This window comes from Sodalis glossinidius str. 'morsitans', from assembly GCF_000010085.1.
GTDB lineage: Bacteria > Pseudomonadota > Gammaproteobacteria > Enterobacterales > Enterobacteriaceae > Sodalis > Sodalis glossinidius.
The window spans coordinates 519044-574784 of record NC_007712.1 but is presented as its reverse complement, the minus strand read 5'-3'; the positions used below and the strand labels follow the sequence as shown (position 1 = coordinate 574784).

Below are 55741 nucleotides of genomic sequence, written 5' to 3'. Positions count from 1 at the left end.
TTGCTCTATCCACCTCGTCACGGATCGCACTCAGGACATCCAGCCGCGCCGCCTTGAGCAGTTCTTCAAGGGATTCATGGAACACCGCCTCGTCAATCACCACGTCGCCCTGCAAGCCTCGGAGGTTGGAAGGGCGAGAGCTTAACGCCTGAATTTTAAAGCCGCTGTGAGGAAAGCGGAGCATGTACTGGAGGATTTCCTCGTGCTTCTCGCTGTCCCAGAAGGTGGACTCGTAAACATCGGCCTGGGCCAGCTGGTTAAAAGCGCAGGCAAACAGCGCGCAGGCGGCAATATATTCCAGCGCCATCTCCTTCTTGCTGCCGACGTAAAACACATTGCGTCCGCCATCGCGCCGCAACTTGCTGGCGGTGATGACGTTACGCCCGGCCTCGGCCCAGGTCAGGCCGGTACGGCGGGATTTTTCGGCAATGCACACCGGGCTGTCGTCGAGGAACCAGCGTTGTTGATAAGGCAAAAATACCGGTTCATTTTCGGGTAACGACAGTGATTCGGGCACATCGACGCCGCAGGCAAGGGTGGCCTCGCGCAAGTCAATTTTGCGCGGATCGGTCAATCGGTGCATAGTGGACGGCTGTTCAGCGGTTTGCATTGGCAATTTACATGAAAAATCAAACTGTTGAAAAATGCATTAGGCTTTACCCAGCAAAATGTCGCGGATTTTGCTTTCCATCTGGTGACTCATGCCCTCCTGCCCACGTAGCGCTTCACTGACGGCATTCGCCGTTTCCTCAGCATAGGCCTGGCGGATTTCCGCATCGCGCTTGTGGCTCATCTCTGCCGTGCTCTCCAGGCGCTGGGCGGCCAGCATGGCTTCTTTCAGAAAATCAATATCAATATCGTCGTTATCCCGGCTGGCAATCTGGTGCTTGCGTATGCCCTTGAACAGCAGGGAGCGCGCCATCTCCATAATCAGTCGCGAGGTTTCGCCGGTGGGTTTTTCGCCCAGTTCGGCGGTAAGGGCGCTGGTCTGTTCGCGCAGCTCGCGTAAATCCCGCGCCACGCGCTCGTTTTCACTCGCCAGCCGGTTCAGGGCGCTACGCGAGAGTTTCTGATCCGGCGGGTACCCCGGCCGCTTCAATCAGGCGGTTTACCTCGTCCAGAATTTGCAGCTGGGTGATGCGCTTTTCCCGTAGCAGCGTAAAAAGAAGTTTACGGATATCTTCCGGCAGCACATTGACCTTGCCGGGACGGCCTCGGGTGGCTTTTCCCATCCCTTCCCCCTTAGCGCCGACGCGGCTTCTTCACACCCAGCACGGTCGCGCGACCCTCAGCGACCTCCTGCCCGCTCCCGCACAGATGGGCCACCAGATAGCCGCCGGGTAAGGTGTCGAGTCGCAACAGGTCCTGCTTCGCCAGCCAGGCCAGCAACACGCGCACGCAGGCGCGCGACACCTTATGACCGTAGGCTTCGAGGCAGTCCTGAAACACCGATTCATTTAATTCGCCGTGATAATCATTCAGTGAACGCACTATCACCAGGCACTGGTCTTGCGTCAAAATATCGTCAATCATCCGTCACTCCGGTAAAGGGCTTTTTCCACCAGTAACTCCAGCTGATGCGTCACCGCCTGCAAGCTGGCGCGGGTCTCTTTCAAATCGCCGCGCAGCTCGGTGATTTCCACTTTCAGGGCATGCACCGTCTGCGCGGATGGCGTGGTCCCCAGGCGGGTTTCTACCGTCAGCAGACGGGCGTCGCGGCGCACCCGGTCAGCCACAGGGCCAGGCACAGGCTCACGGATGCAATTGACCCGCGATAACCGCTGGCGCACCTGCTGGCGGCCTTTTTCACTTTCTCCGCATTGTTGCTCTTTTTCATGCTCGACGGTCTGATCCAGGGTATGAAAAACCTGCTGCGTCTGCCGCTGCTCGGCGAGCGCCTGCCAGGCCGCATCGCGCTCCTGACGCAGGGTATACAGCACGGTTTCACGCAGGCGTTCACGCTGCCAGAGCCAGCCACCGGCCCCTAACAGGGAGGCCAGCAGGCACAGGGTGAATACGACTCTCAGACTGCCTGTCACCATTTATCCTCGGGGGTGGGCAGTCCGTGCCGGCACAGCCATTCATCGGCGGTGCGCCGATTGACCAGACCGTTCAGCGTGACGCCATTCACCTTGACCCAGCGACAAAGCTCATCGCAGGCCGCCGGCATTGATGCGCTTTAGCAGGGGCGAGCGCGCAAAGGCCCCCATTGTGAATAAACGCCGCGAGCGCCACACGCTGCCCATCTGATAGCGGCACGGTGACATGCTGGTCAATCACGGCGAAAGCCTGGCGCATATCCGCCGCCAGCAGGGCCTCACACTGCGCCGGCGTTTTGGTCGTCTCGGGAGTGATGTCGCCACCGGTATGGCCGTAGCACACCGTGAGTACGCCGCCACTGTCGGCATAGGGTCGGTGGCGTGACCTTCCCAGAACGCGGTATAGCAGGTGGCCATCGCCAGTGCGCCGGCACCGGATAGGGCCAGCAGTTTTTTACGCAAGGGTTCGGGCAAAGCGGGCATAGCGGTCTCCTTAACGCGCTGATGCGCACAAGGATAGGGCGTTAACCGACAGGGAAGGGATTACGCTCCGTTAACAATCCGTCCCATGGGGGCCAGTCGATTGTCCGGGCGAGTCGCGGGGTCAGTGGGCGAAGAGATCTGGCTGTGTGCGGCGGGCGTGGAGTTGGCGCTGGGTGGCGATAATATGGTAAATCTGCTGCTGACCGAGCCGGTATTCGCGGCGCAGGCTCTCGATGCGGGTCCCCTTGAACCAGCGGCTGAATATCTCATCATCGCGCAAGGCGTTAAACAGGGTATCGCCCTTGGGCAGGTAATAATTGCGCCCGCCGGTATAGGCAGCCAGCGCGGCGGCCTGCTTGCGCGCCCGTTCTGGGTCAAAGCCCTGGCGTTGCAGCTCGTTGTCCATCACATCCACCAGAGCGCCCAGCAACTGCGGCCACTGGCGCTGCAAGGGGTCTCCTCCGCCACGGTCTCCATACGGTCAAGGTGCGGTGCATCCTGCAATAAATCCGGTTGTTCCAGGGGCATGCGTAACCTCGTCTGCTGGGAGGTTAATAGGGTACTCAGTATACAAAAAACCCCGTCGGGTCGGCGGGATTTGTGCGCGTGGATTATGCCTGTGCCTGATTAACGGTCGCAGACACGGGTATAACTTTCTACCGCCGTACCCGGCGGAAGCTTTGCCAGCATGCAGCGCCAGTGCCAGCACTTGAGGCTTTCAAGCACCTTGACGGCCAGCGCACTATCCTGATTAAGCCAGGCCAGCTGCGCCACCCCCCAGCCCGCCGTTTTCCTTGGCCGTGGTACGCCTTATCCAGACATTGAGCGCCGCTTCAGTGTCCGACTGTACAAATCCCTGGCGGTGCATGGTCTGCCAGATGGACAGGATTTGACCGGTGAAGCGGGTTTAACGCCGCGTAAAGAGGGCTTTGAACGCACGTTAAAGCCCTTTTTCTTAAACGCCTCCAGCACCCTGGCCAGCTCGGGTACGGTCATATCCCGGCAGCTGGTTTTTGTGCTACACACCTTGCCAAGCGCCGCGCGGTAGGTCTCGTCATCAAGCTGGAGTTGACGCCGGGCAAGGTGAATGAGTTTGATAAGTGTTGAGCGGTCCACGTATTCTCTCCTGTTTCGCAGCATCATGACTCATGTCTCCAGGCAAAAGGCCGCTTTTCCAGCAGAACCCACAGATGCCGCATATTAGCGACATTGACCACATCCTGTGCGGCGGGATAGACCTCGACCGCATCCTGCCCAGCAAAACCGACCGAATCCTTAATCTCTTGCAGGCTGTCCCACGATATCCCGTCTTTCCAGCGCTCGTTACCGCCAAGGGCCAGCAGATTGACCGTCAATCGGTAAATGCCGTTACCTTCATCGAATACCTGAACCAGCACCTCGGGATGGATAAACATCTTTAGCCGGCGAGGGTCATGGTTCTGCGGCGGCCACTGGGCGACGGGAATGGATAATAATTCCATACTTACCTCCTCGAGACCGGCGTCGGGTCAAAGGGTAAATAGCGCAGCACCTGCGCGCTGATATTCTGCCCGCTGCTGGCGCAGCGGCATCGGGTGGGGGAAAGTGTTAGATACGCCAGCATAAAGGCGGGCACGCCGTCTTTTTTCTGTGCCCAGTCCTGGGTTTCTGCCACCACGCAAACCTGCTCACAGCCTTTTGCGCCGATAGCCAGCAGCGCAACCCAATCGGGCAACAACCGACCTTCCACCCAGGGATAGCCAGGACGGGGGCTTGTGGTCGGACTGCCCAGGGCATAGAAGCCATTAAGCTCTGTTAGCACGCCATCCAGCACGGCCCGGCGCAGCATATCAATCAACTCACCGGGTTTGAAGCCCGTGCGTTGAGCCAGGTCACTACAGGTCAGGCGCGGGGTAAGATGCAGTTGTTCAAGGACCTGTTTCATCACAATATTGCTCATGCTGAAACCTCCCGGGACGGTGTTGCTTCACGCTGTGCTTCACTGATGCAATGCTGGGCTACATGCCAGAAATGCCCGACCGCCTTACGGATAAACCGGGCAGCCAGACGCTTATCGGCGGCGGTGCTGCGGCCACGGTTATAGAGGGCCAACGCCTGCTCGCCGGCATCCAGCGCCTCGTTGATAAGGTTGTCGGGGGCGAAAGTGGCGTCCGTCGTCTGCGGTGAATCTTGCGGCAGTAGACGCCGGGCGAGGCGGTGCAATTTGCGAATTTTTTCATCCTCCATTATTGCCCCCATGCCGCCAGAGCGTAGCTGTTCAATCATGATGTCAACCTCGACGGCGGCCGCGCAGACCTGCCCGACGTTCTGCTCATGAGTAAGGAAACGTGATAGCGCCCCGGCTAGTTGGCTGCAGGCATCAATGATTTTTAACATTTGCCGGTCATGGCCCCACCGTGCCAGGGCGGCATCATAAATAGACTGTTCATTCACTGACATAATATGTCCTCGGCTAAATTTTGCGCTCACGAAGCCCTGACGCACGCACCGGATTTAAAACCATCGATTAAAAAGGCATTACAGTCTGGAGATATCGAGCAGCAATTGTGTATATTATTTGTTCTCCTCCCGTTGATAAAAACGAATATAACGGGTCGAGCCGCTGACTTTTATTGAGTCCGTCACGGCACGCATAGCCTCTTGCTAGTCTTCATCGTAATATCAAGGTCTCGTAGTGATAGCACGCTATTGATATCAATATAGCCCTGTTTATTGACATTGAAAGCGCGGTTGACCAGCGCCATCAATTTGGCATCGGCACCGCCTGACCATCTAGTAATACAGGCCTCTATTTTTTCTTTTGCGACCTGAATACGCTCATCAAAAATACGGTGCTCATCCACCGGCTCTACGCACACTTCGCTCGCCGTCAAAGCTGGTCAGCGTTACATTACCTTTAGTGGCACCATAATTGACGCCGTACTCTGCGGCGGACAGGTCGATAAAATCGCTTATCTGCTGCATGGCGCGCTGTTTGAACGCGGCCATTTGACACCGTAGTTGACGCGCCTCGTCAAACAGGGCATTGACCAGCTCGTCGCTCAATTTATCAACGGGCTTGATAGTGTCAGCGGGCACCAGGTGACCCTGTGCGTTGCGCCGGTAGCCCGCCGGGATGGAGGGCGTGATATTTAGCTCGTTCATCGTCAGTCTCATGTTTACTTTTTGCGATTATCACTGGCGGCTATCGCTAGCGGTATGATGATAAAAAAACAGCACTGCCACAACGTCGTCTTCAGTCATGGCCACTCCCAATACACCAGACACCCCTCAATCCGGCGGGCGTACACCTGACGGCGCTCTCCCTGGCAGTAAAGGGTGATTTCCGTCGCTTTATCCCTCTCCTCCGGGCGTACCGGCGGGGTGATTTTTATAAAGGGGCGCTGGCAGTAACGCTGGGTATGCAGGATGTCACTGCCCGCCTGACGTAGCCGGCTGCGCACGGCGTTTATGGCATCAAACATGTTCATCATTGTGACCTGTCCTTTTCAGCATTTTCATTGATAGGCGAGCCTCACACAGTAGCTTGCTCAATAAAACCGGCCCCGATCCGGACGGTACTGCCCGCCCGGACAGCAATACCCGTAAGGTGTGCCAGGCGGTGTACCACGCCTGACGCCGGCTTGGGCCAGAGAGAGTGCACCCCAGTTGCAGCGCTTCCCAGACATCCACATCAAATCCCTGCCACCGGTAATCATGTTGCTTGGCCGAGGGTAAGGTCGCCGCCGCCATCTCATACCGGTCCAGATAGAGGTACGGCGTTGCCCCGCGTGACAGGGTGATATATGGCCGGATGCTATTATCAAAGTTATAACGTGCGTAGCGGGCCATACGCCGCAGGGCGCGGACTTCATGGCGTAAAGGGTTATTCATCACTGGCTCTCCTGAGTAACTGGTTCATGTCATGACATAACTGCATCATCACCTCCTGCGCATCCGGCAGTACATAGAGCGCGTCCCCCACGGTTGCCAAACGACACTAACAGACTGTGTGACGATTCCAGCGAAACAGACACCACCCGCCGGGTATTGAGCAGCACCTGGCGTCCGGCTGCTGTCGGTAAAGAGCACACCGCCCATACTCACCCCCTTGCCGGCAGCAGGTCGGTATCGGTATACACCTCCCTGAACGCCGCCTTGATGTATTTTTCCCCCCAGTTAGTCCTGGGCATCACCGCTGGCCATCAGCCATGCCTGGCGCAGGGTGTGCGACAACACCCGCAAGGCACCGGCTTTCTAGGCAGGTCGCTAAGACCTAGCGCTTCCGCCAGTTCCAGCAGACACTCGGTGATGCTGGCGTGGGCCGGGGAAAAGGTCACCATCCAGGTATTAGCATGCTGGCAGTACTGGCGGGCGGCAAAGGTTTTACCCACCCCCGGCACCCCGACAATCACATTCATGCACTGCGCCAGCCGGACAAACTGGAACACCGCCCATATCTCCTTGACCGTGGCCGCTTTCACAAACTGCGGTGGGGCGGGCAAGGTCTTTCGTAGCACTTGGTCAGTGCCGGTTTTTCCAGGCGAAGGTAATCCGCTTTGATAAATTCCCAGGCGTCATCATGAAAATTGGCCCTGACTGCGCTTTTACGCTCAAGTAGGCGGTTATCCAGTAAAGCAGGTCCCTAATCCGGGCACGCCTGTTTTTTCACCTTGCCGTACCAACGGTGTAACGTGTTGGCGGACATCTCCAGCGAATGCCCTGCTGCCTGTGCGGCAGCCCTGACGCTCAACCCGCTTTGTACCAGCTCATGCATCAGCAATACGGCCTTGACCCGTTCGCCGGCCTGGTCCCGCTGGGCAGTAGTAGCACTTTCCCAGCAGCGCCATAAAAAAGCGCGCTCGGGGGTTGACCTGCTTTTTCTTAGGCAAGGTGATCAGACCCTGAGAGGTTTCTATCTGATTGCGACATTTTAACACCGCTGCCCGGATTTCAGCCGGAAGGGCGGAAAGATGGTATTTCATCGCCTTGCTCCCTTCGCGCTTGCGGCACAGAGCCGCATTATCCTGAACAAAGGTTTCTAGCTTTCTGCTTACATTCATTGGGAGCACTGCTGGGAAGTCCCGGTAACCCCGTGCATTCCTGAACGGTGACCCAGATCTCTCCGTTCATACCGCTTCCTTGAACTGCGGGTATTTTTATACATAACGACTCGGCCAAATGGCTTGAGGCGTCACACCGATAGCCTGCGCGATGATCTGTTCACCTTTAGGCCAGTGATACCGAAAGACGTTGCGTAACGTATCTGATGCCAGCCCGAATTCTCGGGAAAGCTGGCTTAACGTCTTGCCGCGTTTTCTGACCGCTGCTTTTACGTCTTCTCTATGCCAGTCGGCGGTACAAGAGTCTTGGAATTCTCGAGACATTCTGCGATCCTTAAATGTTAACCGGTTACGGTAAAAGACTATACCAAAAAAGTTCTATAATAAACACTTTTTTCAAACTTTATCGAATCATTATTAACTTAATTGTTTTATAGATAAAAATGTGGTGATTTTATGAGCAAAAATAAAAATTATTCTTTTGATGATATCGAAAAAGTTCTATTTAGAGAGAACTTACAGAAGAGTATGATCGGAGAGACAAATAGCTCATTTGCTCGAAAATGTGGTGTGTCTGAGACGATGATTAGAAAGTACTTAAATGGTGATGCATTCCCTAGAGCGACTACGATAAGTAAGATATCTGAAGTTACGGGGAAGAGTATTGCCTGGCTTCTCGGTGAACAGAGTTGTGATGAAGTTCGAATATCGAACAAAAATGTCGAAGAAGAACAATGCGACAAAGAACTTAACTTATTGATAAACTTGTTTAAGTATTTATCTGGAGATCGAAAAATAAAAGTATTACAACAAGTTATGCATGAAGTTTCGAGTCAACTCACAAAACACGAAGCCGAGCAAGCTCCCGGGGTATCACCTAGAGTTATGAACATTGCACTTCAAATTAGCAATTTACCCAGGGACAAACAAAAAAATATTTTACAGGAGTATGGTATTCATGAACACGAATCAGGGATGACATTAAGTACTTTAGAAAATAAGGAAGCTAGCTAACATGCGCAAAATGTTAACTAACTATTGTTAGTTTATTCAAAGTTAGTTCGAGTTTGAACATACTTTGAACGCGACTATACTGACTTTAGAATGGATCAAGTTGTTTGCTTAATTTTATCTTTCAGCTATCAAATGGATCACTTTAGGTGAGTCCCCACACTCGCCGACATGCATGCGCAATTTTTATCAGGTGATGAGCTCTCGCTGCGATTACGGCAAACGGCGATTTTGCAACGCATGCCCTCCGGCGAGCGCATGGCAATGCTGTCTTTACCCAGCGCGCAGATCTACTCATGGTCGATGCATCTCGATGCCATGGCGCTACGCTCGCGGTATCCCGTATTGTCATTATGGCTCAGCTGGCAGCGTCAGATTTTCCCGCTGTTAAACAGCACGACGACGGCGTTAATGCGCCTTGAGCAAAAGCTCACGCTCAATAATGCTTACATTAATGGCAAAGCGGCGTCAGGCAGATTGGCCGCCGGCGGCTTTGGCTCTCATGACGCCATGTGGATACAAGAAAAAGACAACATTACCCCCCTACGGCTTACAGATTATTTCACAGCGAAGATGTCTTTTATGGCGAGGTGATTACCGGTACTCAGGGGATGAGCTCGTGGTTTCTGGAATTAGACAAAGCCTCTTTACCCATTGTATCACAGTTCACTTACGATATCAAACCGCAGGCTGAAATCACTACCGAAATTTACCGCAAAACCGTCACATTCTACACGCCGTATCTGGGGATCTTTACCCTCAATCGATCGCGGGACACGTCGAAAATCGTCTTCGCGGTTTATGCTCCCAATTACGGCTGGTTTGTGACCCTCGATGAAAAGCGATACCTCTCTTTCCATCGCTTGAACAGCCCGGAAACGATTTATTCTGACCATTATGACAATGTGATTACGGCCGACCACGGGTTTACTATCCCCGATGATGTGGATATCAAGCGCGTTACCCTAAGCTTTATCGACAATGCAGGAAGGTATTTTTATGCGGATGGCATTTCATGGCGCAATGCGGTAGATAAGCAATATGTCTGGCAGCCGGATCAGGGTTTTAGCCCGTTATTTGTTAGCCCGGAGCATGACTTTTTAGGCTATGCAAATAATGATAGCGCCACGATAGTATTATTTCAGGTGCATCTCGGTTACAGCATCTTATTACGAAAATTTTCCTCCGCGCCGAACCACATTCAGGCGACGGCCGTCGCCTTTGCGCCATTAAATGCCCTGTTGGCTATCGCATACAGTGATGACTTTGTCTGTGTCTACAATATAGCGGGTGTCAAACCCAACGCGGTCGTCTATCCCCTGTTATATGCCGACCTGACGCTTGGCGTCGCCTCAGCACAGAGCCACCTGCCCAGCTTGCCGAAAAGCGTAGTGTTGCGATTCGAGGGAATATTTACACATCTCAAAGTTATCCATAATGTGCATAATGTCAGCGCCACGGGCACCATCAACAACAGTTCCCCAATATCAACGCTTTCTCCTTGCGCCTTTAGCAGAGCGTCCTCAAGGGAAACGCGGTACGGACGTCACGAAAGATAACCTGGCGGCGTAGTTCAGCAGAGAGTACACGCGTAAGCATAGAGAACGGATGAACGACTGATTGTCTAACGCATGAAAGGAAGAAATTGGAGCGGGAAACGAGGCTCGAACTCGCGACCCCAACCTTGGCAAGGTTGTGCTCTACCACTGAGCTATTCCCGCTTGGGCGTAACGTGAAAGTCTGACGTTACGGGGAGTGAATTATACGGGAATCGCGCACCGCTGCAAGCCTTTCAGCGTTAAAAAAGGCGTTCGCCGGTGCGATTGGCGTAAAAATAACCACAGCTATGCAGGTTTCGCTGCCACGGACTACAGGCGGATGAAATGCTCGCGATAATAGGCCAGCTCCGCCACCGATTCGCGGATATCGTCCAGCGCCTGATGAGTATTGTTTTTCTTCAGCCCGGACAAAATTTCCGGCTTCCAGCGGCGCGCCAATTCTTTCAGCGTACTGACATCCAGGTAACGGTAGTGAAAATACGCCTCAAGCGCCGGCATATAGCGGAACAAGAAGCGCCGATCCTGACCGATACTATTGCCGCAAATCGGCGATTTGCCGGCGGGCACCCAGTCGGCGAGAAAGGCCAGGGTCTGCGCCACCGCCGCCTCTTCATCAAGCGCGCTCTGCCGCACCCGGTCAACCAGCCCGCTGGCGGTGTGGGTGCGAACATTCCAGTCATTCATCAGCGCCAGTTGCGCGTCGGATTGGTATATGGCCAATACCGGACCTTCCGCCAAAATAGCCAGATTGGCGTCGGTGACCAGCGTCGCTATCTCGATAATGCGATCGCGTTCGGGATCAAGCCCGGTCATTTCCAGATCGATCCAAATCAGATTGTTATCATTTACCGGCATGATTTTCTCGTAGCAAGGGATTTTACGGCTTATCTGGTAGAATACTCTGTATGATAGCCGTTTTCATCGCCACGGGCGATTCATCCGTTTAAGTGAGGCGCAGTGAGCAAAAATAAACTGTCCAAAGGTCAGGAGCGCCGGGTACAGGCCAATCATCAGCGCCGCTTGCAGCAGCGCGAGCGCGGCGCCGCCCATTGGGACGACCAGCCGTTGGGCGAGGCCCAGGAGGGCGTGGTTGTCAGCCGGTTCGGCATGCATGCCGACGTGGAGGACGCCGCCGGACGCATTTATCGCTGCAATCTGCGCCGGACGCTGAAATCCCTGGTCACGGGCGATAAGGTGGTCTGGCGCGCCGGCAGCGAACAGCCGTCCGGGGTTAGCGGTATCGTTGAGGCGGTTCATCCGCGCCGTTCCGTGCTGACGCGCCCCGATGTCTATGATGGCGTCAAACCGATTGCGGCAAATATGGATCAAATCGTCATCGTCTCCGCCCTTTTGCCAGAGCTGTCTTTAAATATTATTGATCGCTATCTGGTGGCGTGCGAAACGGTGGAGGTAGAGCCGCTCATCGTACTGAACAAAATCGATCTGCTGACGCCGGCAAGCCGCACGGAAGTGGAGCAGCTGATGGCTATCTATCGCCGCATCGGCTATCGGGTGTTGATGGTGTCAAGCCAAACCGGCGAAGGGATGGATCCTTTCCGGGAGGCGTTGACCGGGCGCACGAGTATTTTTACCGGCCAGTCGGGGGTGGGTAAGTCGAGTCTGCTTAATGCGCTATTGCCGCCGGAACATGAGAAGATTTTGGTCAATAACGTTTCCGATAATTCGGGGCTCGGGCAGCACACCACCACCACCGCCCGGCTGTATCATTTCAGCCATGGCGGTCATCTAATTGATTCTCCAGGGGTGCGCGAACTTGGCCTGTGGCATTTGGCGCCGGAACGCATTGCCCGCGGTTTCATCGAATTCAGGGAGTATCTGGGCACCTGCAAATTCCGCGATTGCCGGCATGATACCGATCCCGGCTGCGCGATTCGGGGTGCGGTGGAAAGCGGCACCATCGCCCACGAGCGGTTCGATAATTATCATCGCATCTTCGACAGTATGGCTCAGGTCAATGCCCGTAAGTCGTTTTGATGGCCCGATCGCTGACTTTTAACGCCGCCGCCGGTACAATGCGGTCCCTTTTGGCTAAACACATAACAGGAACGAGGTCCCCGTGCTGGACAGGATAAAGATAGCTTTACAACACCTACTGCCTAAGCGCTGGCTGACGGAGCTGGCCGGTTGGGGCGCTGAACGCCGGGGCGGCTGGCTAACCCGCGGGGTCATTACTCTGTTTGTGCGCTGGTATAAAGTCGACATGCAGGAAGCACAGCAGCCGGATGTGGCCACCTATCCCACCTTTAACGCATTTTTTGTCCGGCCGCTGCGCGATGAAGCCCGGCCCATTGATGCCGACCCCGCCGTGCTGGTGTTGCCGGCGGACGGGATCATTTCCCAGCTCGGCCCCATTGAGGGCGAGCAGGTGTTCCAGGCGAAGGGGCATCACTACAGCTTGGAAGCGCTGCTGGCCGGCAATGAGTCCATGATCACACGGTTTCGCGACGGCAGTTTCGCCACCACCTATCTCGCCCCGCGCGATTATCATCGCGTGCATATGCCCTGCAACGGCGTGTTACGCGAAATGTTGTACGTGCCGGGGGAATTGTTTTCGGTGAACCCGTTGACGGCGGCGAATATTCCCAATCTGTTCGCCCGCAACGAGCGGATTATCTGCCTGTTTGATACCGATTTCGGTCCGATGGCGCAGATCCTGGTCGGTGCAACCATTGTCGGCAGCATTGAAACCGTGTGGGCGGGGACCGTTACGCCGCCGCGGGAGGGGATTATCAAGCGCTGGCGCTACCCTCAGGCGGACGCCGACGGGGCGGTGGTACTGCTGAAAGGCCAGGAGATGGGGCGCTTTAAGCTGGGTTCTACCGTCATCAATCTGTTTGCCGGCAAAAATGTTCTGCTGGGCGAACATCTGTATACCCGCTACGTCACCCGCGTCGGTCAGCGACTGGCCCACGGCATCGCGCAAACCGACAGCCCGCTGACCTGATTCACCTACGGTTAACTTGAGAGTTTTCACCTTGCGCCTGATTACGATTTTCCTTCTGGGGTGGCTACTGGCCTCCCCGGCCTTCGCCGCCAATCTGCCTGACGAGGGGCAGATCAAAAAAGATCTGCAGCAGGCGCAGGACGACAAAACCGCGCCAAATCAGGCGGCAATTGTCGAGGCGCTGCAGTCAGCGCTGAACGCCATCGCTGAAGGCAAAGCGTCCAGCACCAAAATCAGGGAATATCAAAAGGCTATTGATGATTTTCCGGCGCTTACCCGCCAGCTGCGCGACGAAAAAGACAGCGAACCGGACGAACCCGCCGCGCTCAGCCCCAAACTCGCCAGCAGCGAATTGAATCAGCGGCTATTGCAGGCCAATAGCCAGCTGATGGATTTAGCCGGTCAGCTACAGCAGGAGCAGGACCTGGCGCGCGCCATCAGCGACTCGCTGAGCCTGCTGCCCCAGCAACAGACTGAGGCGCGCAGGGCGCTGAACGATGTGGAGCAGCAGCTCCAGGCGTTGCCCACGCCGGGCTGGCCGCTGGAACAGGCGCAGGCCACCGCGCTGCAGGCGGAACAGGCCGCCCGCCGGTTGAAGGTGGAAGAGTTGGATTTCGCCCAGTTGAGCGCCAATAACCGCCAGGAGCTGTCGCGCCTGAGTGCTGAACTGCTGAAAAAACGCCATGACCGTGCGAATAAGGAGCAGCAGGCGCTGCGCAATCAGCTCAACAGCCTGCGTCAGCAGGAGGCGGAGCAGGCCATTGAGCACACCGAAATGCTGGCGGAGCAGGTCGGCGAGTTGCCCAAGTCAATCGGCAGCCAGTTGCAAACCAATCGCGAACTTTCCACAGCGCTAAATCAACAGGCGCAGCGCATGGATCTTATTGCCTCCCAACAGCGTCAGGCCGCTTCGCAAACCCTGCAGGTGCGCCAGGCGCTCACCACGCTGCGCGAGCAGGCGCAATGGCTGGATGAATCACCGGCGCTGGGGGAAACCCTGCGCGCCCAAGTATCCAGACTGCCGGAAATGCCGAAGCCGCAGCAGCTTGATAGCGATATGGCTCAGTTGCTTGTCCAGCGCCTGCATTTTGAAGATTTGATGAACAAGCTGCCGCAGCTCACCCAAGGCGCACAGGACGATGGTTCACCACTGACGCCGGCGCAACGCCGCATTCTAGACGCGCAGCTCACCACCCAGCGCAACCTGCTTAATGCGCTGCTGACCGGGTGCGACACTCAGATTCTGGAGCTCACCAAGCTGAAGGTGGCCAATAGCCAGCTTGAAGAAGCGATGAACGAGATCCAGGAAGCGGCCCACCGCTATCTATTCTGGGTGGCGGACGTAAGCCCGATTACGCTTTCCTATCCGCTGCATGTGGGACTTGATCTGCGCCGGCTGGTGACCCTGGACACCTTCAGCCAATTGACTCACGCGCTCGGCATGATGCTGACCAGCCAGGAGATGCTCATCCCACTCTTTGGGGCGCTGCTGCTGGTCGGTTTCAGCCTCAGTTCACGCCGGCATTATCATGCCTTTCTCGATCGATCCAGCAGCCGGGTGGGGAAAGTCAATCAAGATCATTTTTCCCTGACCCTGCGCAATGTGTTCTGGTCGGTGCTGGTCGCCCTGCCGCTCCCGGTCTTGTGGGCAGCGCTGGGATATGGATTGCGTCACTCCTGGCCCTATCCGGTAGCGGTGGCTATCGGCGACGGCGTCAGCGCCACGGTGCCGGTGCTGTGGGTGTTCATGGTGTGCGCTCACTTCGCCCGCCCGCAAGGGCTATTCGTCGTGCATTTCGGCTGGCCAAAGCAGCAGGTCAAGCGTGCGCTGCGTTATTACACCTTGTCTATTGGCATGATCGTACCGCTGATAATGGCGCTGATCTCCTTTGATAATTACAGCGAACGGGAGTTTGCCGGCACCCTGGGCCGATTATGCTTTCTGCTGCTGTGCGTCTGTCTGGCGCTGGTCACCAGCAGCCTGAAACGCGCCGGCCTGCCGCTGTATCTCGATAAGCACGGCGCCGGCGATAACGTCGTCAATCGTTCGTTATGGAATTTGATGATCTGCGCGCCTATCGTTGCCGCCGCCGCGGCGTGCCTGGGGCATCTGGCGACGGCGCAAGCGCTGCTGGCGCGGCTGGAAACCTCGGTATCGATTTGGTTTTTATTGCTGATTATCTATCACATCATCCGCCGCTGGATGTTCATTCAGCGGCGGCGCATTGCGTTTGAGCGCACCAAACAGCGACGCGCGGAAATGCTGGCCCAGCGGGCGCGTAATGAGGAAGATTTGTCGCAATCGCAGCTGAATGAGGTCGCCGCCGAGGTCGATGAGAAGGTGCTGGATCTCGATACCATCAGCGCACAGTCGCTGCAGCTGGTACGCTCAATTCTGACGCTGATTGCGCTGTTATCGGTAATTTTACTGTGGTCAGAGCTGCATTCGGCGTTTGGCTTCCTGGAAAATATCACCCTGTGGGATGCCACTTCAACTAACCAGGGGGTCGATAGCATCCAGCCGATTACGCTCGGCGCGGTACTGATCGCTATTCTTGTCTTCATTATTACCACCCAGATGGTGCGCAATTTACCCGCACTGCTCGAATTGGCACTGCTGCAGCATTTGGATTTAACCCCCGGGACCGGTTATGCCATTACCACCCTGACCAAATATGGCCTGATGCTGTTGGGCGGGCTTATCGGCTTTTCCATGATAGGTATCGAGTGGTCAAAATTGCAGTGGCTGGTGGCGGCCTTAGGCGTGGGGCTGGGGTTTGGTCTGCAGGAGATCTTCGCCAATTTTATTTCCGGCCTGATGATTCTGTTTGAAAAACCGATCCGTATCGGCGATACGGTGACCATTCGTAACCTGACCGGCAATATTACCCGGATCAATACCCGCGCCACGACGATCACCGACTGGGATCGAAAAGAAATCATCGTCCCCAACAAGGCCTTCATCACCGAACAATTCGTCAACTGGTCGCTGTCGGATACCGTCACGCGCGTGGTGTTGAACGTCCCCGCCCCGGCGAGGGCCAATATTGAACAGGTGACCCATATTCTGGTGCAGGCGGCGCGCCGCTGTCCGCTGGTGCTGGAGTTGCCGGCCCCGGAGGCCTTTTTGGTGGATTTACAGCAGGGCTTGCCGCTGTTTGAGCTGCGTATGCATGCGGCAGAAATGGGACATCGTATGCCGCTGCGCCACCAGGTGCATGCATTGATTCTGGAAGGCTATCACGCCCACGGTATGGAATTGCCCTTCCCGCCCTTTCAGCTGCGCCGGGATCAGATCAAGGCGGAAAGTGGCTCGCTCTGACGGCCGGAGTACCTGCCCCCCGGCCCCAGCGGCTGAGCGTTAGGTCCCGCCGGCACCGCGAAGTCAAAACAGCGGTGCCGACGGACGCAGGCGATAGCGGCGGCGTCGGGAAACGGGGGGAGCCTCTTCGTTACCGGCTGCGCCGGTCAGAGAAGCAGTCACAGCGATAGCGCTTAGGCGCGTTCCACCGCAAAGGCGATGACATCGCTCAAACGATCGGCCTTCAGCGCCAGCATGACCAGACGGTCCACGCCCAACGCCACCCCGGAACATTCCGGCATCCCCTGAGCCAGGGCCGCTAGTAAATTTTCATCGATAGGCTGCTCGCTCAGCTTCATCGCCACCCGCTTGCGATTATCCTGCTCGAAGCGTTGACGCTGCTCGCGCGCGTCGGTCAGTTCACAGAAACCATTCGCCAGCTCAATACCTTTAAAATACGCTTCAAACCGGTCCGCAACCCGATGATCCTCGGTGCTGATTTCAGCCAGCGCGGCCTGAGAGGCGGGGAAATGGTAAACGAAAGCCGGCTTATCGTGCCCGATATTGGGCTCCACCACCATCGCAAACAATAACTGCAGGAGCGTATCGCGATCGTCCTCCACCGAGGCCGCTTCACCAAGATCCCATTTGACCGCCGCGTCATACAGCTGCGCTTTGTCAGCCGATAAGGGATCGATTCCCACATGGCGAGTGAAAACCTGCTGATAGGAGAGCGTTTCCGCACTATCGCAATCGAGGATTTGCTGCAATAGATCGTCGACTTCATTCATCAGGCGGTACATATCGTAATGGGGGCGATACCACTCAAGCATGGTAAATTCCGGATTATGATAGCGGCCGGCCTCTTCATTACGGAAACTGCGGCATAGCTGGAAAAGGGGACCACTCCCGGCCGCCAGCAGACGCTTCATGTGATATTCGGGGCTGGTCATCAAATACAGCGGCATGCCGCCGGCCGCTCCCGGTCCGATAAAACAGGTCTGGAAAGGCACCAGATGGATATCCGTCACCGTGGCCTGGCTCATTGCCGGCGTTTCCACTTCGAGTAATCCGCGATCGCTGAAAAACCGCCGGATCTGGCCCACAATTGCAGCGCGTTTTAATAAATTGGCAATAGGCGCGCTTGGTTGCCAGCTGGCCGAATCGCTCATAGCTTTCCCTCCGTTAAACAGGGGATGCAGTCTACCTGTATCTTTGAGTGCAAACAAACATCGCGTCGCGCTTTACAACCGCTGCCGCACGCTCTCAGGCAGCGCGCTGACGCTTTCCATTATTAATACAACCACATGTCGTGCTTGACCTCAGGCCCCGCTCGCGGTTTATTTATCATTCCGGCACGCTATTCCCGGCCAAATACTACACTTAGCATTCATTTCCCTCATGGATTATGCGCTATGTCTGCATGGAGAAACCTTTCGCTGCTCCTCTCTTCGCTATTGTCTTTATCCTGTAGCGTATCGCCGCCCGCCGGCGTGCGCCCGGTGGAAAATTTTACCGTCGAACGGTATTTAGGCACTTGGATGAAATCGCCCGGCTTGATCATGCTTTTGAGCTCGGTCTGAGCCATGTTACCGCCCGATATGTCCTACAGCCTGACGGCAGTATTCAGGTTATCAATAAGGGTTATTCTGCCGCAAACAACGCTGGCAACAGAGTATTGGCAAGGCTTCCTCGGTTCACCCAAGACGGCATCGCTCAAGGTGTCTTTTTTCGGCCCTTTTTACGGGGGTTATCACGTGATCGCGCTGGATGAAGATTACCATTATGCGCTGGTTGCCGGGCCGAGCCACGATTATTTTTGGCTCCTGTCGCGTACCCCAACGCTGGACGTCCGGGCCAGGCAAGCGTTGCTGGAAACCGCAAGGAAGCTTGATTTCCCGGTGGATAACCTGATTTGGGTTAAGCAGGAGATGCCGCCACTCTCACCCTAAACCCCAATTGCGCCATCCCATACGCGATAAGCAGGCGCGGTTGGGAGCGAGCACAACGCTCAGGTGACGCGGGCGCCAATGACAGGGGTGAGCGCGATAACTGACGAGGAATTGACCCTTGCCAACGGCAAAACTGGGCCTTGGGCGACGCACAAGCCCTGGACATGAAAAAGGCGTGTGTAGCATGGAACCTAGCTAACGCAGGGGTAATAAAAAGACGGAAAGGGGTGGGAACAAAACGGGAGAGTGAAACGCCCCATCGGTGCAAAGGGATACGGCCAAGTACCTCCTATGGCCGTATCGCCAGATGGGCATCGCCAGTGCAGAATCACCCGGGACGCCGTCAGGGTGCCCTACGCCAAGGTGATACGTTGAACGCTACCGGGATGCCGTTACTGTGCTGCGCACTGAATCGCCTCACCACCCGCCTGGACATATTCGCCAAAGCCGCGGGTGGTATTACACCCGGCCAACGCCGTTAATGCCAAAGCGGCGAGCAGCAACAATCTAATCATCTTTGCCAACATGGTTTTCACATCCCACGAATGCCAAAAATCAGTAACTGCCGCCACGAGGGCGGCGTTTTCCGCACGGCGTTATTTAACCCGGGAGACATAATCGCCGGAGCGGGTATCGACTTTGATTACTTCGCCAATCTGCACAAACAGCGGCACTTTCACCACCGCGCCGGTGGTCAGCGTGGCCGGTTTGCCACCGGTGCCGGCGGTGTCGCCTTTCAGACCCGGATCGGTTTCCGTGATTTCCAGCTCCACGAAATTAGGCGGCGTCACGGCAATCGGCTGACCGTTCCATAAGGTCAGCACACATTCGGCCTGTTCCACCAGCCATTTGGCATTGTCGCCCACCACTTTGGCATCGGCGGCCAGCTGTTCAAAGTTTTCGTTATTCATGAAATGCCAAAACTCACCGTCGTTGTACAGGTAAGTCAGGTTGATATCCATCACATCGGCGGCTTCCACCGAGTCACCGGATTTGAAGGTTTTTTCCAACACTTTGCCGGAAACCAGCTTACGCAAACGGACCCGGTTGAACGCCTGACCTTTGCCGGGCTTCACGAATTCATTCTCAATGATCGCGCACGGCTCGCCATCAAGCATGATTTTAAGACCGGAACGGAATTCATTGGTACTATAAGACGCCATGGTGGTCCTCTTATCTTAATATAAACTTGGTAATTAAGCCAAAAAATGGCGCATATTATAACCCGAAATACGTCCGCTAGAGAAGATTGGTTACATCAACTTGCCGATGTCATTACCGACCCTATGCAACTTCTTCAGCTTCTCAGGCTCGAGGGGCACTCCGGCCTGCGCGAAGGCGCAGAGGCGCGGCGCCTGTTCCCGTTTCGCGTCCCCCGCGCTTTTGCGGCGCGCATGGTGACGGGCGACCCGGACGATCCGCTGCTGCGCCAGGTGATTACGGCGCGCGAGGAGTTCGATCCGACGCCGGGCTACAGCACCGACCCGCTGGACGAACAGCACAGCGTGGTACCCGGCCTACTGCACAAATACCAAAACCGCGCGCTGATGCTGGTAAAAGGCGGCTGTGCGGTCAATTGCCGCTATTGTTTCCGGCGCCATTTCCCATATCAGGAAAATCAGGGCAACAAAACAAACTGGCTGCGCGCCGCAGCCTATATCCGCCAGCATCCCGAACTGAATGAAATCATCCTTTCCGGCGGCGATCCGTTAATGGCTAAAGATCATGAGCTGGATGAGCTTATCTGCCTGCTGGAAGAGATCCCCCACCTGAAAACCCTGCGCATTCACAGTCGGCTGCCGGTCGTGATTCCGGCCCGTATTACCGCACGTCTATGCCAGCGATTGGCCGGCTGCCGGCTCAAGGTAGTGTTGGTAACGCACATCAACCATGCGCGCGAAATCGATGCCGCTCTGTGCGACAGTATGACACGGTTGCGCAATGCGCGAGTGACTTTACTTAACCAAAGCGTTCTGCTGCGCGGGGTCAATGATAGCGCCGACACGCTGGCGGCGCTGAGTGAAGCCTTGTTCGCCGCCGGCATTCTGCCCTACTACCTGCATGTTCTGGACAGGGTCCAGGGGGCGGCGCATTTCATGGTTGAAGATAAGCAAGCACGGGAGATCATGCAGCAGCTGCTGGAGAAAGTGTCAGGCTATCTGGTGCCACGACTGGCGCGGGAAATCGGCGGAGAGCGCAGCAAGACGCCGCTGGATCTGGGACTGCGGCAACGCTGATGGCGTAACGGCGCGCCGTGTTACGCGCCAGTGCGCCGGCCGACGCGCCTTGCATGGAGCATGCCGGGCTGTGCACCATTGCCCGGGCATGCAGCCGGGTAGCGCACCATGGCCTGCTAAAGACCGACGATGCACAGATGCCGGCAAACGCAGCTATCGCTGCCGCCTGGCATTACGGGCAGGTATAGACTTGCCCTTGAATTTTGCTGTCCAGCGGCACAAAACTTGCCAGGTAGGTTTCTTTCTTGCTGACCGGACTGGTGGCGCCGTAGATGACGTTGCCGCCCATCGCGGCCGCACGGTTTTTCAAATCATTGGCCGCACCGCGCATGGCGCTGTTTTCGCCGTTTTGGCCGGAAAGCCAGTTACTCTGGGTACCGGTAAGCTCGCCCAAAAGGCGGCAATCGCTGCCGGGCTGTTCATCAGTGAAACGCACCGACTGGCCGGCCGCCGTTAATTCATGTGTGCTGCCGCATCCCTCCACCAACAGACTGCCGGCACAAAGCATCATTAAGAATTTGGTCCGCATCTTTTTCCTCATGAGTTCCTGTAGGGTATGGCCTATTTGCTGTGCGCGCCACGCTTCCCGCCGTCGCGACCTACCCCATTTGTTCGGCTAGCCGCCCTGTGGACGCCCTGAGTTTATACCTTAAAACCCCCTTCGTTGATAATTTTTTACCAAAAAAACAAAACCCCCGGCAAGCCAGGGGTTTCAGAGCAACTAACGGTGCGGGGGGTTACATCATACCACCCATGCCGCCCATGCCACCCATGCCGCCTGCGCCACCCAGGTCAGGCTTGTCTTCTTTCGGCAGGTCGGTCACCATGCATTCGGTGGTGATCATCAGACCGGCGATAGAAGCTGCATATTGCAGCGCAGAACGGGTTACCTTGGTCGGATCCAGGATACCCATATCGATCATGTTGCCGTACTCTTCGGTAGCCGCATTGTAGCCGGTATTACCTTCGCCCGCTTTCACCTTATTGGCGATAACGGAAGGCTCTTCACCGGCGTTGGCGACGATCTGACGCAGCGGCGCTTCCATCGCGCGGCGCGCGACTTTGATGCCGACGTTCTGATCTTCATTGTCGCCACGCAGTTCAGCAATTCTGTTGGCTACGCGAATCAGCGCCACGCCGCCACCGGCAACTACGCCTTCTTCCACTGCAGCGCGAGTCGCGTGCAGGGCGTCTTCAACGCGCGCCTTCTTCTCTTTCATTTCGACTTCGGTAGCGGCACCAACTTTGATAACCGCAACGCCGCCTGCCAGTTTGGCCACGCGTTCTTGCAGTTTTTCACGATCGTAATCGGAGGTGGCTTCGTCGCGCTGCTGGTTGATTTGCGTAACGCGGCTATCGATCAGCGCTTTGTCGCCCTCGCCGTCAATGATGGTGGTGGTGTCTTTGGTGATAACGACACGTTTGGCCTGGCCCATATCTTCCAGGGTGGCTTTTTCCAGCTCAAGGCCGATTTCTTCGGAAATAACGGTACCCGCGGTCAGGATAGCGATGTCCTGCAGCATGGCTTTACGGCGATCGCCGAAGCCCGGAGCCTTGACGGCGGCGATTTTAACGATACCGCGCATGGTGTTCACCACCAGAGTCGCCAGCGCTTCGCCTTCAACATCTTCAGCAATGATCAGCAACGGTTTGCCTGCTTTGGCAACGGCTTCCAGCACCGGCAGCATTTCGCGGATATTGGAGATTTTTTTGTCGGCAAGCAGAATGAACGGGCTTTCCAGTTCAACGGCGCCGGTTTCCGGCTTGTTGACGAAATACGGGGAGAGGTAACCACGGTCGAACTGCATCCCTTCCACCACATCCAGCTCATCTTGCAGGCCGGAACCTTCTTCGACGGTGATGACACCTTCTTTGCCCACTTTCGCCATAGCTTCAGCAATCAGTGTACCGACGGTTTCATCGGCGTTGGCGGAGATGGTACCTACCTGAGCGATAGCTTTGGAATCGGAGCAAGGTACGGATAGTTTTTTCAGTTCTTCAACGGCAGCGATAACGGCTTTATCGATACCACGCTTCAGATCCATCGGGTTCATGCCGGCGGCAACGGCTTTCAGGCCTTCGTTGACGATAGACTGGGCCAGCACGGTTGCTGTAGTAGTGCCGTCACCCGCAGCATCATTGGCTTTGGAGGCAACTTCTTTCACCATCTGGGCGCCCATGTTCTCGAATTTATCTTCCAATTCGATTTCACGTGCAACCGAAACGCCGTCTTTTGTGATGACCGGCGCGCCGAAGGATTTGTCCAGAACCACATTGCGGCCTTTAGGACCCAGGGTCACTTTTACCGCGTCGGCCAGAACATTTACGCCGCGAAGCATTTTTACGCGAGCGTCGTTACCGAATTTTACGTCTTTAGCTGCCATTTCTATTTCCCTTAAATTCGTTCAGTTCAGATGATTACGCGCGGATTACTTCTCAACGATAGCCAGGATGTCGCTTTCGGACATGATCAGCACTTCATCGTTGTCGATTTTCTCAACCTTCACGCCATATCCGTCATTGAAAATCACGATGTCGCCTACCTTCACGTCCAGCGCTTTCACTTCGCCGTTTTCCAGGATACGGCCACGGCCCACAGCCAGTACTTCACCGCGAGTGGACTTGCCCGCCGCGGAACCGGTCAGCACGATGCCGCCCGCAGATTTGGCTTCGATTTCTTTACGCTTAACGATAACGCGATCATGTAATGGACGAATTTTCATTGATAGCTCCCCTTGAGAAAGTCCGTATCAGTTTTTTTGGGATGAATGCCGGGCATGACGTCATGCCCGGCCTCGTGATGATTAAAATGGGGGCGTTCGGTGAGGCTTCAAGGGGGTAAAAAAAAAAATTTTCACTTAAGCGATCAAATTTTCGCCATAATAGATTTAAAATTAATTTAATCAATAAGTTATATATTTTCACTTTAGCCTCTTTTTTTCGTTATTTCTCGTCGTCGCGCCGGTCGTTTAACCTGTCGTGAGGAAGGTCATGGCGATGATATTCTCCCTCAAAGGTGTCTCCCCCGGTCCCCGGCCCACGTTGGAAACGCAGATAGGGCAACAGGCGCAACGTCAACAGGTTTTGTGTTGGCGGCAACAGGAGCAGCAATCCGAGAAAATCGGTGAAAAATCCGGGTAACAGCAGCAAAAATCCCGCCAGCAGCAGTGAAACGCTTTTGATCATCTCGCCGGCGGGGCTCTCTCCGCGGGCCAATTTGACCTGCATCTGCCCCAAAATGCGCAGCCCCTGGGCGCGCACCAGCGATACGCCGATAAAAGAGGTGGCGATCACCAGCAACAACGTCGCCAGCACGCCAAGCACATGAGCGACCTGTATAAAAAGGGAAATCTCAATGTAGGTAATGATAAAAATAACGATTAACGGTATCCAGCGCACCGAATTCTCCTGTGTTGTCGATTTCGGCGGCGAAAAACGCCGGCCGAAAGGGCGAAAATTCGCCACCGCAAAAAATGAGCCTTGTTGCCGGCTTGTCTTAATGTAATGGTATCCCTTAAGACACTTTTCAAGCGAGACACCGGGTCGTGGCCCGGCAGGGTAATATGCCCCTGACGCTAACTGGTTAAATAAAAAAGATTAACTAAGCGTGATCGACTTAATGGTCTTGTCTTAATGACAGAATATAATGGCAAAAATAAAATCAACGTCAGTTCAAGACACTACAAATAGTAGATATTAACCCATTTTATTTTAACATTAATGATAAAGAACGACAATTACAAGTAAGACGCATGTCAACCCTCATCCGTATCGAAGAAGACCTGCTTGGCACCCGCGAAGTGCCGGCTGACGTCTATTATGGCATTCATACCCTGCGCGCCAGCGAGAATTTCTACATCAGCAACACACGTATCAGCGATATTCCCGAGCTGGTACGCGGCATGGTGATGATCAAAAAAGCCACCGCGCTGGCCAATAAAGATTTGAAGACGCTGCCGCGCGATATCGCGGATATCATCGCCCGCGCCTGCGATGAGGTGCTGGTCCGTGGCCGCTGCATGGATCAGTTTCCGGTAGATGTATTTCAGGGCGGCGCCGGCACCTCGGTCAATATGAATACTAATGAAGTGCTGGCCAATATCGGCCTGGAGCTGATGGGCCATCAGAAAGGAGAATACCTATTCCTCAATCCCAACAATCATTTAAACTTATGTCAGTCTACCAATGACGCTTATCCCACCAGGTTTCGCCTGGCGGTTTATCATGCGCTCCAGCGCCTAGTGGAAGCGATCGATTACTTGGGGGCGGGCTTTGAGCAGAACACGCAGCAATTCGCCGGTATTTTGAAAATGGGCAGAACACAGCTGCAGGACGCGGTCCCCATGACGCTCGGACAGGAATTCCACGCGTTTAACGTATTACTCAAAGAGGAAAACAAAAACCTGCTGCGCACCGCGGAATTGCTGCTGGAAGTGAATCTAGGAGCGACCGCCATCGGTACCCGGCTCAATACCCCGGAGGGGTATCAGGCGCTGGCGGTGGAAAAACTGGCGCAGATTAGCGGCCTTCCCTGCGTGCCGGCAGAGGATTTGATTGAGGCCACCTCCGATTGCGGCGCCTATGTCATGGTCCATAGCGCGTTGAAACGCCTGGCGGTGAAGCTATCTAAAATCTGCAACGACCTGAGGCTGCTGTCCTCAGGGCCGCGGGCCGGCCTCAACGAAATCAATCTGCCCCAACTGCAGGCGGGATCGTCCATCATGCCTGCTAAAGTCAACCCCGTACTGCCGGAAGTGGTGAATTAGGTGTGCTTCAAGGTCATCGGCAACGATACCTGTATCACCATAGCGGCGGAAGCGGGTCAGTTGCAGTTGAACGTCATGGAACCGGTTATCGGCCAGGCGATGTTCGAGTCTTTGCATATTCTTACCAATGCCTGTTACAACCTGCAGGATAAATGCATCGGCGGCATTACTGCCAATCAGGCCTTGCGAGCAATATGTCTTTAATTCCATCGGCATCGTGACCTATCTCAATCCGTTCATCGGCCATCATAATGGCGACATCGTCGGCAAAATCTGTGCCGAGACCGGGAAGAGCGTGCGGGAGGCCATGCTTGAGCGCAGTCTGCTTAGCGCCGCGCAGCTGGGCGATATTTTCTCGCTGCAAAACCTAATGCATCCGGAATACAAGGCCAAGCGCTATCCCGACGACACCCCGTCCTGAGCCCTGCACTGTCGCCGGCGGCGCGAACAGGCTATAATGCCCGCCAGCGTTTTCCATACAAGGGGTGATAATGGCAGATAACCCAGAGGGCAAGCCGGGCGGTAAACGCCTACAGGCCGACGATCCGGGCTGGCGTCTCATCCTTTGCACTGCGCCCGATGACGTCTGTGCCCACGCCATCGCCCGGCGCTTACTGGCCGATAAACTCGCCGCCTGCGTCACGCTGTTGCCCGGCGCCACATCGCTCTATTACTGGCAGGGCGCGCTCAAACAGGAGGCCGAGGTGCAGCTGCTTATCAAAAGCCATGCGGCCCTGCAGCAAGCGGTGTTTGCACAAATCAAAGCCCATCATCCCTATCAAACCCCGGAGTTATTGGTCATGCCCGTCATAGGCGGCGATCCCGATTATCTATCATGGCTCAACGACGCTTTACGCTGATATTGCTGGCATGCCTGACGTGCCTGCCGCTGCTGCCCGCCCATGCCGCCTTGTTCGGCAATTCTCACGGCAACCAGTTCATTCCTGCGGAACAGGCGTTTCGCTTCGACTTCCGCCAGCAGGGTTCGCAATTAACGCTAAGCTGGGACATCCATCCCGGCTACTATTTGTACCGCCAGCAGATCCGGCTGGAGCCGGTCAATGCGACCCTCGGAGCTTTCACGTTGCCTGCCGGCAGCCGCCACCATGACGAATTTTATGGCGATGATGTAGCTATCTACCGCGATGAGCTGAATATTACGCTACCGTTGGCGCAGGCCCAAAACGACAGTCAGCTTCGCGTCACTTGGCAAGGCTGTGCGGAAGCGGGCTTTTGCTATCCGCCGGAAACCCAGGTGATCCCGTTGTCGGCCATAGCCGCAGCACCGCCAAGCGGGACTGGTATAGGAAGCACCGCCCTCATTCCGGCACCGCCGCCCGCCGGCGGCCAAGGCATTATTACTCCGGCGCCCCCGCCCCAAAGCAATAACCTGCCCTTCTCCCCGCTGTGGGCTCTGCTTATTGGGATTGGTATCGCCTTCACACCCTGTGTGCTGCCGATGTATCCGCTGATTTCCGCGGTGATTCTGGGCAACCGGCTGCAACTCAGCACCGCTCGGGTATTGCTGTTGGCCGTTGTCTACGTGATGGGAATGGCCATCACCTACACGCTATTAGGTGTCGCAGTAGCCGCCGCCGGCCTGCAATTTCAGGCCGTGCTCCAACAGCCCGCCCTGCTGATCGGGCTTGCCGCACTGTTTATTCTGTTGGCGTTGTCGATGTTCGGCGTCTTTACCCTGCAACTCCCCTCGGCGCTACAGACCCATTTGGCGCTATGGAGCAACCGCCAGCGTCAGGGGACCTTACCCGGCGTCTTTATCATGGGCGCGCTGGCAGGGCTGTTTTGTTCCCCTTGTACTACCGCGCCGCTGAGCGCCATTTTACTCTACATCGCCCAAAGCGGTAATCTGTGGTTCAGCGGTTTCACCCTGTGGCTGTATGCGGTGGGGATGGGCATTCCTTTGATATTGGTCGCGCTGTTCGGCCATCGGCTGCTACCCAAAAGAGGCCCCTGGATGCAGCAGGTCAAACAGGGATTCGGCTTCGTTATTCTGGCGCTGCCGGTGTTCTTGCTGGAGCGTGTTCTGGGCGATAGCTGGGGCACGCGGCTCTGGAGCCTGCTGGGGGTAGCGTTTTTCGGCTGGGGCTTCCTGCTGTGCCTGCAGGCCCGCTGGCGCGGCGCCCGGTGGTTGGCGGTGCTAATGCTGGGCCTGACCTTGATAAGCGCTCGGCCGCTACAGGATTGGCTCTGGGGCGCACCGGCCGACATGACATCAACGACCGGCGCTGCTCCAGTGTTCCAGCCCGTGCAAACGCTAGCGCAAATCACCCAGGCACTCAACGCCGCGCCCGGCAAGCCGGTGATGCTGGATCTGTACGCCGACTGGTGCGTGGCCTGTAAAGAGTTTGATAAATATACCTTTCGCGATCCCGCCGTCGTAGAACAAATGAGCCGCTTCACTCTGCTCCAGGCGGATGTCACCGCCAATGCGCCGGTGCAAAGAATGCTGCTTGGCCAACTGCAGGTGATAGGTCTGCCGACGATTCTGTTTTTTGATAGCCGCGGCCACGAAATACCCGGCTCGCGGCTAACCGGTTATATGAACGCGGCAGATTTTACGCGACATTTGCGGAAACTGGCCCCGTGAGCGACACTCAGGCAAGGCAACCGCCGGTTAACCAGCAGGAGGAAACGTGCAACGAGAACACATACGCGATCGGGCGCTAAGCCTACTTGAACAATGCGGTTTCGCGCGGGTTTCATTACCGATGCTGGCCGATGAACTGACGCTGCCGCTAACGGAATTGAGCGTTTACTGGCCGGATCGGGAAGCGTTACATCATGATTGCCTAACGTATCATGCCGGCCAGGTCGACGACTGGCGCAGCCGCGTATTGCAGGATGAGGAGATGGATGCACAGCAAAAACTGCTGGCGCGCTATCGTATTCTGGCAGAACAGGTTGAGCAACAGCGTTACCCCGGCTGCCTGTTTATCGCCGCCTGCAGCTTTTATCCCGAAACAATGCACCCCATTCATCAGCTGGCTGAACGGCAAAAACACGCGTCCTACCGCTACACCCGGGCGCTGCTGGTAGAGCTAGAGGCTGACGATCCGACCATGGTCGCTCAGCAAATGGAGCTGGTGCTTGAAGGTTGCTTGAGTAAACTGCTGGTCAAACACAACGCCCAGGATGTGGCGGTTGCACGTCGCCTGGAGGAGGATATTCTACGTTTGGCGCTGTGCCGTAAAAACGGCACCCTAAGCTGAATTTTCCCCATTTTGCCTGAAAACTCAGCAATTGGCAGCTGTTTCGCGTATTTCCAGGATAAACCCGTTGACGAAATGGAGCCAATACGGTTTAATGCGGCCCGTTGCCCGGATAGCTCAGTCGGTAGAGCAGGGGATTGAAAATCCCCGTGTCCTTGGTTCGATTCCGAGTCCGGGCACCACGATTTCAAGGGGTTACATAAGTAGCTTCTTACCCTTCAGAATATTTCAGAATAACTCGTTCCGTAATTTGCATAACCATGCAGTACAGCTTACATTCCTCGCCTCGACAAAATCACCTAATCGTGCCTGCAATCTGCTATGGTAGAGGCTGAGAGACGAACCATTCGGCAACTGGTGCGCAAGCGTGAGAACGTGGATAGCGTGATGAGTGAATCGATAGCTTGCTCACCGATACGCTGACCCAATGGCTCGATTGCTTTACTGACCCTGAACTGGCAGAATCATTCTACAGGCAAGCATTCTCGCTGGTTGATATCACGGCTATGCCGGATGATCAAATACTGTCTCATCAGCGGGTAGCGCTGCTAGAGTTAGTACAGAAGCACATCCGAGCGCGGGATATGCTAGAGCTAGCCGCTGATATAGCTAGCCTGCTCAATCTATGAGCGATACCGAAAGAACAGTTCCGTAGCCTGATGTACTATATTGCAGAGCGGGGAAATACTTCGGATGAATCGCAATTTCTACAGCATATCGCCGCCAAAGCCACTGACTATCAGGAGGACATCATGACCATTGCAGAGCAGCTTGAAGCTAAGGGCATCCAGCTTGGCGAGCAGAAAGGGCGTCAGGAATCTGCACGCAGTATCGCTTGCCAGATGCTTGCCCGTGGTATGGAGCATGATGTCGTAAAGGTTTGCACTGCCCTATCCGATCATGACCTGGATGATTTGATGAGTCGATAATTTCTACGCTAAATTTTCACAACCGACAGTCCCAGAGAAAGATTGGGGCAAAGGGATATTCTGTGCCCTCTAAATTTATCAGATACACCACTATTGGTATAATCAATACAGCCATACATTGGGTTGTTTTTTTATGCATGATAGATGCATTCAAGTATGAGCAATCAGTTAGCAATTTTGTAGCGTTCATATCTGCTGTTACTTTTTCTTTCTTCGTCAATTCAAAGCTAACCTTCAAAAAGCGCCCTACAACAACAGGCTATATGATTTACATAGGTATTATGGGCTTTTTGAGTATCCTTTCGGGATATGTTGGCGATCGTTGTAATACATCTCCTATGTTCATGTTAATATCATTCTCTGTAATAAGCTTGGTGATTGGTTACTTCAGTGCAAAACACTTGGTATTTAAGGATAACACGGCTTTGTTGAATAAATCAGAACTTGTGACTACGCCCCCCCTAGCAGATCGATTGTTATGCGATCCGGATGCTGTTCGGCATTCCTAACAGCGTCATTTTGTTAAGCGCTTTGACCATCGCCATTGCCTCACCTACCTTCGCATCATAGTCACGCAGACTTAGATGATAGCCCACTTGCTTTTTCCATACATCGTTACTGCCGCTTAGACGCTGATTCGCAACGGCGTAGTTACGCTCATGGTATCGGTCTGGCCAATATTGCGCCCCACCTCGTGGAGGAATAAGAGGCCTTATTTTCTTCCTCAGCAGAGCATCATGACAGTAGCGGGTATCGTAAGCGCCATCAGCCGACGCTTCCCTGATTTTCCGCTGGTCTGGTTTATCAGAGCTGGTAGGGCCTGAGCATCCGTCGTACCGCTGAGCGATAAGTCAGCACAGATAATCTCATGCGTTACACTGTCTGTGGCTATATGCAGCTTACGCCACACCCTCCGTCTGTCGGCACCATGCTGTCGGACTTTCCATTCGCCTTCGCCAAAGACCTTCAGGCCGGTTCCGTCAATGACTAGAGGTGAGATTTCACCACGGGTCGGCGTTTTTATGCTGATCTTAACTGTCTTTGCTCGCTTGCTGATCAGCGAGTAGTCTGGGTATCTTAGCGGCAGCACCATCAGTTTAAATAGCCATATCTGTGTAGTGAAGCGGCCGGCCACGCCCGCCGTTCAGGCGTTGTTTTTTCCGTCCATGCAACAATTGCCGACTCATCCAGCCATATCGTCAGAGCCCCGCGCTGCTTGAGAGCTTTGTTTAAGTGGACCAGTTGGTTATTTTAAACTTTTGCTTTGCCATGGAGTGCAGATGTTGAAATGACGGTAGTGATCTGAGCAGACGATTACCTAAAAATTATATTTATTCAACAAAGCCGGATAACACATGAAGATTTCGTTAGTTGTCCCTGTTTTTAATGAAGAAAAATCCATACCGATTTTTTATAAATCGGTAAGAGAATTTCCAGAGCTAAATCAATATAATATAGAGGTAGTGTTCATTAATGATGGTAGTACAGACAATACTGAGAGCTTGATTAATGTATTAGAAATATCTGATCCAATGGTTAAGGCTATCAGCTTTACTCGAAACTTTGGTAAAGAACCTGCACTTTTCGCAGGATTAGAACATGCCACTGGAGATGCAATTATATCCATTGATGTAGATTTACAAGATCCGTTAAATATCATACCACAGATGATTGAGAAGTGGCGAGCAGGTGCTGATGTTGTACTGGCTAAACGCATTGACCGTACGACTGATGGGAAATTAAAGCGAAAAACGGCAGAATGGTTTTACAGACTACACAACAAAATCAGCACGCAAAAAATTGAAGAACATGTTGGTGACTTTCGTTTGATATCACGTGAAGTCGTAGAAAATATTACGTGTTTGCCTGAACGTAACCTTTTCATGAAAGGTTTGCTGTCATGGATGAGCGGAAAAGTAGAAATGGTTACATACACTCGTGCTGAGCGATCAGCCGGATCAAGCAAGTTTAGTTGGTGGAAATTATGGAATTTAGCTCTTGAAGGGATAACATCTTTTTCAACTATCCCTTTAAGAATGTGGACGTATATCGGTTTTGGTGTCGCTTCACTTTCTTTTCTATATGGCCTATGGATGACGGTTGACAAATTACTATTTGGTAACCCAGTCCCAGGTTATCCATCATTGATGGTAGCCATTCTATTTATTGGTGGAGTGCAATTAATCGGTATCGGGGTGCTGGGTGAATATATTGAACGAATATATATTGAAACAAAAAACAGACCTAGATATGTTATAGCTAAAAAGAGACATTAACTATGAACACATTCTCATTAAATACAAAAATATTCATAATGGTGAATGTCTTAATTTGCTTTTTCTTTTCCTGCTTTTTTGTTACCTTTCATTTTTCTGCTGACGGAGATGTTGCAAATACACCAACCACATGGAATGAAGTAAGTAAATATGGGATTTTAGCATTAAAGTACTGGGGGCGAACAACGGATAGTTGGTATCTATCTGTATATCCAATACATTATATCCTTTTTTATTTTTTGGAGCATCAACAACTATAATAAAATTTACAATGAAACGAAAAAAAATTTCTTTTTTGTTAGCTCCCATCTTATCAAGCTTTGCTTTCAGTGTAGTATACATTGCTCAGCCAGCATCGCATAACATTACAAATCTCTATGGTTTGTTTTGTGTTTTACTTTTTATATTTAACACAAAAAAAACTATAAATGTAAAGGATGTCATTCCTTGTTTTTTTCAATAATTGCAGCTGTATCAGATTCTTGGTTTCTTCCTTCATACTATTTGCCATTGCTTATTTCCATTACATATAAAGCATTTTATAAAAAAGAAAAAGATATTCTATCATTTACCTTAATGATATTTACAGGGATATTACTATTTAGCCATGTAATAGAGAAAGCACTTGGGATTTCTGTAGTATCATTTTCGTTAGGGGCCTATTCCGCAATGGTTTAGTAATATATATTGGCTAATGTATGGATTCGGTGGTATGGTTAATATCTTTTTTATTAATAATCCCAAAACCTACATTCTGTCTGCATCTATATTTTTATTGCTTACATTTTATGCAATATACAAATCCCATGTAATCAGCTCATTAAAAATACTCATTACATTATCTTTGCTTGGCATCATGCTATCCTTTATCATTGGTTCTGCTGAAGGCGCAGAAAAACATGCTCGATTTTTTGTGAATATAATATATTTAGGTCTTTCTATTATATTTACCGTAGTCATTAAATCAAAAAATAATTAGTGTATTTTTTATCGCTATTTTATCTTATCTCAAATTTATTCTCATACTCAAGAACCCAAAAAACTACTACCCTGGTCCACAAATCAATTATATACCTTTGTTAAGGAGAACAACCTAACCTATGGTTATGGTCCTTATTGGGGTACTCAAGCATTGGCTGTCAGTTGGATTTCAGGATGGCATAACATTAACGACCTGTAATGTTCGATAAAAAAAACGGCTCTATAATATTTTCAGGACGAGCCCAGACTTTCACATATTGGTATAATAATAGTCATAAAGGAAGAACTTTTATTGCCATCATGAAAGATGTTGAAGAGTGTCATGACTTAGATAGATGCTTAATCGGAGTAAAACATCAACTAGGAGAGCCTGATGAAATACTAACTCATAAAGATATGACGTTTTATATATACAACAACGGCATATCTATTAAATAATCTATGAAACCAATATTCAGTATATATTGACATTTATATTTTTTCATGTATTCATATACATTGTAGCTACCTCATCATGCCGTTTAAATCAAAGAAGCAGTAAGACCTGCTTCTTATTCTACTACAAGCTACACAGGTGGATTTACGATTGCATTTCTAATCATTGTAAAACCATTATCATCATAGAAAAAACCATTTAGCTTATTATAATACATCCTTGGCTGACAAAATGTTTTCTCGTCGTACCTGACGGCGTAGTAGCCTTGGCGTTGATAGTCATCGCTGGAGACAATGATATTTTCAACCCTGTTTCTGTTTTCAGGTATCAGCGCATACGATCCTGTGTGTTCCTTCATGAGTACTCTTCGACAATAATCAGGCCATCGCCACCACGACCGGAAGCATAGCGCGTATTCTCATCAACATAAGATCCCATAGCCACCATCCAGTGAAACACCGTCTGCCGATGCGGCTCCGCCCGTACCCACTTCAACACTCACGGACGAAAACGACGTTGCATTCAGTAACGCCTCTGCATAGGCCCCGGCCGCGCCGGCTACCGAACCACGGTTTTGTTTGGACATGCCTGCACCGCCGCCGCCAGCGCTCCAGCATTTCACGCGGATTTTCCGTGTCCCCGGCGTGGGAGTATAGATGCCGCTTTTGGTGAAGGACTGGATATTCAGCAGGCGGCCACCACTGAGAGTATCGGCGAGCGCTTTCACCGCCTTGGGCGTGGCGGCCATCGTCTCGCTGTCGCTGTGGGTGGCGTTGCTGAGTTGGGTGATGCCCGCAACCGAAGTGGTCGCATTCACGATACGCGGCACAAGGCCACTGCCGTCGCCAACAATCTCTCTCGACTCACCCTTGGGCACCAAAACACCCGCTCCCGCTTTCGTGCGACAAATCAGCGAGCCACTGCCCGTGCATTGATTCACCACCGTCCAGCTCGTCTGCCACGCGGGGAAAATGACCGCCATATTGGCCTTCAGCTCACCTGTAAGCACGATACGCGCCTTGGCCGACTGTAACGTGGTCAGCGTCACATCCGCCTTTACCAGCCCGGATAGCGTGGCAATACCGTAGTTTTCTGCCGGTACCCTGCCCGTCAGCCGGTCGTCTGCCACCTCGGGATTATCCAGATTGTTATCGACGGTGTTCAGCCAGAAACCGCTGTTCTCCACGTTCGGGATTTTCGCACCGGCAGGATAACCGCCGATGGCGTTGGCAAACGCCGCATCAAACGGGTAGCCCGCCCCGGCATTGGCCCAGCGACCCATCGCCGAGAGTTCATTGAGGATACCGTTAAAGTCCTTGCCGCTGCGCGGAATGCCGCCCGAGACTTTGGGCACCATCGTTTCCGGCGGAAGGTGCTGTTCTTCAATCAATGGCTGACGATGGTTTTTGTTGAATATTCCCATCAGCGTGGCCTTGCGTTGCTCGAAGTCCCAGCCCATGCCAATAAATACCGTATTGGCGCGTTGCAATTCGGTAATGCAGTGGATCTGCTCTGGTGTCAGATAGTCACGGATGGCCTCTTTCTTACCTATTTCATGGTGGACACGAAATTTCGCAGATGTCATACCAAGTGCAATGCGGTTTATTAAATCAGCCTCGTTGCTGAAGTGGTGTGGCGCGATGGTTTTCCCCTGTGCTTCGCGTTCGTGCTTGATGGTATCGGTCATTGGGCGGTACTCAAGCCAGGCAGTATTGCGATCCATCTTCCTGCCCGCTAATACCTTGCGCATACGGAAGAACTCGGAAACCCGCTTCTTCTTGAATGCACGAACAGCATCATTGTTGCGCATGTAGGTAATTAAGAGTGTAGTTTGCTGCTCGTTGAGAAATGCAACACGAAGAGGCTTGCCACCGCCTTGACTTCTTTCAACCATACGGATTTCAAATCCGAATGGCCCGAACTCTTCCAGATCAGCTTTGTTGCGGTCAACAAGCTTGATAATGGTGTCATGATCTTTCTTAACACCTTCAGCAATCGCCATAGTATTCGCTACAAGATCAAATTTCTTTATTTCTACTAATTGCATCGCTTATTTCCTTTTGGTGATAGAGCCTGCCTCGTAGACATGAGTGGCCCAAGAGGGGTTAGCGATGAAACCGCCACTCTGTCTCAGGCTCATATCCCGAAAGACTCTTGGTTTTATGCGCACGAGGATGCGCAGGCGAAAAAAAGCCCCGCGGAATGCGAGGCCCATTGGTTTGGATTAAAGAATGACAGAGGCTTCAGTACAAAACTCGCGCTCTACTGCCCGCCGACTGACCAGTCCCTTCGAGACCTTGCCGTCAATATACTTCCAGCGCCGCATCTCGTCACAGGCACCGGCTCTGTCTCCGGCGTTCAGCGTCTTCAGTAGCGTAGAGCGCACAAACGCCCCGCTGCCGACGTTGTAGACGAACGAGGCCAGCGCAGCTTTTTGGCTCTCAGTCAGTGGTACGGTAACATTGGCGTCAACGACGGCCATTGCCGCTTTCAGGTCACTCTCCAGTAGGGCCTGGCATTCCTCAGCGCTATAGCGTTTACCGGGAACGATATCGCTATGGTATGCCCATAACAGACCGACAACACACCACCGGAATCCCGATAGGGCGTGTAGCGCACGCCTTCGTGCCATTGGATGAGTACGGTCGCTAATGCGATAGCGCCGCCTACTGTGGCTTTTATCACTCGGTTACGCAGCTCGGGATTCATTAGTCGCGCTTCGTCCTAAAACGGTATTCTTTATGCCGGTAAATCCAGTTCAGCAGGAAGGTCGCCAGCGTACAGGCGATACCGGTAATCAATGCCCATTCACTGAGCGAGAACGCACCCAGCAGGCACGTGACAAGGGCCCAGCTATAGGCATAGCCGGTAGTAAATTTTTCCATTGGGATTATCGGGGTTATTGGTCCGGGGGTGACTATCGGTCAGAAAAAAGGCCACGCCGGAGCACAGCCTTGAAGTGTTTACTAGTGGAATGTTAGCTTTTGATGTTTTTGTGCTTTTCGCATAACGCAGCTAGTATCGCCGCAGTTTCCGTATCCAGAACGCCATCATAATTTTCTTGGCGGAAATGCAGCTGGAATGCCCTGATTAATTGCTTAAAACCGTCCGCTGTATTGGCAGCTTTGACAGAATAGCCGTATTTATTCAGTAGATTGATAATGGCGCTACGTTCAGGTACCCCCTGTGAGATGAACTTAACCGTGTATTTCTCAACGGTATCTGCATCCGGCCATGCACCGATACCCGCCTCGTGAAGCTCCTTCCATTAGGAAAGCCGCACCCGGATCACTTTTCCGACCCGGCGTAATATCTGAATGCCCTACAACGTTAACAGGGGTAATATCCGGGTAGCGTTGCACAATGTTTTTTGATAACTCAATAATGGCGTTTATCTGCTGTGGGTGGAAAGGCGGAAAAACAAATTCACCATTGTTGTTCGTTGCAAGATTAACCGTTTCAATGCCTATAGAAGTATCATTGAGACCACTACGCCCAGCTCAATCACTTACACCAGCATGCCAAGCCCTGTCGTTTTCGTCCACCAGGTTGAATGTCCGCATATCTTTGAACCCAGCGTCGATGTAGGTTTTATCCGACGGGTCGGGGACAAGGTAATGCGCGCTGACTGAATTGCCGGTAAGCGTAGTGACTGAACTTTTAAAATTACCTGCGGTATAGTGCATTACTAGGAAACGTACGCGACTGTTAAAGCTTTTTACAGCACGGTATGAATTGTAGTCAATCGGATACATGGTATAGCTCTCTAGTTGTTAACGTCTTCGCTTTCGGGAGTACGATTATACCACCAAGATACTGTATATAAAAACAGTATTTGTTGGGGGTGATACCAGCTGAACTAATATTTCCCGATTTTGACCGGTATTTAACATAATGAGTCTTACCCGCACCGACGCATTACCACTCATCGCGTAAACGCATAAAGCCTGTCAAAAAGGGGCCTTTAGCCCGGCGAAAATGGCCGGTTTTTATGTTACTGATTTGTTAACAAAATGGCGAAATCCGTTTGGCAGCCTTTTACCGGTGAAAGACGCTTTTTTGACAGTTTTCGGTGCGTTCGCGTGTTGCGAACCGCAGAAACACTATCGCCCCACACACTGGCGAGGCGATGTATCGCAAACCGGTAAATTGTTCACATCCGCTAAAACACACTGAGCGTCGTACTAAGCGCATTTCACTCTAAACCTGTGGTTGCTTATTTTCCGCCATAGAAACTCGCTACGAGCCGCACGGGCGCGATTTAGGGCATCTTCGTAGGCGCTCTGCACCCACGAGGCGCCCTTGACCCCAAAACGCCTTATCCCATCGAACTTTCGACGATTTCAAACCAGGCATCCTTAATCATGTGCTGTTCGTGTACGCCGCTCGCCAGTCGCTCAGCATCCCGCCCGGAACTGCACACCGCCCAATGTCCTGTAGAGCTCTGTACCCTCGGCCCATAGCTGCATCACATCGCGTTTGATGTCGTCTAAACGCATCTTACCAACGCGCAGCGGTAACCAACGCCGATTGCCGGTTTCGTCGGCCAGAAACTCTTCCTGATTGGTAGTGCCGAACATCACCAGACGGCGCGAGAACTGTGTGGCGAATTCACGGTATTTGGGCACAACGCCGCAATGCCGGTGGATTTACCGCAGCCCTGTTCACCCACCAGAACGGGGACCATATCCGCCTTGCAGCCGGGCGATAACACCCTGCCCGCCAAGGCTGTCCAGGCGTAAAGCGATACCGCAGAGGTATATTCCGACGGCTCGACGTCAAAATACGTCTCGAAGAAAGTTTTCACGCGTGGCACACCGTCCCAATCCACTCCGTTCAACCACTCGATGGCGCTATCGAACGGGTTCTCATCGGCAACCAGCAACACTGCATCCCGCTGAGCTCTTTACTCACCGGGTCAAACTGCCGCCGTTCCAGAGTGATACGCAGTCTGCTAAAATCGGGGCCGGTAATGGGCACCCATTGGTTATCGCCCTCCTCGGCCAGCATAATTTCATCGCGGAACTGGTCGAAGCAGACTTGCACGCCGCAGAAATCAGGCCGCGCAACAGCCTTGCTGACGTTATCGATGGTGTTTTTAATGACGCCGGTCTTGTCTTTGCGCACAAAGGCTGGCCACGGCGTTTTATTCGCCGCCTCAACCGCGCCCAGGTCCTCAAAATCCTCCACCACCGCCACGGGATGCTTCATGCGCTCAGAGCCGGGGTTTATCCAGCCAGCATCGCCCGTGCGCTTAAAGATGGCCTGATAACCAGTACGATCGGCTTTTAGTGCGTCGTTATCCCACTTGGCGGCGGCGGACCATTCGATCCACAGTTCGCGCACCCGCTCTTCGTACTCGGTACCTTTGAACCACGCCAGCCGGTTCCCCATCGCAATCCATGCCAAATAGCGCCCGCAACTACCCTCAGCGTCCGCGATAACATCGAGGTGCCACAGGGCGGAGCGGATATCGTCGAACGTCTCATCGTTAACATTGTCCAGCTGCACAAGGCGCTCTAAATCGTCAACGGAATTGGTATCGGATGCCGGCAGGCGATCGCACTCTTCCCCTTTCGCTGCCTCAGCCAGCAACGTGTCAACATCAACCGGTCGCCCGTTGAAGCTCTCAAATTCGGCGTTCTCATCAGGCAGATAGATGATTTGCGCCGAACCGTAAACGCTGTCATCCCAGCGAACCGGACCATCGTAGTTCAGCATGACAACGTGCATGATGTGCGCCTGCAGCTGCTGCAACACTCTAGGCTTTTCCGCCGCCGTAATCGGGCGGCTCGGTTCGAGCACAATGCGGATACGGCTTTCGCCATTCACCGCCGGGTGCTTGTGGCTGGCAGTGGTGTAGGAAAAGCCCCGATAGTCCGATATCGCCGACTTGACGCTCTGCCAGCCCTCTTCGCTGATGCCGTCAAGGTCTAGCGGCAGCACATACAGGTCACCCGCACTGGTATCACAGCGCCGTCGCGGCATCCCCGGCTTGAACGTGCACCAAAGGTAGGGCAAGTTCCGCTTTTTATTCTCTAATGCCTTTGGTGTCAATGGATTTAACGCCGATACGCACGCAGCTTTTGCGCACGGACTTCTCAAACGCAGTGAAGTCCGTGGCGCTCCTGTCGCGTGGCTGATTATCCTTAGCGTTTCGCCCCTGTGTGTAGCGAATCGCCATGGGTCATTTGGCCTTGGTGATGGTAGAGGTTGCTATTTGTGTTAGGTAAAACTGCTCCAAAGCACGCACTGTCGATATTCTAGGGTCAGCATTCTTGCCCGTCAGTATCCGACTTATTGAAGGTTGTTTTACCCCGTGTCTTTTTCTAGGTCTTTTTGGGTGAATCCAAGCTCCAGTAGAGACCTAACTACTTCTTGTAGTGTTTTTTTATCCATCATGTCAACTCTCAAAATATTTATAAAACGCATAAAAAATAACAATTCGTATATGAAATAAAAATGCGAAAATTTTATTTTTAGCCGATTATAATATGCGTAAAAGAATATATTTATATTTGGAGACATACAGATGAACTTAGGGACAGAAAAATTAAAAAGAAATATCAATAGCTTAATGTCTAATAAGCAAGTAAAAAGTGTTGCTGAATTATCACGGCGAATAGGGATGCCTCAGCCTACATTGCATCGGATGCTGAATGGTGAAGTCAAAAGTCCTCGGTTGGCAGTGGTCCAAAACATTGCAAAATTTTTCAATGTAGAGGCTAATGATTTGTTATATAAGGATTTAACTCTCAAGGATAATCATCAACCGAAAGAGATCCCACAAACTGAAATTTTCCCTGATAAGCCTATTCCTCTGGCATTTACTAAAGTACCCATGCTGGGTACAGCACAACTTGGTGGCGGTGGCTACTGGGATCTACAAGAATATGCAGTTGGTCAAGGGGATGGTTATGTCCTGTGGCCAACAAAGGATAAAGATGCATTTGCACTCAAGTGCCAAGGGGATTCAATGATGCCTCGGATACAACACGGGGAGTTTGTTGTGGTAGAACCCAATCGGGGATATAAGCCGGGGGATGAAGTACTGGTTCAAGATGAACAGGGCGAAGTAATGATAAAAATATTTCTTTTTCAAAAGGATGGGATCGTTAACTTGCTTTCCGTCAACTCAAAACACGCCCCAACTCGCTTAGATGCGCACACTATCAAAAAAATGTTCTACGTGGCAGGCATAGTCAAAGATTCACTGTACTACCCAGACTAATTGAAAAGCCAGGGGAACCCTCTCTCGAGGATATTAATGCGAAAAAGAAATTAAAATGCGAAAACAAGCATTAATACTATATATGCTATTTAAAATAATCAAATCGCATAAACCGCCCGCTCTTTAACAATCTAAAAACGGAAATCCACCATGAACCACCTTAAACGTATGCAGCACCGCTACCGGCTGACGGGCGCAGACTTGCGCCACCATACCGGCACCATCGTGACCGGTGCGTTGTACCTGCTAGCGCTGCTGTGCGCCGGAACACTTTTTCTCTCGATAGCGAGGACCCTGTAATGTCACTGGAAGCCCATCTGGAGCGGAGTAACCAGAGCGACTTTTTTGGCTTTTCCCGCTGCAAGCAGCCGCGTATAAAATGCTTTTATCACCGGATTAAAGCGGGTTGCGACAAGTGCGGCGATATAAAGCGCTGTTCGGACTCCGCCCCTTCCGCCAAAGATGGTTCGCCGGCCCCGCATGGTACCCGAGTCCCGGTTTATGGGAGCAACGCCTACAAGCGCGCTGATGGCTCGTCTCGAGAGGCTACCCAGGTCGGAAACCTCCGCCAGCAACGCTGCAACCGTCATCGTACCAACCCCTTTAATACTGCTCAGTCTGGCAGCCAGCGCTTTGATGATGATATTGATACTTTTCCTGCTCTGTGGATGAACGGGATAAAGACGGTTACGCTCAGCAATCAACATCGCTGTTAGCTGGCGTCGGCGCACTACCATCGCAGCAAGAACCTGACGCTCCGCATCCAGCATGGCACGGATAAAGCGTTCCCGCCCTGGATGTCGATTAGTGACCTCCGCCATTTGTGCAAGCACCCGTGCATTAATATGGTCCGTTTTTGCCAGATAGCCCATAGTGCGGGCAAAGTCACGAGCCTGTCTGGGATTGACCACCGCGACGTCAAAGCCTTCAGTCTGAAACGAGCAGGCCACGGCAGCTTCAAGTCCACCAGTGGCCTCTATCAGAACCAACACCACCGGATACTTTCTCAGTTCATCAGTAATAGCATCAAAACCGTCCGTCAGAGTCATTACTGACCGTAAACTGAGCAATATCACTGCTGGCAGCAATGTCCAGTGTCGCTTTAGAAACATCAATTCCCACAAAAAGTGGATTTGGCAGACTCATTATTACCCATCCTTGCAAATACGTTATGGAGTACGGACAACTGTTCGGGTTTCAGATGAGTGGCTCAGTATAGGCGTCATTAGCTTCTCTACGGGCTATAAACCCTGGGATGAATCAGACTACATACACCTTGCCAAATCTATTCGTCACTATGCTAACTAAATTTCAAGATACAAGAAGACGATGCGGGATCCTGGATTACAACCTGAGAGAACTTCTCTGACCTGGGCCAAAACCAATTTCCTTCTTTTTGTGGTCGCCCTGCTTTTAGTACCTGTATGCTGTGGCTGCCCTGATATTGTGTTTCATGGGCAGCAGCAATTTCATCATCAATAAAGTGACCGCTTTTTATCCCTGCCCAGAATATATTGGTAATTATCCCGTACACTATTTTATTATCCTCGCTTATCGCGCCTCGGTGGTGCTGGCAAGCCTGCTCTTCCTGGTGGATTTTATCTCAGGTCTGCATTAACCCCGCCTTCATGACGCCCATATGATAAGCGCCAGACGGCGGTATCTCGCGTTGATTATCACGGTTGTGAGCTCAGCGCCTCAGCGCAGGCTGGCGCGCTGATTCTGACCTCGCCGGTTAATGCAAATACGTATTAGCCATAATCGACGCTCCGCCCTACCCCAACACTTACTGAAAAGCTGATTCATCTACAGATGAGAGGGCATTATTGCACACCATGCCTGCCAACCTACCGGATAGCTTGAAGCGGCTACCGGCGGATAATAATCAACTGGACCCGGTGCGGGAAACGTTACCCGCCGGTTTGCTTCATCTCCCGCGAGCGACTCATCAGCTTACCTCGCTGCCGAAAAAAATAACTTCCGTGCCGCGCAAAGCTGGAGGTGAACATCATCCGCAGCCCTGCCCTTAAGCCATTTTGCTCTCCTACAAACACCCTCATAGCCGATATTCCTCTGCCCGCCGGTGATTACACAAGCTACGCGTGACGCCCTGCTGACTCCCCTGGCATACGTCACGCGCGGTATCTGTTATCATAGTGTGCATTGGCCGGATTTTATTTCGTCATCACCCTGCCGGCAACCCTCTTTATGCTATCAATACCGTTTTTGCCTGGGTGCCATGGCGCCTCTATTACGGAGCATTATGAATAAGAAATATACCGGCCTGATGTGGCTATGGAGGGCCACGGTCTATTCGGTACAGGGCCTTTACGCCACCTGGCGCCATGAGGCGGCCTTTCGGCAGGAGGTGACTGGGTGCAGTTGCCATTGCCGTCGCCTGCTGGCTGGATGTTGGCGCCATCAGCCAGCTATTGCTTATTCTTCCCGTCATATTGGTGGCCGTGGTGGAACTGCTTAATAGCGCCATTGAAGCGTTAGTCGATCGTATTAGTCCTGAACAGCATCCGCTGGCGGGACGCGCCAAAGATATGGGTTCCGCGGCCGTGTTGCTTGCCATTCTGCTGGCGGCGACCACCTGGCTGACCTTGCGGTCTGAGGCGTCTTAGCACCGAAGGGTAACGGCGGCCTGACGTGTCCTTGCGCCAAGCATGACGACAATACCGGTCGGCAAATAAGCGTGCTGAGACCCTGCGCCGTGGCACCCTCGACACTACCGACCGGCTGCCCAGCGCCGATTCTCCGTCCGGCGGCGAGCCAATGAAAGCGCCCGGCGCTCACCCTTTTTCCCTCGCGTCAGGAGTGACAGATGAAAATAAATGTGGTCGGCACCAGCGGCAGCGGCAAGTCTACCTCCTCCCGCCGTCTGGCGACGCAGTTGGCAATCCCCTATATTGAGATGGACACGTTGTTCTGGCAGCCGAATTGGACCCCCAGCAACGATGAGGATTTTTTTTGCCGCCTGGAACAGGGGTGTTGGACGGCAACTACCATCGCAGCCGCGACATTAAATGGCGGCAGGTGCACTTGATTATTTGGCTGGATTACAGTCTGGCGCGTACCCTGCGGCAAGCGATTGGCCGCGACTGGCATCAGCAGGAGATTTGGCCCGGCACCGGCAACCGGGAAAGCTTTCGGCGCTACTTTTTCAGCCGCGAATCCGTGCTGCTTTGGACGCTGAAACAGCACACCCCCCAGCCGCGTCTCCAATTCCCGGATTTTCAGGCTGACCGCTCCCGGCGTGACGCAAAGCTCGCCGGAGGCGGCGGTCATACTCAGATGACGGGCGGCGGCCCCCAGCAGCCTGGCGGAGCAGTTGGCGGTACTGGGCGCGGCGCTGTCCTATGCTTGCGCCGGCGTTTACGGCCGTCGTTTTGCCGTCATGGGCCTCAATCCGCTGCTCACCGCCTGCGGCCAGGTCAGCGCCTCGGTGCTGGTGCTGCTACCGCTATCGTTACTTGCCGACCGGCCGTGGACCCTACCGTCTCCGCATGGAATTACCTGGGGGGCTATCGCCGGCCTGGCGCTGTTGTCTACCGCGCTGGCACGCTAAACCTGATGCTGATGACTTTTCTCATTCCGGTCAGCGCCAACTTGATGAGGGGGGTTGGTGCTGCACGAGCGGCTACAGGGAACGGAGCTGGCGGGTATGGCCATCATCCTGCTAGCCCTGGTTATCATCGATGGCCGGCTGGGAAGGCGACTTTTTCGCCGCGGAGAGTAACGCGTCTCCGCCCTGAGAGGGCCTGGCGAGGAGCGCGTGGAACGGGAACGGCTAGCGTTGTTCTTTAGCAGCGGCGCTATCGCGTTTGGGGATGGGTCGGCCCGACCAGTAGCCCGCCAGTATTGAACCAGACAAGTTGTGCCATACCGAGAACAGCGCGCCGGGCAACGCCGCCAGCGGCGTAAAATAAATTTTGCCTAGCGTCGACGCCAGACCCGAGTTCTGCATGCCAACCTCCATGGCCAGCGTGCGGCAGGTGGTTTCGTCAAAGCCGAACATCCGGCCGCCCCAATAGCCCGCCAGTAGACCAATGCCGTTATGCAGAATGACCGCCACGATCACAATCAAACCCACCGAGCCGATAAAGCTCTGGCTGCCGGCGACCACCGCAATGATGATTAACAGGATACATACCATCGAGAACCCTGGTAAAAATGGCTCGACTCTCCTGACCATCGCGGTAAACAGATGATGGATAACTAATCCGGCAAAAATCGGGATCACTACGATCTGTAGAATGCTCATCAGCATGCCCGCCACGTCCACTTTGATATGCGTATCGACATACAGGCGCGTAAGCAGCGGCGTGGCGAAAACGCCGACCAGCGTCGACACGGCGGAGATGGTGACCGGCAGCGCCACATCCCCTTTCGCCAGATAGATCATCACATTGGAAGCGGTACCGCTGGCGACGCTGCCGACCAGGATCATCCCCGCGGATAAATCCGGCGACATACGAAAGAGCCAGGCCAAGATCCAGGCCGCGAGCGGCATGATTAGATAATGCAGGAAAGTGGCGGCGGCCACCGGCGCAGGCCGGGACAGCACACGCTTAAAATCGGCGAAGCGCAGCGTCACGCCCATAGCGAACATGATAAGCATCAATAGTGTGCTTACTCAGGCGCCGATCGGGGTAAAGCTGCCTGGCGTATAATAGGCGGCGATGGACAGTAAAATAGCCCACAGCGGTAACAGGCGGGTAATTTTGTTCAACATATTGGGGGGGGGATCCTTAATTGTTTTTTTAATTGTTTGTGATGTTGCGGTCATACCGGGTAAGACGTGACCCGTGCCATAGCGGCATTAGTTTTACCGTCTATTGTTACTAGTAGCAATAATTTCGCGATAATTCGCCGCGCTGCCGCAGCGCCGACGCTACCGGCGTACCTGTCGGGCCAGCCGGCGCTGCTGGCAATATTCGTTGGTACTTAAACCTCAGCGGGCGTCATGATGCCGCAAAGCGGCAACAAGGCGTCCGGCTCCCTCTCCCCCGCTACGGCTCCCTTCATCGCTCGATCAACGCCATCATTGGCTCCGTGCAGCTGAGTGAGTGCAGCCCCTTTCTCCGCCGATACGTCACATTTCGCTTCACGCCGAAGCATTGGTTTTTAACGGCAATATACTGGCTGCAGGCTTTTAATAGAGTTTTCACATGATTGCGGTTCTTTTTGAAGCAGAAGCACAAGCGCGTTATTTCCAGCTCGCCTCGGAGCTGAAACCCTTGATCTCGACGGTACCGGGATTTATCGCTCTTGAACGTTTCCAGAGTCTGACGACGCCCGGGAAAATTCTTTCTCTTTCCTGGTGGGAGGACGAGGAATCCGTGGCCGGCTGGAAACGTCATCTCAGGCATCAGGCAGCCCAGAAAGAAGGTAAAGCATCGATTTTCTCGTTTTACCGGATACGCGTCGCCCGCGTATTCCGGGAGTGCACCGCCGATAAGCAGAGGCACCATCATGTATGATTCCACGTTGTTCTCAGTAATGCGCACGACTCACTTGCGTCACTTGGTCAACTGCTGGGCCGACACGGGGTGGGGCCGGAAGGTGGCAGCGTGTTTTCGACGCCGCAGGCAGGGCATGCCCACTTTTTGATTGAAGACGGGGAAAAGGCCCGCCGGCTATTGACGGAAGCCGGTTTTAAAGTCGAAAGCCTGTCTCGCCCATTAATAAGAAAATTACGGCAGGAACGGCCCGGCGAGCTGGGCTCAATAGCCGATGCCCTCGCCCGCAGCGGCGTGAATATACTGGTACAGTATAGCGATCACAATAACCGGCTCATTCTTATTATCGACAACGATAGCCGGGCAGAAGAGGTGACCCGAGAATGGGAAATAACATCGGCATGAACCTGGCGAAAACTGCCCCTGAAGGGCACTTGGCAAGCGACCTGGAAAACGCCATGTCCTCTGTCGCAACCGCCCTCTCTGACCCATCAAGGATCAGTATGCTCTGCGCCCTGATGGATGGCCGCACATGGACCGCCACCGAGCTCAGCGCGGCAGCCGGGATTGCCCCGTCCACCACCAGCGGTCATCTTACGCGGCTTCTGCGGCAGGGACTGGTTATGTGCCTGGCGCAGGGTCGTCACCGATACTAACGTCTCGCCGGGCCGGAAATAGCCGGGCTTGTGGAAAATCTGATGGGCGTGTCGATGCACGCCTACGCTGCGCCGGTCTCGCGAACCCCTGAACATTTGCGCTATGCCAGGACCTGTTATGACCATCTGGCTGGGGAATTGGCCGTCAAAATATACCACTACCTGCAAGAAGAGAACTGGTTGGTTTTGGAAGGGACGGCTCTGACACCGCTTGGCAATGCACAATTTCAGCGCCTTGGCGCGACCCTGTCCCCGCGCGCCCGTCGTAAGGCTTGTTGCCCCTGCTTGGACTGGAGCGAAAGGCGTTATCATCTGGCAGGGACGCTGGTACGGCATTGCTAACGTTATTTATGCAAAAAGGCTGGCTGACCAGAATCCCAGGGTACCGGGAGGTTGCCGTTAGCGACCCGGTCCGAATCGCCCTGCAACGCCTGTTCAGGCTGAAGGATATCTGAAAGCGGCTTGAGCCTGCTGGCTCCGTAGGGCATGGGTTGCTTGGGACAACGGCCGGTTGTATCAGAGGTTCAACACGTTCTGTAACGACGCTGACCGGCGCAGTCCGTTAACCCTGAGGGCAATCGAGCCCTGTCTTTGCCGGAATACCGGAGGGGGAGATTTAGATAAGCCTGCGCCGTTGGCGGCCCGTCGCCAGACACCAAAGAGGGAAAGGCAGCGTGAAGACCAGCAACAAACATATCAGACTGTACACCGCATTAATGCCATCGTTCTGCAGGTTGATATACAGCTTGACGGATATCCCCTGCGGGAAATAGGAAAACACCAACACAATGCCAAATTCGCCTACGGCGCGCACCCAGGCGATGGCCAGACCACGCCGCGCCAACGGCAGCGTTACTCTCCATAGCACCTGCCGCGGCGGCGCGCCCAGCACCTTGGCCGCGTCCTCAAGCGACGGCGGCACACTCTCAAATGCCGCCCGCGCTGACAGGATGAAATAAGGCAGCGCGCCATAGATCTGCGCCAGCACGAAGGCCGCAGCATTATTGGTCAGGGCCAGCCCGACCGCTGCCAGCACTTCGCCCAGGGTACTGTAAGGGCCATAGGCCGAGACCAGCAAAATACCCAAGGCAAGCGGCGGCGTCAGCAGGGGGATTAGCACCAGCACTTCGGCCCAACGACGCAGCGGCGAAGCGCCGCGCGCCAGCCACAGCGCCAGCGGCATACCCAGCAATACAATGAGCGGCACAGAAAGCGCGCTAAGACCGAGCGACACCGCGACGGCATTCCAATCGCCATAGGCAAGACGAAAATCCCCCCATGACATGACGCCAAGGAGGGTAATAAAAGGAAGCGCCAGCAACAGCAGCGCCGGCACGCCGAACCAGCCGGCCGGCGACATCGGGCGGGAAATCATCAAAGGTTACGGATACAGAACGCCGCCTTTAGGCTGGCCGTAACCGTTATCCTTCAGCAGCTGTTGACCGGCCGCGCTTTGCATGAAAGTGACGAAACGGGGTCCTGCCTGCGCATCGGGAGCATTTTTCAGCACCGCCGCATAGAACACCAGCGGCTGCGTGTGCAGGACTTTCTCTTTGCCCGCCGCATCGCGAACCGGGAAGCTGACCTTGCTATACCATTGCTCGCTCATATCGGGGTTACTCAGATTGATTTCATCCGGAAACGTAATATAAAGCAGCTTAGCGGAAATCGTCGCGCTCTCATAGCCGGAAACCGCGTCAACCTGTCCGGCCTCCAATCGGGTCAGCAGGCCCCCTTCAGCAAACACCTGCTGCGGGTTCTGCACGTCGCCAAGAATACGGTGCGCCAAACCAGGCTGTTGATAATACTTTTCCGCCAACAAGAGCGTAAAGATGATGTTCCGACCCTGTGGATCGCTGACCGGATCGGTGCGGCCAAAGCGTAGCCCCGGGCTTTGCATCACTTTCCACCACGGTTGCGCGTCGGGCTTGCCCTCTTTGATCGCGGCCAGCGCCGGCGCAAATTTCCCTTTGGGGTTGTAGGCTATGACCATGCGGGTGCTGGCCACCGGTACGGCGCTATCAATAAGTCCCGCCTGCTTAAGGATATCCATCGGTCCCGGCGTGATGGAAACAAACACGTCAGCCACGACTTTTTTTGACGCCAGCAGGCGCGCTATACCGTATGCGCCCTGCCCCTACCCCTGGTAGGTAAGATGCTCTTTCTCGGCGAATGCCGGCCCCAGGTGTTTATCCATCACCACCCCCATTTTGAGCCCGCATAGGTGACGCGGATTTCGTTCGCCTCCTGCACCTGCACTGAGAGTAAAATGCCTAAATGTCCCTGCAAGTACCGTCTTTAAAAGGTGTCTTTTCATTGTCTCTGCTTATCATTATATAGAAAGTTATACAACAATAGCGAATTTATTCCCTTGAAAGCAAGCGGTCTCAGCCGGGATAACCACGTCTTGCACGGACCGGTTTCGGCATCGCCGCGGTCGGCAAATAGGCAATAATTCATTGATTGTCGGCTTATGGCCGCGAATGGGGATGGGGCCTACCCTTTTACTATCGCTAATTCGCGACGGGGATTTTCCCCATAGCGGCCGAGGTATGCAGTAAAGGAAAACAAAGGCAACAGCCTTAGCGCGCGCCTTGCAGGCTTTCCGAACTAACCCGCCCCGGACGCCCGCCGTAAGGCCTCGGCATAACAGCAATGGCAAAGCGCGGCAACGTCTGGCGCAGGATTGAGGGAAAGCCTGACGAACCCCTTTCCGGTAGGAAAACAAAGCGAAATGCACCGAACGTATAAACGACAATAAAAAACCTGAGACAGCGTCACCTGCGGTCGCGCCGAGACATCGTCGATCGTCATGACAGGGTGGCTATTGTTACTTATCCCTAAAGAGAGAATCTAATATGAAAATGACATTTATTGCCGCGACGGCGCTTATTCTGGCGACCTATTCATTCCCAATTCTGGCCGCGCAGGACGTCACCTCACCGCCGCCCGGACAGCAGCCGATGGGCACCGTTTCCGCTACCACTTACAGCAGTAGCGTGACCGATTTGCAACAGCAATTGGAGGCCAAGGCCGATGAAGCAAACGCGTCCTTCTACCGCATTACGTCCGCCGGGGGTACTGATACTCTGAGCGGCACCGCCGAACTGTATAAATAATGCGTACGTGTCCGAAGCGTGGCGCAATTCCACCCGCTCCGGAAAAGCACCGCGCCTGCGCCATCCGCTGCAAAAAAAATCGCTCACCTGCATCATCTACTGCACAACAACTCATGTACGCTATCCGCACTGGCATAAGCGTTTACTCGCCATGCGCACCCTTCGTGTCACTCGTGCCCGTTGCCTCATTTGCGCCATTAATGCCATTCGCGCCGGGAAAATACCCTCTTTACGCCGGCCAAAGCCAGGCCGTTTACTGTTCGCAGCAGGGCAACTGCTGATAGTGAAGCAGCGCGATGCGGTGATTGCGATGCACTTTATCCGCCTTCGGCAGGCCGGGCGGTAAATCTTGCCTGCGATCCAGCAGCAGCAGTAGCGCCACGTCCCCTTTAAGACGCTCTTTTGCCAGCCAGTGGGGAAAATCGTCACGGCTCAGATGGCGTCCCTGCACATCGGCGTATTCCAGACCATAGGCCAATTCCCCTTTATCGTCATACATCAGCACGTCGTTGCGCTCCAGCTCCCAGGCCAGCGCCGTCGCGACACCGACATGATTACTGAGCACATAACGACTTTGGTTAAGCGTAGTCTCGTAACGGCGGATAAATTCCTGCGGCTGATTGCCATCTATGATGCGCTGAGGAATGATTTGCCCCACCAGCAGACTGAGCAGCAGCGGGCAAAACGCCGCCAGCGCCCAGCGGTCCCCCTGCGAGCGTCGCGACACCGCGGCAAAACACAGCCAGCCGGCGAACACCAGCGTACCGATAACAATGCGCGGCCACTCGCCGACAGAGTAGATGCGCGCCCACGGCAGCAGGCCGCTTCCGGCCAGCAGTAAGGCGACGATGGCGCACAGCGCAAAGGCGGTATTAATCCCCGCATTGGCGTCAAACACTTTACTGCGCAGCTTGTCGGCGCACTCGCGACCATAGGCCGCCAGCAACAGCGCCAGCGGCGCCATGCACGGCAGGATATAGGTCAGGAGTTTCCCTTTCGCCACGCTGAAAAACAGCAGCGGCATAACAACCCAGCATAACAGCAAAAAGCGTTCCGGCTGTACCCGGCGCGCGCGCCAGCCCGCCGCCATAGCGCCCGGCAGCAACCCCAGCCAGGGCAACGAGCCCAGCGCCAGCACCGGCAGATAAAACCAGAAGGGGGCGCGATGCTGGGCATTCTCTGCGGCGAAGCGCTGAATATGCTCTACCCAGAAAAAGTAGTGCCAGAAATCCGGCTCCAGTCGCGACAGCGCCAGCGCCCAGGGCAAATTGACCAGCACCGCCAGCAGCGCCGCCAGCGCCCCGTAACCCAACGTAGCCTTCAATTGCCGGTAGTAAAGCGCCACCGGCAGCACCGCGATGGCCGGGACGACCAGGGCGAGAAACCCTTTGGTCATGAAACCCAGCCCGCAAGCGAGTCCTAACAGCAGCCAGGCGACCCCTCGGGTGGTCCGGCGGTCGGCACGCAGTGCGAAGACATGCGCCGCCATGGCGGCGTTAAGCCACAAGGCGATCATCGGGTCCAGCACGCTGTAAGTGCCGACGCCAAAGACCAGCAGCAGAGACAGGAAAATCAGCGCCGCCAGCAGCGATTGACGCAGTTGACGCCCCACCGTCCACGACACAGTGAACACCAGCAGCGCGCTAAGGCCCGTACTAAATACCGACGCGAAACGCACCGCGAAGTTGGTGCTGCCAAATAGCCATTGGCCGATATTGTTCATCCAATAGCCTGCCAGCGGCTTCTCAAAGTAGCGCAACCCCAATAAATGAGGCACCATCCAGTCGCCGCTGGCCAGCATTTCCCGACTGATTTCGGCGTAACGGGTTTCATCAGGCTGCCACAGCAATCTCCCTTCCAGCGGTACCAGATAGGTCAGCACAAAAAATACCGCCAGCAGGCCCAGCCAAAGGCCCGCCCCGCGCTCCACGCTTTCTGGTCGGTTTCCACGGTGAGAAAAATGGACGACCAATGGCACCGCCCCTTTGGCGCACACGCCGGGTTTGCCCCTGCGCCAGACGACGTCGCTCCGCGCTCCGCCCGCCTTGCATTCCCGGCTCATGGCATAAACTCGTCGCGATCGGCAGGAGACGCGCCAATGACCTGCTGGATCACCGCAGCGGGTCGTGCGCGCAGCGTCTGGTAAATACGGCCAAGATATTCACCTAGCAGCGCCATAAGCTGCGCGCCAATAAAGGTGAAAAGGAAGGCGAAAAGCGTAAACACCCCGTCGCCGGCCCACACCTGGCCCAGCAAACCGCGCAGCAGGAGCATTCCCATACCCATGCAGAACCCGGCCAGGGCGATGAGGCCGCCGATGACGCTCAGCGGAGCGGTCATCAGCGTCGCGGCCAGATCGTACAGCCGATAAAGACCGTACAGCGTCCTGAAATGCGACATGCCCTGCTTGCGGGGCGCATGGCTTATCTCGATGTCGGTAATGCGCTCGGTCAACCGGTTCGCCAGGATGGGGACGATGCCACTCTCGCGGCTTTGCAGCAGCGCCGTGACGATTGGCCGCCGGTACGCCCGCAGGACGCAGCCATAGTCCGCAGTGCTTTTGCCGGTGACGTGATGGATAAGGCGGTTCTGCGCGCATGAAGCCAGCTGGCGCGGCCAGCCGTCACGCCGGTTGGCGCGTATAGCACCCACAATGTCATAACCTTCGCAGGCGATACTGACCATGCGCGGAATCTCTTCCGGCGGCGATTGCAGGTCGGCATCAAGGGTGATGATCACCTCCCCCCGCGCCTGACTGAAACCGGCCAAAATTGCCGGATGTTGCCCATAGTTGCGGTTCAACAGCACTGCGACAAACCGACTGCCGGGAGCCTGGGCGGCAGCGCGCAGCAATGCGGTGGAGCCATCACGGCTACCGTCATCCACCAAAATAATTTCATAACACAGGCCAAGCTGGCGGCAGGCGGCGTCGGTACACTGCAGCAGCGCCGGCAGGTTTTGCGCCTCGTTGAATATGGGAATGACGACCGAAACCGAGCTCAAGTGAGCGGCATCAGACACGCGCATACTCCTGCGACGGCCAGCTGCGCCCGGAAGGAGATGCCCTGTTAATTCCGTTGCCGGTCTTAAGGTGAGAAAAAAGTGGATCGAGGCTCACGGCGGTTACCCTGTAAATATCATATTTCCGGGCACTATAAGTCCTGACTCCTTAACGAAGAATAAACATCAAAAGGATCTGTTTAATATTTTATAACGGATATCGATCTTATTCATTCAGCGTTCAACCGCAGGAATAAACCGGCGCATTAAGATTAAAAAAGGGATAATAACCGGTGGCCGTTGCCCACGCAGGTTTATCCGTCACCATCGGCCGCGCGCAGGATCCGATGATGCCGCCGGGTATATTGGCACTGTTATTCCGGCTATTATTTATGGGAAACGGCATTATTCTGACGTAGTGTTATTTGCTACTGTAATTGAATAAAAGAGGTTCAATGATCCCGTCGAAAAACTAATTTATCAGCGGGCGGGCACATTTCCCACCATCGTCATCATGGTATTTTTGCCCGGCGACAAGGTGTACTTTATCTCCGCTGGTGAATTATTCTTCCCATGGTATCCATAAGCGTTTGAAGACGCGCGCGATTGACGCTGAAGACGCTTTCACAGCAAAGCCTACTGCGTCGCAGCGAACAGGGCGCCATGAGCGGCTCTGAAGGGTTGGCGCTAAAACCGATCAGGCAAAGCACGCATCGCAACCGCCCTCGGGCAAATCTGGCATCACGCCGCTCGCGGCTGACAACTCCCCCAACTGGCACAGGCACGTCTCAGCGTAGGTGTCAGGGGCGTGGTGTCGTCGGTTTGCCGTCGTGATCGCCGAAAGGGAGATCGGGGTAATCCCGCCAGCGGTCGGCGCGCCTCGTAATCGGGATTCATAGGGTAACGGATACGATTTTCCGGCTTGTCGGCTTCGCCTACCACCAGCAGCATGACCTCGTCTGCAGTGTTATTGATAAAGGTATGGCAGATACCGGTGCCGGCAGGTAATCCGACCGCATCCCCCGGCAACAGGGGATATAATTCCCCATTTAGCCAGACGTCGGGTGTACCCGCCAGAACATAGACGAACTCCTCTTCCCGGCTTTCCGCATGGGGATAAGTGCTGCGCCGGCCAGGCGGTAAACGCTCATGGTGGATGCCGATGCGGGTCAGGCCCAGCGCCCGTCCGAGCGGCGCGCCGAATCTGAAACGCTCGCTATCGCCCTCATACGTATCGTTACCATCATCTTCCAATTTACGCCAGTGGCGAATAAAGTCGGGTCACGTCATGAAGAATACCCATCAGCCGACGACCAGCGTGACGGGTCGACAGGGCTATTGAAGTCGGGAGTTACTAACCAGCACATAGCGGCCGGCGCCAAACAGCATAATGATAATGCCTCCCATGAAGTATAGCGCCTCCGTTTCCAGCTTCCAGGCGCCGACTTGTGTGTGGGTAAAGACATCGGCGATATGCACCAGTAGGGTGTACACTACCAGATTGACGGCGTAAATCAGCGCGGCGGGACGGGCCATAAAACCAATGATTATCATCAGCGGCGTCACGATTTCACCGATATAAGCGCCGTAGGCGATGAACGCCGGCAGCCCGTGCTGCGCCAGCATGCCGCCTATCCATCCAGCCCACGCCGTGCTGCAATTTGAACGCGCCGTGAAACAGCATCAGGATCCCGAAGGTCAGCCGCAGCAACAGCTTGGCGAAATCGAGATGGTCGGACAGGCGGGAAAAGCCGTTATTCAGAGAAGCGAACATGGGAAGTACCGTTCTTATGATTGATAGTAGAAGCGATCCTAGCGATAAAAAGTATTTATCTCCAATCAAATTCCCTGACTATGTTCTTCGAATAAATGCATCGACGGATCGGTTGGCAAAGGTTATTGCGGGCGATGCTGGCGTTTGATTTCCTCCAATTGCAGGGATATCTCCGTCAACTGCTCTTTAATCTAGGTAACGATATCCCCTTCCAGGTAATCAATTTTATCGTGTAGCGCGTACATTTCCAGATCCGACTTCACGTTGACGTTAGAGGCGATTTCCGCCCGGTAGCGATCGACCTCGCCTTCCCTTTTCTGGCTCATCATAATCGCCGGCGCGGTATAGACCACCTAAAAGGATAAAAATAAATTCAACAGGATAAAAGGGTAAGGGTCAAAACCGCTTTTTCCCATCAGCAGGTTATAGCTGGTCCAGCCGATGATGATGGTCTGGATAATAATAAAGGTCCAGGTACCAATCACCGCGGTAATGGTATCGGCCATGAGCTGGCCCAGGGTCCGGGGAGCGATGGCATCCGAAGAAGGCATAAGTAACGTTGCATGCTCACTACGGCTGCTCGCCCGTAATTCTTCTAGCTATTTTTTTGATTTGGCGTCCATGATGGCATCCTGGGTTAAGTGTATTTCTTTGATAATATTGATTATTAATAAAAATCAATTATAAATTACTTTAACACTTTTACCCCGAGGAATTGTATATATATTTGTTTCCGTTGCCGATAAATACATTAAATAATCATGCATTAGCGTTATTTTCCTTTATAACAGGACGGGACTACCGGCAGCGGTCAGATAGGCTTTGCGCACCTCCTCGTTCCCCAGCAGCGCCTTACCAGGGCCGCTTAGTCGAATCTGGCCGTTCACCATGACATAGCCGTGATCGGACAGAGTGAGCGCGTGATGCGCGTTTTGCTCAACCAAAAAGAGCGTCATTCCCCCGGCCACCAATTCTCGCAAGATCTGAAAAATGTGCCTGACGATAATGGGCGCCAGTCCCAAACTCGGCTCATCAAGTAACAGCAGCCTGGGCCGGCTCATCAGCGCGCGGGCGATGGCCAGCATTTGCTATTCGCCGCCGGAGAGCGTCATCGCACGCTGGCCGCGTCGCTCCTCCAGCCGGGGAAACAGGTGATACATGCGCGCCAAATCCTCGGCCTGATAGCGGGTGCCGATGGCGATATTGCCCATCAATAAATTTTCCTCCACCGTCATATCGGGAAACACCCGTCGCCCCGCCGGCGATACGCGGCTGACCAAAGATGGACA

General features: G+C 54.0%; 59 protein-coding genes, 2 tRNA genes and 21 pseudogenes (2 of these 82 cut by a window edge). 31 read left to right on the top strand and 51 right to left on the bottom strand.

Features of this window, described 5'->3' with window-relative positions; translation table 11 throughout:
- The 24 genes and pseudogenes from SGP1_RS35525 to SGP1_RS26455 form a co-directional block, all read right to left on the bottom strand.
- Positions 1–55: pseudogene (locus tag SGP1_RS35525) on the bottom strand (phage head morphogenesis protein); its annotated part reaches 972 nt to the left of the window's first position; the annotation flags it as partial.
- A pseudogene (locus SGP1_RS31105) lies at positions 47–610 on the bottom strand (hypothetical protein); the annotation flags it as partial. The pseudogenes SGP1_RS35525 and SGP1_RS31105, both read right to left, overlap by 9 nt.
- A gap of 39 nt (positions 611–649) precedes the next feature.
- Positions 650–1232 (bottom strand): annotated as a pseudogene (locus SGP1_RS02975) (DUF3486 family protein).
- A 10-nt stretch (positions 1233–1242) separates the two neighbouring features.
- Positions 1243–1533, bottom strand: coding sequence for a VpaChn25_0724 family phage protein (locus SGP1_RS02970; RefSeq protein ID WP_011410185.1), 291 nt, complete (start codon positions 1531–1533; stop codon positions 1243–1245).
- On the bottom strand, positions 1530–2042 hold the full coding sequence (locus SGP1_RS23210) for a DUF2730 family protein (RefSeq protein WP_011410184.1): 513 nt from the start codon (positions 2040–2042) through the stop codon (positions 1530–1532). Before SGP1_RS23210 ends, SGP1_RS02970 begins: the two co-directional genes overlap by 4 nt.
- The gene (locus tag SGP1_RS34915; RefSeq protein ID WP_279379477.1) at positions 2036–2170 is read right to left on the bottom strand and encodes a glycoside hydrolase family protein; all 135 of its coding nucleotides are present in this window, start codon (positions 2168–2170) and stop codon (positions 2036–2038) included. Before SGP1_RS34915 ends, SGP1_RS23210 begins: the two co-directional genes overlap by 7 nt.
- Entirely contained in the window at positions 2128–2382 is a 255-nt protein-coding gene (locus SGP1_RS32555; RefSeq protein ID WP_243466155.1) for a glycoside hydrolase family protein, read from the bottom strand. The genes SGP1_RS34915 and SGP1_RS32555 overlap by 43 nt, the downstream gene beginning before the upstream one ends.
- A gap of 261 nt (positions 2383–2643) precedes the next feature.
- Positions 2644–2973: a Mor transcription activator family protein gene (locus SGP1_RS02950; RefSeq protein WP_341532838.1), complete on the bottom strand. Its 330-nt coding sequence runs from the start codon at positions 2971–2973 to the stop codon at positions 2644–2646.
- Between the two features lie 176 nt (positions 2974–3149).
- Complete coding sequence (locus SGP1_RS30580; protein ID WP_158302320.1) at positions 3150–3296, bottom strand: hypothetical protein; 147 nt, start codon at positions 3294–3296, stop codon at positions 3150–3152.
- Between the two features lie 36 nt (positions 3297–3332).
- A complete protein-coding gene (locus SGP1_RS26465) occupies positions 3333–3638 on the bottom strand; it encodes a phage protein GemA/Gp16 family protein (protein WP_243466154.1) in 306 nt (101 codons plus the stop codon).
- Positions 3639–3661: 23 nt separating this feature from the next.
- Positions 3662–4003 (bottom strand): DUF7694 domain-containing protein, encoded by a 342-nt coding sequence (locus SGP1_RS02940; protein WP_011410183.1) that lies wholly within the window; start codon positions 4001–4003, stop codon positions 3662–3664.
- A 2-nt stretch (positions 4004–4005) separates the two neighbouring features.
- A complete protein-coding gene (locus tag SGP1_RS02935) occupies positions 4006–4461 on the bottom strand; it encodes a hypothetical protein (RefSeq protein WP_011410182.1) in 456 nt (151 codons plus the stop codon).
- A complete protein-coding gene (locus tag SGP1_RS02930) occupies positions 4458–4961 on the bottom strand; it encodes a hypothetical protein (protein ID WP_041866590.1) in 504 nt (167 codons plus the stop codon). Before SGP1_RS02930 ends, SGP1_RS02935 begins: the two co-directional genes overlap by 4 nt.
- Before the next feature lie 114 nt (positions 4962–5075).
- Complete coding sequence (locus SGP1_RS34910) at positions 5076–5156, bottom strand: DUF3164 family protein (protein WP_279379458.1); 81 nt, start codon at positions 5154–5156, stop codon at positions 5076–5078.
- Positions 5144–5365, bottom strand: coding sequence for a DUF3164 family protein (locus SGP1_RS32550; RefSeq protein ID WP_243466153.1), 222 nt, complete (start codon positions 5363–5365; stop codon positions 5144–5146). Before SGP1_RS32550 ends, SGP1_RS34910 begins: the two co-directional genes overlap by 13 nt.
- Positions 5358–5666: a DUF3164 family protein gene (locus SGP1_RS32545; protein WP_243466152.1), complete on the bottom strand. Its 309-nt coding sequence runs from the start codon at positions 5664–5666 to the stop codon at positions 5358–5360. The genes SGP1_RS32550 and SGP1_RS32545 overlap by 8 nt, the downstream gene beginning before the upstream one ends.
- Before the next feature lie 95 nt (positions 5667–5761).
- Entirely contained in the window at positions 5762–5995 is a 234-nt protein-coding gene (locus SGP1_RS02920) for a hypothetical protein (protein ID WP_050747368.1), read from the bottom strand.
- Positions 5979–6395 carry a hypothetical protein gene (locus SGP1_RS02915; protein ID WP_041866589.1) on the bottom strand — a complete coding sequence of 139 codons (417 nt, stop codon included), beginning with the start codon at positions 6393–6395 and terminating at the stop codon, positions 5979–5981. The genes SGP1_RS02920 and SGP1_RS02915 overlap by 17 nt, the downstream gene beginning before the upstream one ends.
- 285 nt (positions 6396–6680) lie before the next feature.
- Positions 6681–6740 carry a hypothetical protein gene (locus tag SGP1_RS36065; protein WP_424141150.1) on the bottom strand — a complete coding sequence of 20 codons (60 nt, stop codon included), beginning with the start codon at positions 6738–6740 and terminating at the stop codon, positions 6681–6683.
- A 32-nt stretch (positions 6741–6772) separates the two neighbouring features.
- A pseudogene (locus SGP1_RS02910) lies at positions 6773–7015 on the bottom strand (hypothetical protein); the annotation flags it as partial.
- Positions 6982–7134 (bottom strand): DNA-binding domain-containing protein, encoded by a 153-nt coding sequence (locus tag SGP1_RS36060; RefSeq protein ID WP_083765057.1) that lies wholly within the window; start codon positions 7132–7134, stop codon positions 6982–6984. The pseudogene SGP1_RS02910 and the gene SGP1_RS36060, both read right to left, overlap by 34 nt.
- 12 nt (positions 7135–7146) lie before the next feature.
- Complete coding sequence (locus tag SGP1_RS34905; RefSeq protein ID WP_279379435.1) at positions 7147–7278, bottom strand: hypothetical protein; 132 nt, start codon at positions 7276–7278, stop codon at positions 7147–7149.
- The gene (locus SGP1_RS02905) at positions 7271–7564 is read right to left on the bottom strand and encodes a hypothetical protein (RefSeq protein ID WP_041866587.1); all 294 of its coding nucleotides are present in this window, start codon (positions 7562–7564) and stop codon (positions 7271–7273) included. The genes SGP1_RS34905 and SGP1_RS02905 overlap by 8 nt, the downstream gene beginning before the upstream one ends.
- 96 nt (positions 7565–7660) lie before the next feature.
- Positions 7661–7888 carry a helix-turn-helix domain-containing protein gene (locus SGP1_RS26455; protein ID WP_083764654.1) on the bottom strand — a complete coding sequence of 76 codons (228 nt, stop codon included), beginning with the start codon at positions 7886–7888 and terminating at the stop codon, positions 7661–7663.
- Between the two features lie 132 nt (positions 7889–8020).
- On the opposite strand from SGP1_RS26455, the gene SGP1_RS23205 reads away from it, so the two are divergent.
- The 3 genes from SGP1_RS23205 to SGP1_RS02890 all read left to right on the top strand — a co-directional run bounded on the left by SGP1_RS23205 (position 8021) and on the right by SGP1_RS02890 (position 10134).
- A complete protein-coding gene (locus tag SGP1_RS23205) occupies positions 8021–8578 on the top strand; it encodes a helix-turn-helix domain-containing protein (RefSeq protein WP_050747367.1) in 558 nt (185 codons plus the stop codon).
- 228 nt (positions 8579–8806) lie between these two features.
- Positions 8807–9169, top strand: a complete 363-nt coding sequence (locus SGP1_RS02895) for a hypothetical protein (RefSeq protein WP_158302319.1) — start codon at positions 8807–8809, stop codon at positions 9167–9169.
- Between the two features lie 17 nt (positions 9170–9186).
- Complete coding sequence (locus SGP1_RS02890) at positions 9187–10134, top strand: hypothetical protein (protein ID WP_041866585.1); 948 nt, start codon at positions 9187–9189, stop codon at positions 10132–10134.
- Positions 10135–10221: 87 nt separating this feature from the next.
- On the opposite strand, the gene SGP1_RS02885 is transcribed toward SGP1_RS02890, so the two are convergent.
- Together SGP1_RS02885 and orn are read right to left on the bottom strand one after the other, a co-directional pair.
- Positions 10222–10296, bottom strand: a tRNA-Gly gene (locus SGP1_RS02885).
- Between the two features lie 147 nt (positions 10297–10443).
- Positions 10444–10989, bottom strand: coding sequence for an oligoribonuclease (gene orn / locus SGP1_RS02880; protein WP_011410177.1), 546 nt, complete (start codon positions 10987–10989; stop codon positions 10444–10446).
- 102 nt (positions 10990–11091) lie between these two features.
- Here orn and rsgA point away from each other — a divergent pair, with 102 nt between their 5' ends.
- From rsgA to mscM, 3 genes are all read left to right on the top strand, one after another.
- Positions 11092–12129, top strand: coding sequence for a small ribosomal subunit biogenesis GTPase RsgA (rsgA, locus tag SGP1_RS02875; RefSeq protein ID WP_011410176.1), 1038 nt, complete (start codon positions 11092–11094; stop codon positions 12127–12129).
- 82 nt (positions 12130–12211) lie between these two features.
- Positions 12212–13099, top strand: coding sequence for an archaetidylserine decarboxylase (asd, locus tag SGP1_RS02870; RefSeq protein ID WP_011410175.1), 888 nt, complete (start codon positions 12212–12214; stop codon positions 13097–13099).
- Between the two features lie 31 nt (positions 13100–13130).
- On the top strand, positions 13131–16421 hold the full coding sequence (mscM, locus tag SGP1_RS02865; protein ID WP_011410174.1) for a miniconductance mechanosensitive channel MscM: 3291 nt from the start codon (positions 13131–13133) through the stop codon (positions 16419–16421).
- A 173-nt stretch (positions 16422–16594) separates the two neighbouring features.
- Here mscM and epmA read toward each other — a convergent pair whose 3' ends face one another.
- A complete protein-coding gene (gene epmA / locus SGP1_RS02860; RefSeq protein WP_011410173.1) occupies positions 16595–17572 on the bottom strand; it encodes an elongation factor P--(R)-beta-lysine ligase in 978 nt (325 codons plus the stop codon).
- Between the two features lie 243 nt (positions 17573–17815).
- On the opposite strand from epmA, the pseudogene SGP1_RS02855 reads away from it, so the two are divergent.
- Positions 17816–18352 (top strand): annotated as a pseudogene (locus tag SGP1_RS02855) (lipocalin family protein).
- A gap of 392 nt (positions 18353–18744) precedes the next feature.
- Here the strand turns inward: SGP1_RS02855 and SGP1_RS02850 are convergent.
- Both SGP1_RS02850 and efp read right to left on the bottom strand, forming a co-directional pair.
- Positions 18745–18924, bottom strand: coding sequence for an entericidin A/B family lipoprotein (locus SGP1_RS02850; RefSeq protein ID WP_041866584.1), 180 nt, complete (start codon positions 18922–18924; stop codon positions 18745–18747).
- Between the two features lie 24 nt (positions 18925–18948).
- A complete protein-coding gene (efp, locus tag SGP1_RS02845; protein WP_011410172.1) occupies positions 18949–19515 on the bottom strand; it encodes an elongation factor P in 567 nt (188 codons plus the stop codon).
- 45 nt (positions 19516–19560) lie between these two features.
- Here efp and epmB point away from each other — a divergent pair, with 45 nt between their 5' ends.
- Together epmB and SGP1_RS30575 are read left to right on the top strand one after the other, a co-directional pair.
- Positions 19561–20589 carry an EF-P beta-lysylation protein EpmB gene (epmB, locus tag SGP1_RS02840; RefSeq protein ID WP_011410171.1) on the top strand — a complete coding sequence of 343 codons (1029 nt, stop codon included), beginning with the start codon at positions 19561–19563 and terminating at the stop codon, positions 20587–20589.
- 17 nt (positions 20590–20606) lie between these two features.
- Positions 20607–20777 carry a hypothetical protein gene (locus SGP1_RS30575; RefSeq protein WP_158302318.1) on the top strand — a complete coding sequence of 57 codons (171 nt, stop codon included), beginning with the start codon at positions 20607–20609 and terminating at the stop codon, positions 20775–20777.
- Here the strand turns inward: SGP1_RS30575 and SGP1_RS02835 are convergent.
- From SGP1_RS02835 to SGP1_RS02820, 4 genes are all read right to left on the bottom strand, one after another.
- Entirely contained in the window at positions 20762–21118 is a 357-nt protein-coding gene (locus SGP1_RS02835; RefSeq protein ID WP_041866583.1) for a DUF4156 domain-containing protein, read from the bottom strand. The genes SGP1_RS30575 and SGP1_RS02835 overlap by 16 nt on opposite strands.
- A gap of 208 nt (positions 21119–21326) precedes the next feature.
- Positions 21327–22973, bottom strand: coding sequence for a chaperonin GroEL (groL, locus tag SGP1_RS02830; RefSeq protein ID WP_011410169.1), 1647 nt, complete (start codon positions 22971–22973; stop codon positions 21327–21329).
- Between the two features lie 45 nt (positions 22974–23018).
- The gene (locus SGP1_RS02825) at positions 23019–23312 is read right to left on the bottom strand and encodes a co-chaperone GroES (protein WP_011410168.1); all 294 of its coding nucleotides are present in this window, start codon (positions 23310–23312) and stop codon (positions 23019–23021) included.
- A 220-nt stretch (positions 23313–23532) separates the two neighbouring features.
- Positions 23533–23988, bottom strand: coding sequence for an FxsA family protein (locus SGP1_RS02820; protein WP_011410167.1), 456 nt, complete (start codon positions 23986–23988; stop codon positions 23533–23535).
- Positions 23989–24341: 353 nt separating this feature from the next.
- Between SGP1_RS02820 and aspA the strand changes: the two are divergent.
- From aspA to SGP1_RS26450, 8 genes and pseudogenes are all read left to right on the top strand, one after another.
- Positions 24342–25776: pseudogene (gene aspA, locus SGP1_RS02815) on the top strand (aspartate ammonia-lyase).
- A gap of 64 nt (positions 25777–25840) precedes the next feature.
- A complete protein-coding gene (gene cutA, locus SGP1_RS02810) occupies positions 25841–26215 on the top strand; it encodes a divalent cation tolerance protein CutA (protein WP_011410165.1) in 375 nt (124 codons plus the stop codon).
- Positions 26191–27963, top strand: a complete 1773-nt coding sequence (locus tag SGP1_RS02805; RefSeq protein WP_011410164.1) for a protein-disulfide reductase DsbD — start codon at positions 26191–26193, stop codon at positions 27961–27963. Before cutA ends, SGP1_RS02805 begins: the two co-directional genes overlap by 25 nt.
- A 46-nt stretch (positions 27964–28009) precedes the next feature.
- A complete protein-coding gene (gene dicD / locus SGP1_RS02800) occupies positions 28010–28585 on the top strand; it encodes a division control transcriptional repressor DicD (RefSeq protein ID WP_011410163.1) in 576 nt (191 codons plus the stop codon).
- Positions 28586–28691: 106 nt separating this feature from the next.
- Positions 28692–28767 (top strand) — tRNA-Phe (locus SGP1_RS02795).
- 222 nt (positions 28768–28989) lie between these two features.
- Complete coding sequence (locus SGP1_RS32540; protein ID WP_243466151.1) at positions 28990–29214, top strand: Rpn family recombination-promoting nuclease/putative transposase; 225 nt, start codon at positions 28990–28992, stop codon at positions 29212–29214.
- 30 nt (positions 29215–29244) lie between these two features.
- Positions 29245–29514: a hypothetical protein gene (locus SGP1_RS32535; RefSeq protein WP_243466150.1), complete on the top strand. Its 270-nt coding sequence runs from the start codon at positions 29245–29247 to the stop codon at positions 29512–29514.
- 137 nt (positions 29515–29651) lie between these two features.
- On the top strand, positions 29652–30023 hold the full coding sequence (locus SGP1_RS26450) for a GtrA family protein (RefSeq protein WP_243466249.1): 372 nt from the start codon (positions 29652–29654) through the stop codon (positions 30021–30023).
- On the opposite strand, the pseudogene SGP1_RS26445 reads toward SGP1_RS26450, so the two are convergent.
- Positions 29991–30785 (bottom strand): annotated as a pseudogene (locus SGP1_RS26445) (IS5 family transposase). The gene SGP1_RS26450 and the pseudogene SGP1_RS26445 overlap by 33 nt on opposite strands.
- A gap of 84 nt (positions 30786–30869) precedes the next feature.
- On the opposite strand from SGP1_RS26445, the gene SGP1_RS02775 reads away from it, so the two are divergent.
- Positions 30870–31790 (top strand): glycosyltransferase family 2 protein, encoded by a 921-nt coding sequence (locus tag SGP1_RS02775; protein ID WP_011410162.1) that lies wholly within the window; start codon positions 30870–30872, stop codon positions 31788–31790.
- 81 nt (positions 31791–31871) lie between these two features.
- Here the strand turns inward: SGP1_RS02775 and SGP1_RS02770 are convergent, their stop codons facing one another.
- Positions 31872–32132 carry a hypothetical protein gene (locus SGP1_RS02770; RefSeq protein WP_041866581.1) on the bottom strand — a complete coding sequence of 87 codons (261 nt, stop codon included), beginning with the start codon at positions 32130–32132 and terminating at the stop codon, positions 31872–31874.
- Positions 32133–32969: 837 nt separating this feature from the next.
- Between SGP1_RS02770 and SGP1_RS29015 the strand changes: the two genes are divergently transcribed.
- The gene (locus SGP1_RS29015; protein ID WP_148203348.1) at positions 32970–33209 is read left to right on the top strand and encodes a hypothetical protein; all 240 of its coding nucleotides are present in this window, start codon (positions 32970–32972) and stop codon (positions 33207–33209) included.
- 419 nt (positions 33210–33628) lie between these two features.
- Here SGP1_RS29015 and SGP1_RS32530 read toward each other — a convergent pair whose 3' ends face one another.
- The 6 genes and pseudogenes from SGP1_RS32530 to SGP1_RS32525 form a co-directional block, all read right to left on the bottom strand.
- Positions 33629–34189 (bottom strand): phage tail protein, encoded by a 561-nt coding sequence (locus SGP1_RS32530; protein ID WP_243466248.1) that lies wholly within the window; start codon positions 34187–34189, stop codon positions 33629–33631.
- Between the two features lie 390 nt (positions 34190–34579).
- Positions 34580–35254 (bottom strand): annotated as a pseudogene (locus tag SGP1_RS02750) (Rha family transcriptional regulator); the annotation flags it as partial.
- A gap of 113 nt (positions 35255–35367) precedes the next feature.
- Positions 35368–35916 (bottom strand): annotated as a pseudogene (locus SGP1_RS02745) (lysozyme).
- A complete protein-coding gene (locus SGP1_RS02740; RefSeq protein ID WP_041866578.1) occupies positions 35916–36092 on the bottom strand; it encodes a phage holin family protein in 177 nt (58 codons plus the stop codon). Before SGP1_RS02740 ends, SGP1_RS02745 begins: the two are co-directional and overlap by 1 nt.
- A gap of 92 nt (positions 36093–36184) precedes the next feature.
- Positions 36185–36962: pseudogene (locus SGP1_RS26435) on the bottom strand (N-acetylmuramoyl-L-alanine amidase).
- A gap of 578 nt (positions 36963–37540) precedes the next feature.
- Positions 37541–38394, bottom strand: a pseudogene (locus SGP1_RS32525) (VapE domain-containing protein); the annotation flags it as partial.
- A gap of 1345 nt (positions 38395–39739) precedes the next feature.
- On the opposite strand from SGP1_RS32525, the gene SGP1_RS02725 reads away from it, so the two are divergent.
- Positions 39740–40438, top strand: coding sequence for a S24 family peptidase (locus SGP1_RS02725; RefSeq protein WP_011410160.1), 699 nt, complete (start codon positions 39740–39742; stop codon positions 40436–40438).
- 150 nt (positions 40439–40588) lie between these two features.
- On the top strand, positions 40589–40738 hold the full coding sequence (locus tag SGP1_RS30570) for a hypothetical protein (RefSeq protein ID WP_158302317.1): 150 nt from the start codon (positions 40589–40591) through the stop codon (positions 40736–40738).
- 29 nt (positions 40739–40767) lie between these two features.
- On the opposite strand, the pseudogene SGP1_RS02720 reads toward SGP1_RS30570, so the two are convergent.
- Positions 40768–41584: pseudogene (locus SGP1_RS02720) on the bottom strand (IS110 family transposase); the annotation flags it as partial.
- A gap of 183 nt (positions 41585–41767) precedes the next feature.
- On the opposite strand from SGP1_RS02720, the gene SGP1_RS36055 reads away from it, so the two are divergent.
- The 5 genes and pseudogenes from SGP1_RS36055 to SGP1_RS31645 all read left to right on the top strand — a co-directional run bounded on the left by SGP1_RS36055 (position 41768) and on the right by SGP1_RS31645 (position 44009).
- Positions 41768–41920 carry a DUF202 domain-containing protein gene (locus SGP1_RS36055; protein ID WP_083764651.1) on the top strand — a complete coding sequence of 51 codons (153 nt, stop codon included), beginning with the start codon at positions 41768–41770 and terminating at the stop codon, positions 41918–41920.
- Positions 41892–42056, top strand: coding sequence for a hypothetical protein (locus tag SGP1_RS30565; protein ID WP_158302316.1), 165 nt, complete (start codon positions 41892–41894; stop codon positions 42054–42056). Before SGP1_RS36055 ends, SGP1_RS30565 begins: the two co-directional genes overlap by 29 nt.
- Positions 42057–42701: 645 nt before the next feature.
- A pseudogene (locus SGP1_RS02715) lies at positions 42702–43065 on the top strand (diacylglycerol kinase).
- A 200-nt stretch (positions 43066–43265) separates the two neighbouring features.
- A pseudogene (locus SGP1_RS32520) lies at positions 43266–43639 on the top strand (adenylate kinase); the annotation flags it as partial.
- A 133-nt stretch (positions 43640–43772) separates the two neighbouring features.
- Positions 43773–44009 carry a hypothetical protein gene (locus SGP1_RS31645; RefSeq protein ID WP_050747365.1) on the top strand — a complete coding sequence of 79 codons (237 nt, stop codon included), beginning with the start codon at positions 43773–43775 and terminating at the stop codon, positions 44007–44009.
- A gap of 222 nt (positions 44010–44231) precedes the next feature.
- Here the strand turns inward: SGP1_RS31645 and panS are convergent.
- Positions 44232–45176, bottom strand: a pseudogene (gene panS, locus SGP1_RS02700) (ketopantoate/pantoate/pantothenate transporter PanS).
- Between the two features lie 436 nt (positions 45177–45612).
- On the opposite strand from panS, the gene SGP1_RS02695 reads away from it, so the two are divergent.
- The 3 genes and pseudogenes from SGP1_RS02695 to SGP1_RS02685 all read left to right on the top strand — a co-directional run bounded on the left by SGP1_RS02695 (position 45613) and on the right by SGP1_RS02685 (position 47014).
- On the top strand, positions 45613–45924 hold the full coding sequence (locus tag SGP1_RS02695) for an antibiotic biosynthesis monooxygenase family protein (protein WP_011410156.1): 312 nt from the start codon (positions 45613–45615) through the stop codon (positions 45922–45924).
- Positions 45925–45975: 51 nt separating this feature from the next.
- A complete protein-coding gene (locus tag SGP1_RS02690) occupies positions 45976–46308 on the top strand; it encodes an amino acid-binding protein (RefSeq protein WP_050747364.1) in 333 nt (110 codons plus the stop codon).
- Positions 46305–47014 (top strand): annotated as a pseudogene (locus tag SGP1_RS02685) (ArsR/SmtB family transcription factor). The gene SGP1_RS02690 and the pseudogene SGP1_RS02685 overlap by 4 nt, the downstream one beginning before the upstream one ends.
- A gap of 161 nt (positions 47015–47175) precedes the next feature.
- Here the strand turns inward: SGP1_RS02685 and SGP1_RS02680 are convergent.
- Both SGP1_RS02680 and SGP1_RS02675 read right to left on the bottom strand, forming a co-directional pair.
- Positions 47176–47919, bottom strand: a complete 744-nt coding sequence (locus SGP1_RS02680) for a molybdate ABC transporter permease subunit (protein ID WP_148203636.1) — start codon at positions 47917–47919, stop codon at positions 47176–47178.
- 21 nt (positions 47920–47940) lie between these two features.
- Positions 47941–48848, bottom strand: a pseudogene (locus SGP1_RS02675) (extracellular solute-binding protein).
- Between the two features lie 569 nt (positions 48849–49417).
- On the opposite strand from SGP1_RS02675, the gene SGP1_RS02670 reads away from it, so the two are divergent.
- Entirely contained in the window at positions 49418–49678 is a 261-nt protein-coding gene (locus SGP1_RS02670; RefSeq protein WP_041866574.1) for a YdgH/BhsA/McbA-like domain containing protein, read from the top strand.
- A 253-nt stretch (positions 49679–49931) separates the two neighbouring features.
- On the opposite strand, the gene arnT is transcribed toward SGP1_RS02670, so the two are convergent.
- Positions 49932–51608, bottom strand: a complete 1677-nt coding sequence (gene arnT / locus SGP1_RS02665; RefSeq protein WP_011410154.1) for a lipid IV(A) 4-amino-4-deoxy-L-arabinosyltransferase — start codon at positions 51606–51608, stop codon at positions 49932–49934.
- Positions 51609–51736: 128 nt separating this feature from the next.
- Positions 51737–52699, bottom strand: a complete 963-nt coding sequence (locus SGP1_RS02660) for a glycosyltransferase (protein WP_011410153.1) — start codon at positions 52697–52699, stop codon at positions 51737–51739.
- Positions 52700–52971: 272 nt separating this feature from the next.
- Here SGP1_RS02660 and SGP1_RS34900 point away from each other — a divergent pair, with 272 nt between their 5' ends.
- Positions 52972–53097, top strand: coding sequence for a hypothetical protein (locus tag SGP1_RS34900; RefSeq protein WP_279379434.1), 126 nt, complete (start codon positions 52972–52974; stop codon positions 53095–53097).
- Positions 53098–53478: 381 nt separating this feature from the next.
- Here the strand turns inward: SGP1_RS34900 and SGP1_RS02655 are convergent.
- The 4 pseudogenes from SGP1_RS02655 to SGP1_RS02640 all read right to left on the bottom strand — a co-directional run.
- Positions 53479–53950, bottom strand: a pseudogene (locus SGP1_RS02655) (cupin domain-containing protein).
- A 63-nt stretch (positions 53951–54013) separates the two neighbouring features.
- Positions 54014–54452 (bottom strand): annotated as a pseudogene (locus SGP1_RS02650) (DoxX family protein).
- Between the two features lie 191 nt (positions 54453–54643).
- Positions 54644–54958 (bottom strand): annotated as a pseudogene (locus tag SGP1_RS32510) (DUF1003 domain-containing protein).
- 276 nt (positions 54959–55234) lie between these two features.
- Positions 55235–55741 (bottom strand): annotated as a pseudogene (locus SGP1_RS02640) (ABC transporter ATP-binding protein) (it continues 145 nt past the right edge of the window).

What these genes read in the sequence shown, in the direction of transcription:
- SGP1_RS23210 (WP_011410184.1), bottom strand. Translation starts at nt 2,042, where the DNA reads ATGGTGACAGGCAGTCTGAGAGTCGTATTCACCCTGTGCCTGCTGGCC.
- SGP1_RS34915 (WP_279379477.1), bottom strand. Translation starts at nt 2,170, where the DNA reads ATGCCGGCGGCCTGCGATGAGCTTTGTCGCTGGGTCAAGGTGAATGGC.
- SGP1_RS26450 (WP_243466249.1), top strand. Translation starts at nt 29,652, where the DNA reads ATGATAGATGCATTCAAGTATGAGCAATCAGTTAGCAATTTTGTAGCG.
- SGP1_RS02740 (WP_041866578.1), bottom strand. Translation starts at nt 36,092, where the DNA reads ATGGAAAAATTTACTACCGGCTATGCCTATAGCTGGGCCCTTGTCACG.
- SGP1_RS02695 (WP_011410156.1), top strand. Translation starts at nt 45,613, where the DNA reads ATGATTGCGGTTCTTTTTGAAGCAGAAGCACAAGCGCGTTATTTCCAG.
- SGP1_RS26455 (WP_083764654.1), bottom strand. Translation starts at nt 7,888, where the DNA reads ATGTCTCGAGAATTCCAAGACTCTTGTACCGCCGACTGGCATAGAGAA.
- SGP1_RS30565 (WP_158302316.1), top strand. Translation starts at nt 41,892, where the DNA reads ATGGGCAGCAGCAATTTCATCATCAATAAAGTGACCGCTTTTTATCCC.
- SGP1_RS02835 (WP_041866583.1), bottom strand. Translation starts at nt 21,118, where the DNA reads ATGCGGACCAAATTCTTAATGATGCTTTGTGCCGGCAGTCTGTTGGTG.
- SGP1_RS02890 (WP_041866585.1), top strand. Translation starts at nt 9,187, where the DNA reads ATGAGCTCGTGGTTTCTGGAATTAGACAAAGCCTCTTTACCCATTGTA.
- SGP1_RS23205 (WP_050747367.1), top strand. Translation starts at nt 8,021, where the DNA reads ATGAGCAAAAATAAAAATTATTCTTTTGATGATATCGAAAAAGTTCTA.
- SGP1_RS02670 (WP_041866574.1), top strand. Translation starts at nt 49,418, where the DNA reads ATGAAAATGACATTTATTGCCGCGACGGCGCTTATTCTGGCGACCTAT.
- SGP1_RS02930 (WP_041866590.1), bottom strand. Translation starts at nt 4,961, where the DNA reads ATGTCAGTGAATGAACAGTCTATTTATGATGCCGCCCTGGCACGGTGG.
- SGP1_RS02825 (WP_011410168.1), bottom strand. Translation starts at nt 23,312, where the DNA reads ATGAAAATTCGTCCATTACATGATCGCGTTATCGTTAAGCGTAAAGAA.
- groL (WP_011410169.1), bottom strand. Translation starts at nt 22,973, where the DNA reads ATGGCAGCTAAAGACGTAAAATTCGGTAACGACGCTCGCGTAAAAATG.
- SGP1_RS02940 (WP_011410183.1), bottom strand. Translation starts at nt 4,003, where the DNA reads ATGGAATTATTATCCATTCCCGTCGCCCAGTGGCCGCCGCAGAACCAT.
- epmB (WP_011410171.1), top strand. Translation starts at nt 19,561, where the DNA reads ATGGCGCATATTATAACCCGAAATACGTCCGCTAGAGAAGATTGGTTA.
- SGP1_RS02915 (WP_041866589.1), bottom strand. Translation starts at nt 6,395, where the DNA reads ATGAATAACCCTTTACGCCATGAAGTCCGCGCCCTGCGGCGTATGGCC.
- orn (WP_011410177.1), bottom strand. Translation starts at nt 10,989, where the DNA reads ATGCCGGTAAATGATAACAATCTGATTTGGATCGATCTGGAAATGACC.
- epmA (WP_011410173.1), bottom strand. Translation starts at nt 17,572, where the DNA reads ATGAGCGATTCGGCCAGCTGGCAACCAAGCGCGCCTATTGCCAATTTA.
- SGP1_RS02920 (WP_050747368.1), bottom strand. Translation starts at nt 5,995, where the DNA reads ATGATGAACATGTTTGATGCCATAAACGCCGTGCGCAGCCGGCTACGT.
- SGP1_RS02770 (WP_041866581.1), bottom strand. Translation starts at nt 32,132, where the DNA reads ATGTATACTACACTGAAAGCAAAGCTTGATAAGATGGGAGCTAACAAA.
- SGP1_RS02970 (WP_011410185.1), bottom strand. Translation starts at nt 1,533, where the DNA reads ATGATTGACGATATTTTGACGCAAGACCAGTGCCTGGTGATAGTGCGT.
- SGP1_RS29015 (WP_148203348.1), top strand. Translation starts at nt 32,970, where the DNA reads ATGTTCGATAAAAAAAACGGCTCTATAATATTTTCAGGACGAGCCCAG.
- SGP1_RS02805 (WP_011410164.1), top strand. Translation starts at nt 26,191, where the DNA reads ATGGCTCAACGACGCTTTACGCTGATATTGCTGGCATGCCTGACGTGC.
- SGP1_RS36055 (WP_083764651.1), top strand. Translation starts at nt 41,768, where the DNA reads ATGCGGGATCCTGGATTACAACCTGAGAGAACTTCTCTGACCTGGGCC.
- SGP1_RS02680 (WP_148203636.1), bottom strand. Translation starts at nt 47,919, where the DNA reads ATGTCGCCGGCCGGCTGGTTCGGCGTGCCGGCGCTGCTGTTGCTGGCG.
- SGP1_RS02935 (WP_011410182.1), bottom strand. Translation starts at nt 4,461, where the DNA reads ATGAGCAATATTGTGATGAAACAGGTCCTTGAACAACTGCATCTTACC.
- SGP1_RS02905 (WP_041866587.1), bottom strand. Translation starts at nt 7,564, where the DNA reads ATGAATGTAAGCAGAAAGCTAGAAACCTTTGTTCAGGATAATGCGGCT.
- efp (WP_011410172.1), bottom strand. Translation starts at nt 19,515, where the DNA reads ATGGCGTCTTATAGTACCAATGAATTCCGTTCCGGTCTTAAAATCATG.
- SGP1_RS32530 (WP_243466248.1), bottom strand. Translation starts at nt 34,189, where the DNA reads ATGGCGGTCATTTTCCCCGCGTGGCAGACGAGCTGGACGGTGGTGAAT.
- SGP1_RS34910 (WP_279379458.1), bottom strand. Translation starts at nt 5,156, where the DNA reads ATGCGTGCCGTGACGGACTCAATAAAAGTCAGCGGCTCGACCCGTTAT.
- SGP1_RS02775 (WP_011410162.1), top strand. Translation starts at nt 30,870, where the DNA reads ATGAAGATTTCGTTAGTTGTCCCTGTTTTTAATGAAGAAAAATCCATA.
- SGP1_RS32535 (WP_243466150.1), top strand. Translation starts at nt 29,245, where the DNA reads ATGTACTATATTGCAGAGCGGGGAAATACTTCGGATGAATCGCAATTT.
- SGP1_RS32545 (WP_243466152.1), bottom strand. Translation starts at nt 5,666, where the DNA reads ATGAACGAGCTAAATATCACGCCCTCCATCCCGGCGGGCTACCGGCGC.
- SGP1_RS02725 (WP_011410160.1), top strand. Translation starts at nt 39,740, where the DNA reads ATGAACTTAGGGACAGAAAAATTAAAAAGAAATATCAATAGCTTAATG.
- SGP1_RS30570 (WP_158302317.1), top strand. Translation starts at nt 40,589, where the DNA reads ATGAACCACCTTAAACGTATGCAGCACCGCTACCGGCTGACGGGCGCA.
- SGP1_RS34905 (WP_279379435.1), bottom strand. Translation starts at nt 7,278, where the DNA reads ATGCATGAGCTGGTACAAAGCGGGTTGAGCGTCAGGGCTGCCGCACAG.